The organism is Pseudomonas helleri (assembly GCF_001043025.1).
In the GTDB taxonomy this organism is placed as follows: Bacteria; Pseudomonadota; Gammaproteobacteria; order Pseudomonadales; family Pseudomonadaceae; genus Aquipseudomonas; species Aquipseudomonas helleri.
On record NZ_JYLD01000004.1, the window covers coordinates 288,358 to 346,028 of the forward strand.

Annotated in this window: 49 protein-coding genes (1 of these 49 running past the window's edge); 21 read left to right on the forward strand and 28 right to left on the reverse strand. The window is 58.4% G+C overall.

Annotated features, from left to right (window positions below; translation table 11 throughout):
• Positions 1–421 carry the 5' end (the start) of a 4-hydroxy-tetrahydrodipicolinate synthase gene (gene dapA / locus TU84_RS08955; RefSeq protein ID WP_048368688.1) on the reverse strand. 458 nt of this gene lie to the left of the window's left edge, so only the first 421 of its 879 coding nucleotides appear in the window; its start codon is at positions 419–421; its stop codon lies beyond the left edge, outside the window.
• A 328-nt stretch (positions 422–749) separates the two neighbouring features.
• Here dapA and TU84_RS08960 point away from each other — a divergent pair, with 328 nt between their 5' ends.
• On the forward strand, positions 750–1,310 hold the full coding sequence (locus TU84_RS08960) for a glycine cleavage system transcriptional repressor (protein ID WP_048368689.1): 561 nt from the start codon (positions 750–752) through the stop codon (positions 1,308–1,310).
• A 14-nt stretch (positions 1,311–1,324) separates the two neighbouring features.
• Entirely contained in the window at positions 1,325–1,798 is a 474-nt protein-coding gene (locus tag TU84_RS08965) for a peroxiredoxin (protein ID WP_048368690.1), read from the forward strand.
• 145 nt (positions 1,799–1,943) lie between these two features.
• On the opposite strand, the gene queF is transcribed toward TU84_RS08965, so the two are convergent.
• Both queF and copI read right to left on the reverse strand, forming a co-directional pair.
• Entirely contained in the window at positions 1,944–2,774 is an 831-nt protein-coding gene (gene queF / locus TU84_RS08970; RefSeq protein ID WP_048368691.1) for an NADPH-dependent 7-cyano-7-deazaguanine reductase QueF, read from the reverse strand.
• Positions 2,775–2,843: 69 nt separating this feature from the next.
• Positions 2,844–3,380: a copper-resistant cuproprotein CopI gene (gene copI / locus TU84_RS08975; protein WP_048368692.1), complete on the reverse strand. Its 537-nt coding sequence runs from the start codon at positions 3,378–3,380 to the stop codon at positions 2,844–2,846.
• Between the two features lie 153 nt (positions 3,381–3,533).
• On the opposite strand from copI, the gene TU84_RS08980 reads away from it, so the two are divergent.
• The gene (locus TU84_RS08980; protein WP_048368693.1) at positions 3,534–4,214 is read left to right on the forward strand and encodes a heavy metal response regulator transcription factor; all 681 of its coding nucleotides are present in this window, start codon (positions 3,534–3,536) and stop codon (positions 4,212–4,214) included.
• Positions 4,214–5,569, forward strand: a complete 1,356-nt coding sequence (locus TU84_RS08985; RefSeq protein ID WP_048368694.1) for a heavy metal sensor histidine kinase — start codon at positions 4,214–4,216, stop codon at positions 5,567–5,569. Before TU84_RS08980 ends, TU84_RS08985 begins: the two co-directional genes overlap by 1 nt.
• Positions 5,570–5,644: 75 nt before the next feature.
• On the opposite strand, the gene TU84_RS08990 is transcribed toward TU84_RS08985, so the two are convergent.
• From TU84_RS08990 to TU84_RS09000, 3 genes are all read right to left on the reverse strand, one after another.
• Positions 5,645–6,889, reverse strand: a complete 1,245-nt coding sequence (locus tag TU84_RS08990; protein WP_048368695.1) for a lipoprotein-releasing ABC transporter permease subunit — start codon at positions 6,887–6,889, stop codon at positions 5,645–5,647.
• Between the two features lie 61 nt (positions 6,890–6,950).
• The gene (lolD, locus tag TU84_RS08995) at positions 6,951–7,634 is read right to left on the reverse strand and encodes a lipoprotein-releasing ABC transporter ATP-binding protein LolD (RefSeq protein WP_162207681.1); all 684 of its coding nucleotides are present in this window, start codon (positions 7,632–7,634) and stop codon (positions 6,951–6,953) included.
• Between the two features lie 7 nt (positions 7,635–7,641).
• The gene (locus TU84_RS09000; protein WP_048368697.1) at positions 7,642–8,889 is read right to left on the reverse strand and encodes a lipoprotein-releasing ABC transporter permease subunit; all 1,248 of its coding nucleotides are present in this window, start codon (positions 8,887–8,889) and stop codon (positions 7,642–7,644) included.
• A 94-nt stretch (positions 8,890–8,983) separates the two neighbouring features.
• Between TU84_RS09000 and TU84_RS09005 the strand changes: the two genes are divergently transcribed.
• Both TU84_RS09005 and TU84_RS09010 read left to right on the forward strand, forming a co-directional pair.
• On the forward strand, positions 8,984–9,568 hold the full coding sequence (locus TU84_RS09005) for a PilZ domain-containing protein (RefSeq protein WP_048368698.1): 585 nt from the start codon (positions 8,984–8,986) through the stop codon (positions 9,566–9,568).
• A 52-nt stretch (positions 9,569–9,620) separates the two neighbouring features.
• Positions 9,621–10,343 (forward strand): glycerophosphodiester phosphodiesterase, encoded by a 723-nt coding sequence (locus TU84_RS09010; RefSeq protein WP_048368699.1) that lies wholly within the window; start codon positions 9,621–9,623, stop codon positions 10,341–10,343.
• Between the two features lie 42 nt (positions 10,344–10,385).
• Here TU84_RS09010 and sthA read toward each other — a convergent pair whose 3' ends face one another.
• Positions 10,386–11,780, reverse strand: a complete 1,395-nt coding sequence (gene sthA / locus TU84_RS09015) for a Si-specific NAD(P)(+) transhydrogenase (protein ID WP_048368700.1) — start codon at positions 11,778–11,780, stop codon at positions 10,386–10,388.
• A gap of 523 nt (positions 11,781–12,303) precedes the next feature.
• On the opposite strand from sthA, the gene tcuC reads away from it, so the two are divergent.
• The gene (gene tcuC / locus TU84_RS09020; protein ID WP_048368701.1) at positions 12,304–13,587 is read left to right on the forward strand and encodes an MFS transporter; all 1,284 of its coding nucleotides are present in this window, start codon (positions 12,304–12,306) and stop codon (positions 13,585–13,587) included.
• Positions 13,588–13,738: 151 nt separating this feature from the next.
• On the opposite strand, the gene TU84_RS09025 is transcribed toward tcuC, so the two are convergent.
• Positions 13,739–15,202, reverse strand: coding sequence for a glyceraldehyde-3-phosphate dehydrogenase (locus tag TU84_RS09025; RefSeq protein WP_048368702.1), 1,464 nt, complete (start codon positions 15,200–15,202; stop codon positions 13,739–13,741).
• A 287-nt stretch (positions 15,203–15,489) separates the two neighbouring features.
• On the opposite strand from TU84_RS09025, the gene mfd reads away from it, so the two are divergent.
• Both mfd and TU84_RS09035 read left to right on the forward strand, forming a co-directional pair.
• Positions 15,490–18,939 (forward strand): transcription-repair coupling factor, encoded by a 3,450-nt coding sequence (mfd, locus tag TU84_RS09030; protein WP_048368703.1) that lies wholly within the window; start codon positions 15,490–15,492, stop codon positions 18,937–18,939.
• Between the two features lie 24 nt (positions 18,940–18,963).
• Complete coding sequence (locus TU84_RS09035; RefSeq protein WP_048368704.1) at positions 18,964–21,666, forward strand: DEAD/DEAH box helicase; 2,703 nt, start codon at positions 18,964–18,966, stop codon at positions 21,664–21,666.
• Positions 21,667–21,753: 87 nt separating this feature from the next.
• Here TU84_RS09035 and TU84_RS09040 read toward each other — a convergent pair whose 3' ends face one another.
• From TU84_RS09040 to TU84_RS09055, 4 genes are all read right to left on the reverse strand, one after another.
• Positions 21,754–25,062, reverse strand: a complete 3,309-nt coding sequence (locus tag TU84_RS09040; protein WP_082148649.1) for a DEAD/DEAH box helicase — start codon at positions 25,060–25,062, stop codon at positions 21,754–21,756.
• 23 nt (positions 25,063–25,085) lie between these two features.
• Positions 25,086–25,829, reverse strand: a complete 744-nt coding sequence (locus TU84_RS09045; RefSeq protein WP_048368705.1) for an S-methyl-5'-thioinosine phosphorylase — start codon at positions 25,827–25,829, stop codon at positions 25,086–25,088.
• 25 nt (positions 25,830–25,854) lie between these two features.
• The gene (nagZ, locus tag TU84_RS09050) at positions 25,855–26,865 is read right to left on the reverse strand and encodes a beta-N-acetylhexosaminidase (protein WP_048368706.1); all 1,011 of its coding nucleotides are present in this window, start codon (positions 26,863–26,865) and stop codon (positions 25,855–25,857) included.
• Positions 26,866–27,035: 170 nt separating this feature from the next.
• Complete coding sequence (locus tag TU84_RS09055; protein WP_048368707.1) at positions 27,036–27,743, reverse strand: TetR/AcrR family transcriptional regulator; 708 nt, start codon at positions 27,741–27,743, stop codon at positions 27,036–27,038.
• A gap of 261 nt (positions 27,744–28,004) precedes the next feature.
• Between TU84_RS09055 and lexA the strand changes: the two genes are divergently transcribed.
• A complete protein-coding gene (gene lexA, locus TU84_RS09065) occupies positions 28,005–28,613 on the forward strand; it encodes a transcriptional repressor LexA (RefSeq protein ID WP_048368709.1) in 609 nt (202 codons plus the stop codon).
• A gap of 11 nt (positions 28,614–28,624) precedes the next feature.
• Positions 28,625–29,098, forward strand: a complete 474-nt coding sequence (gene sulA, locus TU84_RS09070; protein WP_048368710.1) for an SOS-induced cell division inhibitor SulA — start codon at positions 28,625–28,627, stop codon at positions 29,096–29,098.
• Between the two features lie 74 nt (positions 29,099–29,172).
• Here the strand turns inward: sulA and TU84_RS09075 are convergent, their stop codons facing one another.
• The 7 genes from TU84_RS09075 to TU84_RS09105 form a co-directional block, all read right to left on the reverse strand.
• Positions 29,173–29,406 (reverse strand): hypothetical protein, encoded by a 234-nt coding sequence (locus TU84_RS09075; RefSeq protein ID WP_019408701.1) that lies wholly within the window; start codon positions 29,404–29,406, stop codon positions 29,173–29,175.
• A 118-nt stretch (positions 29,407–29,524) separates the two neighbouring features.
• Positions 29,525–30,046 (reverse strand): DUF6586 family protein, encoded by a 522-nt coding sequence (locus tag TU84_RS09080; protein ID WP_048368711.1) that lies wholly within the window; start codon positions 30,044–30,046, stop codon positions 29,525–29,527.
• A 288-nt stretch (positions 30,047–30,334) separates the two neighbouring features.
• On the reverse strand, positions 30,335–32,962 hold the full coding sequence (topA, locus tag TU84_RS09085) for a type I DNA topoisomerase (protein WP_048368712.1): 2,628 nt from the start codon (positions 32,960–32,962) through the stop codon (positions 30,335–30,337).
• A gap of 114 nt (positions 32,963–33,076) precedes the next feature.
• Positions 33,077–33,313 carry a DUF1653 domain-containing protein gene (locus TU84_RS09090; protein ID WP_048368808.1) on the reverse strand — a complete coding sequence of 79 codons (237 nt, stop codon included), beginning with the start codon at positions 33,311–33,313 and terminating at the stop codon, positions 33,077–33,079.
• Positions 33,314–33,399: 86 nt separating this feature from the next.
• Positions 33,400–34,575: an acetyl-CoA C-acyltransferase FadA gene (gene fadA, locus TU84_RS09095; RefSeq protein ID WP_048368713.1), complete on the reverse strand. Its 1,176-nt coding sequence runs from the start codon at positions 34,573–34,575 to the stop codon at positions 33,400–33,402.
• Positions 34,576–34,602: 27 nt separating this feature from the next.
• Positions 34,603–36,750: a fatty acid oxidation complex subunit alpha FadB gene (gene fadB, locus TU84_RS09100; RefSeq protein ID WP_048368714.1), complete on the reverse strand. Its 2,148-nt coding sequence runs from the start codon at positions 36,748–36,750 to the stop codon at positions 34,603–34,605.
• A 432-nt stretch (positions 36,751–37,182) separates the two neighbouring features.
• The gene (locus tag TU84_RS09105) at positions 37,183–37,620 is read right to left on the reverse strand and encodes a hypothetical protein (RefSeq protein WP_048368715.1); all 438 of its coding nucleotides are present in this window, start codon (positions 37,618–37,620) and stop codon (positions 37,183–37,185) included.
• Between the two features lie 115 nt (positions 37,621–37,735).
• Between TU84_RS09105 and TU84_RS09110 the strand changes: the two genes are divergently transcribed.
• Positions 37,736–38,176, forward strand: a complete 441-nt coding sequence (locus tag TU84_RS09110) for a universal stress protein (protein WP_048368809.1) — start codon at positions 37,736–37,738, stop codon at positions 38,174–38,176.
• A 74-nt stretch (positions 38,177–38,250) separates the two neighbouring features.
• On the opposite strand, the gene TU84_RS09115 is transcribed toward TU84_RS09110, so the two are convergent.
• A complete protein-coding gene (locus tag TU84_RS09115; protein ID WP_048368810.1) occupies positions 38,251–40,167 on the reverse strand; it encodes an ATP-binding cassette domain-containing protein in 1,917 nt (638 codons plus the stop codon).
• Between the two features lie 215 nt (positions 40,168–40,382).
• Between TU84_RS09115 and TU84_RS09120 the strand changes: the two genes are divergently transcribed.
• On the forward strand, positions 40,383–42,311 hold the full coding sequence (locus tag TU84_RS09120) for a transglycosylase SLT domain-containing protein (protein WP_048368716.1): 1,929 nt from the start codon (positions 40,383–40,385) through the stop codon (positions 42,309–42,311).
• A gap of 81 nt (positions 42,312–42,392) precedes the next feature.
• Here the strand turns inward: TU84_RS09120 and TU84_RS09125 are convergent, their stop codons facing one another.
• The 3 genes from TU84_RS09125 to yegS form a co-directional block, all read right to left on the reverse strand.
• Positions 42,393–43,199, reverse strand: a complete 807-nt coding sequence (locus TU84_RS09125; protein ID WP_048368717.1) for an MOSC domain-containing protein — start codon at positions 43,197–43,199, stop codon at positions 42,393–42,395.
• Positions 43,200–43,276: 77 nt separating this feature from the next.
• Positions 43,277–44,212: a chemotaxis protein CheV gene (locus tag TU84_RS09130; protein ID WP_048368718.1), complete on the reverse strand. Its 936-nt coding sequence runs from the start codon at positions 44,210–44,212 to the stop codon at positions 43,277–43,279.
• 116 nt (positions 44,213–44,328) lie between these two features.
• The gene (gene yegS / locus TU84_RS09135) at positions 44,329–45,222 is read right to left on the reverse strand and encodes a lipid kinase YegS (RefSeq protein ID WP_048368719.1); all 894 of its coding nucleotides are present in this window, start codon (positions 45,220–45,222) and stop codon (positions 44,329–44,331) included.
• Between the two features lie 174 nt (positions 45,223–45,396).
• Between yegS and TU84_RS09140 the strand changes: the two genes are divergently transcribed.
• Positions 45,397–46,827 carry a mannose-1-phosphate guanylyltransferase/mannose-6-phosphate isomerase gene (locus tag TU84_RS09140; RefSeq protein WP_048368720.1) on the forward strand — a complete coding sequence of 477 codons (1,431 nt, stop codon included), beginning with the start codon at positions 45,397–45,399 and terminating at the stop codon, positions 46,825–46,827.
• 761 nt (positions 46,828–47,588) lie between these two features.
• Here TU84_RS09140 and TU84_RS09145 read toward each other — a convergent pair.
• Both TU84_RS09145 and moaB read right to left on the reverse strand, forming a co-directional pair.
• The gene (locus TU84_RS09145; RefSeq protein WP_048368721.1) at positions 47,589–48,815 is read right to left on the reverse strand and encodes a molybdopterin molybdotransferase MoeA; all 1,227 of its coding nucleotides are present in this window, start codon (positions 48,813–48,815) and stop codon (positions 47,589–47,591) included.
• Positions 48,799–49,338, reverse strand: coding sequence for a molybdenum cofactor biosynthesis protein B (moaB, locus tag TU84_RS09150; RefSeq protein ID WP_048368722.1), 540 nt, complete (start codon positions 49,336–49,338; stop codon positions 48,799–48,801). Before moaB ends, TU84_RS09145 begins: the two co-directional genes overlap by 17 nt.
• 77 nt (positions 49,339–49,415) lie before the next feature.
• Here moaB and mobA point away from each other — a divergent pair, with 77 nt between their 5' ends.
• Together mobA and TU84_RS09160 are read left to right on the forward strand one after the other, a co-directional pair.
• On the forward strand, positions 49,416–49,985 hold the full coding sequence (mobA, locus tag TU84_RS09155) for a molybdenum cofactor guanylyltransferase MobA (protein WP_048368723.1): 570 nt from the start codon (positions 49,416–49,418) through the stop codon (positions 49,983–49,985).
• Positions 49,986–50,086: 101 nt separating this feature from the next.
• On the forward strand, positions 50,087–50,308 hold the full coding sequence (locus TU84_RS09160) for a YgdI/YgdR family lipoprotein (RefSeq protein WP_048368724.1): 222 nt from the start codon (positions 50,087–50,089) through the stop codon (positions 50,306–50,308).
• Positions 50,309–50,406: 98 nt separating this feature from the next.
• Here TU84_RS09160 and TU84_RS09165 read toward each other — a convergent pair whose 3' ends face one another.
• The 3 genes from TU84_RS09165 to TU84_RS09175 all read right to left on the reverse strand — a co-directional run bounded on the left by TU84_RS09165 (position 50,407) and on the right by TU84_RS09175 (position 53,069).
• Entirely contained in the window at positions 50,407–51,684 is a 1,278-nt protein-coding gene (locus TU84_RS09165) for an OmpP1/FadL family transporter (protein WP_048368725.1), read from the reverse strand.
• 198 nt (positions 51,685–51,882) lie between these two features.
• Positions 51,883–52,773, reverse strand: a complete 891-nt coding sequence (locus TU84_RS09170) for a pseudouridine synthase (RefSeq protein WP_048368726.1) — start codon at positions 52,771–52,773, stop codon at positions 51,883–51,885.
• Between the two features lie 56 nt (positions 52,774–52,829).
• Positions 52,830–53,069 (reverse strand): glutaredoxin family protein, encoded by a 240-nt coding sequence (locus tag TU84_RS09175; protein WP_048368811.1) that lies wholly within the window; start codon positions 53,067–53,069, stop codon positions 52,830–52,832.
• A gap of 200 nt (positions 53,070–53,269) precedes the next feature.
• On the opposite strand from TU84_RS09175, the gene TU84_RS09180 reads away from it, so the two are divergent.
• From TU84_RS09180 to TU84_RS09200, 5 genes are all read left to right on the forward strand, one after another.
• A complete protein-coding gene (locus TU84_RS09180) occupies positions 53,270–55,006 on the forward strand; it encodes a cation:proton antiporter (RefSeq protein WP_048368727.1) in 1,737 nt (578 codons plus the stop codon).
• A gap of 158 nt (positions 55,007–55,164) precedes the next feature.
• Entirely contained in the window at positions 55,165–55,479 is a 315-nt protein-coding gene (locus tag TU84_RS09185; RefSeq protein WP_048368728.1) for a DUF883 family protein, read from the forward strand.
• A 1-nt stretch (position 55,480) separates the two neighbouring features.
• On the forward strand, positions 55,481–55,858 hold the full coding sequence (locus tag TU84_RS09190; RefSeq protein WP_048368729.1) for a phage holin family protein: 378 nt from the start codon (positions 55,481–55,483) through the stop codon (positions 55,856–55,858).
• Positions 55,855–56,196, forward strand: coding sequence for a hypothetical protein (locus TU84_RS09195; RefSeq protein WP_048368730.1), 342 nt, complete (start codon positions 55,855–55,857; stop codon positions 56,194–56,196). The genes TU84_RS09190 and TU84_RS09195 overlap by 4 nt, the downstream gene beginning before the upstream one ends.
• A gap of 138 nt (positions 56,197–56,334) precedes the next feature.
• Positions 56,335–57,666 (forward strand): deoxyguanosinetriphosphate triphosphohydrolase, encoded by a 1,332-nt coding sequence (locus TU84_RS09200; protein ID WP_048368812.1) that lies wholly within the window; start codon positions 56,335–56,337, stop codon positions 57,664–57,666.
• Positions 57,667–57,671: the final 5 nt, after the last annotated feature.

The window sequence follows — 57,671 nt, forward strand, 5'->3', positions numbered from 1 at the left end:
ACGCCGTACGGCCCGGAACGTTGTAAAGGATCTGCGGGATATCAACCGCTTCGGCGATGGCCTTGAAGTGCTGATACAAGCCTTCTTGGGTCGGCTTGTTGTAATACGGCGTCACCAGCAGGCAAGCATCTGCGCCCGCGGTCTTCGCGTTGGAGGTCAGTTCGATCGCTTCACGTGTCGAGTTGGCGCCTGTGCCGGCAATCACCGGAATACGCCCCGCCACCTGTTTGACGACGTAACGAATCACTTCGATGTGTTCGTTCACATCCAGAGTTGCTGATTCACCTGTGGTGCCAACGGCAACAATGGCGTTGGTGCCCTCTTGCAGGTGAAAGTCCACCAGTTTGCTCAGAGCGTCCCAATCAAGACGTCCTTGTGCATCCATAGGTGTGACCAGTGCCACCATACTGCCCGCAATCATGCAACCGCTCCTGCCGGAAAAAGAGAGCCGTAATGGTACTGGCGCCATGACCCTTGCACAAGCAACAGCGCGCCTCATGAGCATTCCCCTTAGCGTTGCTTTTCGCTACCCTTCATCCTTTGATTGGTACTGATGTGTGCGAACGTCTGTTTTACGGGCCTTTATGTCAGCATTTCACACCCTGCCCCCACGCCACAGAACGCAGTTTGCCGCGTGTGCAAATTGCCTGAAACGGCCTGCTGGCGGGCTTGTGCTGTTTATAAAGGGCCTGATTTTCGACTCGCACGTCATCGACCGTACTGACCGCTCATCGTTTTAGGAAGGCTGCATGTCCACCCCCACAGTCCGCGAACAATTCCTTGTCATCAGTGCACTCGGCGCCAATCCCATGGAGCTGACTAACGTCCTGTGCCGGGCCAGCCATGAAAATCGCTGCGCGGTGGTGACCTCTCGTCTGACTCGCCACGGCGAATGCAGCGCGCTGGTACTGGAAATTTCTGGCAGCTGGGACGCCCTGGCCCGCCTTGAGGCCGGCCTGCCCTCCCTGGCCAAACGCCACGCGTTCAACGTCAATGTTGTGCGCAGCGCGGCACTTGAGACTCGCCCGCAAGCACTGCCGTACGTGGCTTATGTCAGTTCGGCCTACCGCTCGGACATCATCAACGAGCTGTGCCAGTTCTTCATGGACCACAACGTAGAACTCGAAAACCTGACCTGCGACACCTATCAGGCCCCGCAAACCGGCGGCACCATGCTCAACGCCACGTTCACCGTGACCTTGCCGCCCGGTGTGCAAATCAGTTGGCTGCGCGACCAGTTCCTGGATTTCGCCGATGCCCTGAACCTCGACGCGCTGATCGAACCGTGGCGCCCACAGAACCCGATGTAAGGAAGGAACCCCTCATGGCCGTTGCACTTGACCAACCCGTAAGCGACTTCCAGATCCCGGCGACCGGCGAGAAAACCGTTAGCCTGTCGGCTCTCAAAGGCAAACAGGTGGTGATTTACTTCTACCCCAAAGACAGCACGCCGGGCTGCACCACTGAAGGCCAGGGCTTTCGTGACCACTACGCCGAGTTCCAGGCAGCCAATACCGAAGTGTTTGGCGTATCACGGGACAGCCTCAAGTCTCACGAGAACTTCAAGGCCAAGCAGGCGTTTCCGTTTGAATTGCTGAGCGACAAGGACGAAGCCCTGTGCCAGCTGTTTGACGTGATCAAGCTGAAAAAGCTCTACGGCAAGGAATACCTGGGCGTGGACCGCAGCACCTTCCTGATCGACAAGGACGGCGTCCTGCGTCACGAATGGCGCGGCGTTAAGGTGCCAGGGCATGTTGAAGCGGTGCTGGGTCAGGCCAAGCAACTGAACCAGGCCTGACCTGGTCCGCATGACTTGGGATCTACACCCTGTGGGAGCGGGCTTGCTCGCGATGCCGACAACTCGGTCTATCTAATACACCTTGTCGGCCCAATCGCGAGCAAGCCCGCTCCCACATGCTCGCTCCTACACGATCAAATGGTTTTTACTGACGAACCAACCGCAGGTTGTTGAATTCAACCTTTTCGGTACTTCGGTACGGGTTGATGTCCAGCCCGCCACGGCGCACGTAGCGTGCATACACGGTCAGTTTTTCGGGTTTGAGCAAACGCTGCAAATCGAGAAAAATCCGCTCGACACACTGCTCATGGAAGTCTGAGTGCTGGCGAAAGCTCACCAGATACGCCAGCAAACTGGCGTGATCCAGCGCTGCACCACGGTACTCCACCACCACGGTGCCCCAGTCTGGCTGGCTGGTGACCGGGCAGTTGGACTTGAGCAAGTGACTGTACATGCTCTCCTCCACAACCTGCGACGGGTCGCACTTGAGCAACTCAGGACGCGGGTGCGCGTAATCGCTGACCGTAATGTTCAGATCATCAATGCATACACCCGGCAAAACGCCTACGCCATCTGCTTGAACGTCATTCAAGCTGCGCACGCGCACGCGCACAGGCTTACCAGAGGCGGCTGACAAATCCGCCTGCAAGGTGGCTTCCAGGGTTGGCGTGTCAGCAAACACGGTCTGGTTCAGCGAGTTCAGGTACAGCTTGAAGGATTTGGACTCAACGATGTTCGGCGAATCGGCAGCAAAGGCGAATTCGCCAATGGCCACCACGGGCTTGCCCGAGGGCAACAGCCACGACAGTTCGAAGCAGTTCCAGAAGTCCACTCCCACATAAGGCAGCGTGTCGGCGCTCAGCCCAAGCTCCGCCCATTTCGCCGCACGCGGGATCGGGAACAGCAAGGACGGGGTGTAGGTACTGATGTATTCACTGGACTTGCCCAGCGGCGAATGTTCGGCTGCGGGATGCATGACAAAAACCTGGCTAGAAAAACCCGGCAATTCTACAGGCTTTCAGCCCCCGCAGACGATCAGACCGATTTAAGGTGCAACTTTCAGCTGCCCCACCATGCCCGCCTGATAATGCCCGGGCACATTGCAGGCAAATTCCAGGTTGTCGGTGTTGCTAAAGGTCCAGGTCAGTTCGGCCGTTTTACCCGGCTCTACCAGCACGCTGTTAGGGTCATCATGCTTCATGCCCGGCATGTTCATCCCGCCATGCCCCATCGCCGAGTGGTCCATACCTGCGTGATTGATGCCGGTGGGCGTCAACATGCCGCTCTGCTGCATGTCGAGCATCTCTTTTTGATGCGCCGCGTGCATGGCCGCGTGCCCCAGGTTGAATTCGTGCAGCAATTGGCCTTTGTTGACCAGCACAAAACGCACGGTCTCGCCGGCTTTTACATCCAGCGTCTTGGGGTTAAAGGCGATGTCGGTCATGTCGACTTCCACCGTGCGCGTGGCACTGACGGCAGGCGCCGGATGACCAAAGTCAAAGTGCTCACCCGGCGAGGCCATGACCGGCAAGCTCAGCGCCAGCAAACAACCCGCGAGAGACAAACGCTTGTGTACCGTCATACTTACCTCCAGAAACGTGCAGTCAGTCTTTGCACCACCTTAAAGCGGCGCGACTGGCATTCAACTGACCGCAAGATTACAACTTTGTAAGCTTGACCCTACGAACAAATCCGCCCTGTATAAGGCTGAGGTGAATTTTGTGATGAGTTGCCCATGAAACTGCTGATTGTCGAAGATCAGGCCAAAACCGGCCAATACCTGCGCCAAGGCTTGAGCGAGGCAGGCTTTACCACCGAACTGGCCACTGACGGCATCACCGGCCAGCATTTGGCCCTCACGGGCGATTACTCGCTGTTGATTCTCGATGTAATGCTGCCCGGTCGCGACGGCTGGCAGATCTTGCAAGCGGTGCGCAGCGCCGGGCTGGATATTCCCGTGCTGTTCTTGACCGCCCGCGATGCCGTAGAAGACCGCGTGCATGGCCTGGAGCTGGGGGCCGATGATTATCTGGTCAAACCGTTCGCCTTTTCCGAGCTGCTGGCCCGGGTGCGCAGCCTGTTGCGGCGCGGCAGCAGCACCACTCAAGAAACCAGCCTGCAATTGGCCGACTTGCGCCTGGACCTGATCCGCCGCCGCGTCGAGCGCGCCGGTCAGCGCATCGACCTGACCGCCAAAGAGTTTTCATTGTTGGAATTACTGTTGCGCCGCCAGGGCGAAGTGCTGCCCAAATCGTTGATCGCCTCGCAAGTGTGGGACATGAACTTCGACAGCGACACCAACGTGATCGAAGTGGCGATCCGCCGCCTGCGTCTGAAAATCGACGACAACCATGAACACAAACTGATCCATACCGTGCGCGGCATGGGTTACGTACTTGAAGAGCGCGCCCACTGATGCGGCGTCTGTCACTGAGCACTCGCCTGGCCCTGCTGTTTGCCGGCTGCACGGCGGTTGTCTCGTTGTTTGCCGGAGTGCTGTTTGGCCGCGCCAGCGAGATGCACTTCGTCGAGCTTGATCAACAACTGATGGAAAGCCGCCTCGCGGTCTTGCGCAGCACGCTGCATGGCGTGGACTCCCTCGACACGTTCAAGCAACGCTTGCCGGTACTGCTGCAAGACCTCAGCCATCAGCCCGACCTGGCGGTGCGAGTGCGCGGCCCGGACGGGCGCACATGGTTTGACAGCTCGACGCGCTTGCCGCTAGAACTGCCTACACAGCCGTGGCTGGGCAGCCTGCAGATCAATGGCACCGATTACCGGGTCCTCAACCCTCGCACTGACAGCCCTGATGCGCCGCAACTGACGTTATTGCTCGACATCACCCATCACCAGCACTTTCTGCAACGCATGCAGCACTTGATCTGGATGACGGTCGGGCTTTCGGCGCTGGCCACCGCCCTGCTCGGCGCCTGGGCGGCCCGTAGCGGCTTGCGCCCGCTGCGCCGCATGAGCGCGATTGCTGGCAGCGTGTCAGCAGACTCGCTGAATGCACGCCTGCCCCACGCACAGATGCCGCCCGAACTGGCGGAGCTGGCCATCGCCTTCAACGCCATGCTGGAACGGCTGGATGACTCTTTTCAGCGCCTGTCGGCGTTCTCCGCCGACATTGCCCATGAACTGCGCACGCCGCTGTCCAACGTGCTGACGCACACCCAAGTCACCCTGACCCGGCCGCGAGACATTGAAGCTTACAAAGAAGCGCTGCACAGCAACCTTGAAGAGCTGCAATGGATGGCCCAGTTGGTCAACGACATGCTGTACCTGGCCAAAGCCGACCATGGCTTGCTGACCCCGCGCCGCGAGCCCCTGGAGCTGGCCAATGAGGTGGATTCGCTGCTGGAGTTTTATGCGCTGCTGGCCGAAGAGTCACAGATCGAACTGACCCGCGAAGGCTATGCCCAGATCGCCGGAGACCGCAGCATGTTGAGGCGCGCCCTTTCCAACCTGCTGGATAACGCGTTGCGTTACACACCGACTGGTGGGGCGATCAAGGTGGTGATCAGCGAAGCGGCGACTGCTGTGCGCATCAGCCTGTCCAACACCGGCCCCGGAATCAGTGCCGATTTGTTACCGCGCTTGTTTGACCGTTTTTACCGGGCCGACCCGGCGCGCAGCGAAGGCAGTAGCGAACATGCAGGGTTGGGGCTGGCCATCACCCAATCGATCATTCGCGCCCATGGCGGGCAGATCAGGTGTGAATCGCAGGAAGGCTGGACACAGTTTGTGATTGAGTTGCCACGCAACACCTGACCCACCCTGTAGGAGCGAGCTCGTCTCGCGATCTTTTGATCTTTAAAAGATCGCGAGGCAAGCTCGCTCCTACAATCAGGAATACCGCAACGCGTGTGCAGGCTCGATTTTGGCCGCGCGGTAGGCCGGGTACAACGTCGCCAAAAAGCTCAACAAAAACCCCGCGCCGCAGATCAACGCGACGTCGCCACCTTGCAGCTCTGACGGCAGGTTGCTGACGAAGTACACGTCCGAGCTGAAAATATGCTGTCCGGAAATCCGCTCGATCCAGCCCACCAATTCGCTGACGTTCAAGGCAGCAATCACGCCCAGTACACCGCCGATCAAGGTGCCGACGATGCCGATCACGGTACCCTGCACCATGAAAATCGCCATGATCTGACGTGGTGTCGCGCCGATGGTGCGCAAGATCGCGATGTCCGCGCCCTTGTCGTTCACCACCATGATCAAGGTGGCGATGATGTTGAACGCCGCCACGGCGACAATCATCAGCAGCAACAGGCCGATCATGGTTTTTTCCATTTTCATGGCGCTGAACAGGCTGCCCTGGGTATGGGTCCAGTCATCGGCCTTGTAGTCCGCGCCCAGCCCGGCAGCAATTTGCTGCGACACTTTAGGCGCTGCATACAAGTCTTTAACAGCAAGGCGTACGCTCTGCACCTGATTAGGCTGCCAATGCTGGATGGTCGCAGCATCGGCCATGTTGACCAGGCCCATCGAACCATCCAGCTCAGCGCCGACCTTGAAGATGCCGACCACGTTCAGACGCTGCAAGCGTGGAGTAATCCCGCCAGGCGCGGTACTGGCTTCGGGCACGATCAAGGTGATCTTGTCACCCACGCTCAAGCGAAAACGCCGCGCCGTGATATCCCCCAGTACAACACCGAACTCGCCCGGCTTAAGGTCTTCAAGCTTGCCCTGCACGATGTGCTTGGCGACGATGGACACCTGCCCTTCCAATGCCGGATCCACACCGCTGATCTGGATCGGTTGCATCGAGCCTTTGTACGACAACATGCCGTCCATCTCGGTAAACGGCACAGCCGCCGTGACTTCCGGATTTTTCATCGCCGCGTCGGCCACCGGGCGCCAGTCATCAATCGGCTTGACGCCGACGATGGTTGCGTGCGGCACCATGCCGAGGATGCGGTTACTCATTTCGCGCTGAAAACCGTTCATCACCGACAACACCACGATCATCGCCAGCACGCCCAGGGCGAGGCCGATCATCGAGGTCATGGAGATAAACGAAACAAAACGATTGCGGCGCTTGGCGCGGGTATAGCGCGTGCCGATAAAAATCGATAACGGTCTGAACATTCGCGGGCACCGTATAAAAATAAAAGGCCCGACGCCGTGATTCAGCGTCGGGCTTGGCCGATCAAATCGCGGTCAGGCGACCTTCTTGAAGGTGCAACACGCGATCCATCTGCCGGGCCAGGTTCATGTCGTGGGTCACCACCAGGAACGCGGTGCGCATCGAGGTGCTGAGTTCCAGCATCAAATCCTGAATGCCTTGGGCGGTGTGCGAGTCGAGGTTACCGGTGGGCTCGTCGAGCATCACCAGCCCCGGCTTGTTCACCAGTGCACGGGCAATTGCCACACGCTGACGTTCACCACCGGACAGCTCGGCGGGCTTGTGCTCCAGCCGATGGCCCAGGCCAACACGAGTCAGCAACGCTGTGGCACGCTCGCGCGCCTCCGGGATCGGGGTTTTGCCGATCAACAGCGGCATGCACACGTTCTCAAGTGCGGTGAACTCCGGCAGCAAGTGGTGGAACTGGTACACAAAGCCCAGCGAGCGGTTACGCAGCAGGCCACGGGCCTTTTCGCCCAGTGCCGACAACTCTTCGCCCGCCAGCCACACGCTACCGGTGGTCGGGGTATCGAGGCCGCCGAGCAGGTTCAGCAAAGTACTTTTACCCGAGCCCGAAGTACCGACAATCGCCACGCGCTCACCCGGGTGCAGCTCTAACTGCAAGCCCGATAACACCACCACCGACTCCGGGCCTTCCTCGTAGGCCTTGCCCAGGTCGCGGCAACTCAACACTGCTTGATCTTTCATGCCCAACTCACTCATAACGAAGCGCCTGCGCAGGCTGGGTGCGCGCAGCACGCCAGGCCGGGTACAAGGTCGCGAGGAAACTCAGAACCAACGCCGCACCGCACACCATCAACACATCCTGCGCCTGCAATTGCGACGGCAGGTAGTCGATGAAGTACACGTCAGCATTGAGAAACTTGTGGCCGATCAAGCCTTCGAGGGCCGAGATCGCAGCGCTTACATTCAGCGCGGCAAGGATGCCCACCACCGCGCCGATGGCCGTGCCGACCACGCCAATCACCGTGCCCTGCACCATAAAGATGGCCATGATGGTGCCCGGTGTCGCGCCCAAGGTACGCAGAATGGCGATATCGCCTTTCTTGTCATTGACCACCATCACCAGCGTGGAAATGATGTTGAACGCCGCCACGGCCACGATCAGCAACAGCAGCAGGCCGATCATGGCTTTTTCCATGCGGATGGCCTGGTACAGGTTGCCGTGGGTACGGGTCCAGTCACGGGCGTAATAGCTGTCACCCAAATGCTGGGCGATTTCCCATGCGCCGCGCGGGGCCTCGAACAAATCACCGAACTTGAGGCGCAAGCCCTGCACCTGATCAGGCTTCCAGCGCTGCATGCGCGCCAGATCCTGCAAATTGGTCAGGCCGAGATAGCCGTCGATCTCGCCCGCGCCAACATGGAAAATGCCCTGCACGGTGAAGCGCTTCATACGCGGAAACATGCCGGCCGGGGTCACGGACACTTCCGGGGCCACGAATGTCAGCTTGTCGCCCACACCCACGCCCAGCGCCTTGGCGGCCTTGTCACCAATAATGATGCCGAAGCTGCCGGGCGTCAGGGAGTCGAGCTGCCCCTCCTGCATGAAGTGATCGATGATCGAGACCTTGCGCTCCTGCACCGGATCGATGGCATTAAGCAGGACTTTCTGCACATTGCCATCGTGGGTCAGCAACCCCTGCATCTGGGTAAACGGCGCAACCGCCTCCACTTTCGGGTTCTGCTGAACCTTGGCGGCCAGGCTTTGCCAGTCTGTGATCGGTTGATCACCTACAATGGTCGCGTGGGGCACCATGCCCAGCACGCGGGTGCGCATCTCATGATCGAAGCCGTTCATCACCGAGAGCACGACAATCATCACGACCACGCCAAGGGCGAGCCCGATCATTGAAGTCAGGGAAATGAACGACACAAAATGATTGCGACGCTTTGCACGGGTATAACGCGTGCCAATAAATACGAAGAGAGGTCTGAACATGTCGGGGCTTGTTCTGGGGAAAAGAAGGCGTCCTTGTGGCGGGGCCTGATAAGCAGCTTTACACTCTGACCACAGCCGCCATCATGGGTTCGCCATGTCGACATTAGATGAAGCAAATCGCCGCGAATACTACCGTATCGAGGATGTGATCGCACTGGAAATCACCCCACTGTCGGCCGCCGAGGTCGACAGCGGTAAAGTGTTGCAGGATGCATCCCCGCTCTTCAATTTGCTCAGTGAATTGCACCTCAGCGAATTCGAGTCCCAACACCTGTTGCGCCAGATCAGCGAGCGCGACCGCACGCTGTCCAACTACCTTAAAACCCTGAACAAACGCGTCGATCTGCTCAGCCAGATCGTCGCGCAAACCGTGCTGGGTAAAGTCGGCGAACTGCAGCCGGTCATCCTGTCCGAAGGCGGTATCGACTTTCACCACCCGCAGGCGTACCCGGTTGATAGCCATGTATCAGTCAAGCTGGTGCTGATGCCGCAAGCCTTGGGGTTGTTGCTGCGCGCCCGGGTCGTTGAATGCCGGGCCGACGCCGGGCGTTATTGGATTACTACAGAATTTGAAGCTCTGAGCGAAACCCAGCGCCAATTGCTGGCACGCCATATTTTGCAAAAACAGGCTCAGGCACGGCGCCTGGCACGCGACTTAGACGATCCAACGACCGAGTAAGCCTTCAACGGGCTCTCTGTAGACGCAGTGAATGCTGCATAAAGGAGCAATTGTGACCCTGATTTATGGCCATCGCGGCGCCAAAGGCGAAGCACCGGAAAACACCCTTGCCAGCTTTGAGCAATGCCTCAAGCACGGCGTCCGTCGTTGCGAACTGGATTTGCACTTGTCCAAAGATGGCGAGTTGATGGTGATCCACGACCCGACCCTCAAACGCACTACCGACCGACGCGGCAAGGTGATTGAACAGACCGCTGCCGACCTGGTGACCTATGACGCGCGCAAAGGTGGCCCGGGCTGGGTACATCCGTGCCCGATCCCGCGTCTGGAAGAACTGTTTGAAAAGTGCAACTTTGAGCACTGGCAACTGGAAGTCAAAAGCGCCTCGCGCACCCGCGCTGCCACCACCGTGCTGGCGATCCGCGAAATGGCTGAACGCCATGGCCTGATGGACAAAGTCACCGTCACCTCCAGCTCGCGGGAAGTGCTCAAGGCCGCACTGGAACTGACCCCGGACCTGTCACGCGGCCTGGTAGCCGAGTACGCCTGGCTCGACCCGCTGAAGGTCGCCCAGAATTACGGATGCGAGATGCTGGCCTTGAACTGGACACTCTGCACGCCTGAACGTCTGGCCAAGGCTCAGCGCCAGGGTTTGCATGTGTCGGTGTGGACAGTCAACGAGCCTGCGCTGATGCGCAGACTCGCTGATTTCGGCGTCGACAGCCTGATTACAGACTTTCCCGGTTTGGCCACTGCCACCCTTGGGAATGGCTGAAATCGGTCTCCCCGGCCGGCTCAGGCCACCGGCCGGAGCCACTTAAAAAAGCCGGTTGAGGCCATCGTAAGCGGCTACCCGATAGGCTTCGGCCATGGTCGGATAGTTGAACGTGGTGTTCACGAAGTACTTCAGGGTGTTCAGTTCGCCCGGCTGGTTCATGATCGCCTGGCCGATGTGTACGATCTCTGAAGCCTGATAACCGAAGCAGTGAACGCCCAGCACTTCAAGGGTTTCGCGATGGAACAGGATTTTCAGCATGCCCTGAGGCTCGCCGGCAATCTGTGCACGCGCCATGCTCTTGAAGAACGCCTTGCCCACTTCGTACGGTACTTTGGCCTGGGTCAGCTCCTGCTCGTTCTTGCCGATCGAGCTGATCTCCGGAATGGTGTAAATACCGGTCGGTACGTCATTGACGAAGCGCCAGCTGCCATTGTCGACAATGCTGCCGGCGGCTGAGCGGCCCTGGTCGTGAGCCGCACTGGCCAGGCTTGGCCAGCCGATCACATCGCCTGCGGCGTAGATGTTCGGCACGTCGGTGCGGTAGTTTTCGTCCACATGCACCTGGCCACGGCCATTGGCCTTGAGGCCGACGTTTTCCAGGCCCAGTTGATCGGTGTTGCCGGTACGGCCGTTGCACCAGAGCAAGGCGTCTGCCTTGATCTTTTTGCCGGATTTAAGGTGCAGGATCACGCCGTTTTCAACGCCTTCAACACGCTCGTACTCTTCATTGTGGCGAACAGTGACGTTGTTGTTGCTGAAGTGGTAACTCAGCGCCTGGGAAATTTCGGCGTCGAGGAAGCTCAGCAATTGCCCACGGTTGTCGACCAGCTCAACCAATACACCCAAGCCGCTGAAGATCGACGCGTATTCGCAACCGATCACGCCAGCGCCGTAAATGATCAACTTACGCGGGGTGTGGCCCAGGCTGAGGATGGTGTCGCTATCGTAGATACGCGAGTGGGTGAAATCGATATCGGCCGGGCGATAAGGACGCGAGCCGGTAGCGATAATGATTTGCTTGGCAATCAGGGTTTCAACCACGCCGTTGGGGCACACCACCTGAATGGACTGTTCGTCGTTGAAGCTGCCAGTACCGAAGAACAGGTCAACGCGGTTGCGCGCGTAGTAACCGGTGCGCGAAGCCACTTGCTTGGAAATGACTTTTTCAGCGCTTTTAAGCACGTCCGGGAACGAGAACCAACGCGGCTCACCAATGGCCCGGAACATCGGATTGGTGTTGAACTGCATGATCTGGCGAACCGAGTGACGCAAGGCTTTGGACGGGATAGTGCCCAAGTGCGTGCAGTTGCCGCCGACCTGACGCCGGCTGTCGACCATTGCTACCTTGCGCCCTGCTTTAGCGGCGTTCATTGCCGCGCCTTCTCCTGCAGGGCCAGAGCCCAGTACCACTACATCGTAGTTGTAGACAGCCATGCGTACTCCTCAGAACAGGCCGTGGCACCGCTTTGGGCACCTACGGCTAAATCATGTCGCGGCCAGCGCCATGAAGGATCAAAACGTGGGGCACAGTCTATAGAAGCCTGACCGCGGCGAACATTAACCCTTGGTCTTGTCGTAGGCTAATTTTGTCTGCACTACATCACTGTTTGCATTTCACCCTCATGTCAGCCTCGCCAAAAGCAGCCCTCGCTGTAAAACGCGAAAGCTGTGATGCACGTAATGTTGCGTTCATCTTGCGCGCCAAAAATCATCAAAAGACCAAAATCCGCCGGAGCATCTCGCTCACCCTGCCAGGATTAATCAAAAAAAATCGCCAGCCTTTGCGGGCCCCTAGCCCTTGAATCCGACGCGCAACAGCAACAAAAGTTGCCTGGACGGCCTGATACACATATCGTTACAAAACTGTTTTGTACAACGGCGTGCGCCTTGATCTTGCAGTGTGGACAAGCAACAAACATGGATTACGCATAAAACAGATAACAGCGGGTGATTTCTGATGGCCTCCAGTACAGGCAAAGGCAAAGCGATTTTTCGCGTTGTCAGCGGCAACTTTCTCGAAATGTTCGACTTCATGGTCTTTGGCTTTTACGCCACGGCCATTGCCAAAACCTTCTTCCCCAGCGACAGCGCTTTCGCATCCTTAATGCTTGCCCTGGCGACCTTCGGCGCCGGTTTCCTGATGCGTCCATTGGGCGCTATTTTTCTGGGCGCCTACATCGACCGCCACGGCCGTCGTAAAGGTTTGATCATTACTCTGGCCCTGATGGCCATGGGCACCGTACTGATTGCCTGCGTACCGGGTTATGCCACCCTGGGCGTCGCGGCACCGCTGCTGGTGCTGCTTGGCCGTCTGTTGCAAGGTTTCTCGGCGGGCGTGGAGCTGGGCGGCGTATCGGTGTACCTGGCGGAAATCGCCACACCGGGCCGTAAAGGCTTCTTCGTGAGCTGGCAGTCCGCGAGCCAACAGGCTGCGGTGGTTTTCGCAGGCTTGATGGGCGTTGGTTTGAACCACTGGTTGAGTCCGGAAGACATGGGCGACTGGGGCTGGCGGATTCCGTTTTTGATCGGCTGCATGATCGTGCCGGTGATCTTTGTCATCCGTAAGTCCATGGAAGAAACACCGGAGTTCGAAGCCCGCAAACATCGCCCTACCCTGCGCGAAATCATCACCTCCATCGGTCAGAACTTTGGCCTGGTACTGGGCGGTATGGCGCTGGTGGTCATGACCACTGTGTCTTTCTACCTGATCACCGCCTACACCCCTACCTTTGGCAAAACCGAGCTGCACCTGTCGGATCTTGAAGCGTTGCTGGTGACCGTCTGTATTGGCCTGTCGAACTTCATCTGGCTGCCGATCATGGGCGCACTGTCTGACAAAATCGGTCGCCGACCGCTGCTGCTGGGCGCAACCACTCTCGCCATCCTCACCGCCTACCCGGCCTTGTCCTGGCTGGTGGCCAACCCGAGCTTCAGCCACTTGCTGATCGTGGAGTTGTGGTTGTCGTTCCTGTACGGCTCGTACAACGGTGCGATGGTGGTTGCCCTGACCGAAATCATGCCCGCAGAAGTGCGCACCACAGGCTTCTCACTGGCTTACAGCCTGGCAACCGCGACCTTCGGTGGCTTTACCCCGGCCGCGTGCACCTACTTGATCCACGCCCTGGACAACAAGGCAGCGCCCGGCCTGTGGCTCACCGGTGCCGCCGTATTGGGCCTGATTGCCACCGTGGCGCTGTTTCGCGGTAATAAGCATCAGTTGCGCGTAGCGCAAGCGGCTTAAGCGGACCTGCGCCTATCTGTAGGAGCGAGCTTGCCTCGCGATCTTTTGATCGTTTAAAAGATCGCGAGACAAGCTCGCTCCTACAGGTTTTTAAATGCCGCACACAAAAACGCCCCGAACCAGTCGGGGCGTTTTTAGTTGCAACGAGTGCTTAGCGCGGGAACGCTGGCGGGTTAACCCCGGCCATGTCTTCCATCACGCGCACTACCTGGCAGCTGTAACCGAATTCGTTGTCGTACCACACGTACAGCACAACGCGGTTGTCATTGCAGATAGTCGCTTCAGCATCCACCACACCGGCGTGACGCGAACCCACGAAGTCAGTCGATACCACTTCCTGGGAGCTCACGAAGTCGATTTGCTTGTGCAGATCGGAGTGCAGCGCCATGTGACGCAGGTAGTCGTTCATTTCTTCGCGGGTAGCCGACTTCTCAAGGTTCAGGTTGAGAATGGCCATCGACACGTTTGGCGTTGGAACACGGATCGCGTTACCGGTCAGCTTGCCAGCCAGCTCAGGCAATGCCTTGGCAGCAGCTGTCGCAGCACCGGTCTCGGTGATCACCATGTTCAGCGCGGCGCTACGGCCACGGCGATCGCCTTTGTGGAAGTTGTCGATCAGGTTCTGGTCGTTGGTGTACGAGTGAACAGTCTCAACGTGACCGTTGACGATACCGAACTTGTCGTTGACAGCCTTGAGCACCGGCACGATGGCGTTGGTGGTGCAGGATGCCGCCGAAACGATCTTGTCGTCTGCGGTGATTTCGCCGTGGTTGATGCCGTGAACGATGTTCTTCAGCTTGCCTTTACCCGGCGCAGTCAGAACAACGCGATCGATACCCGGGCACTGCAAGTGCTGACCCAGGCCGTCGGCGTCACGCCATACACCGGTGTTGTCCACCAGCAGGGCGTTCTGAATGCCGTACTGGGTGTAGTCCACCTCAGTCGGGTTCTTCGCGTAGATCACCTGGATCAGGTTACCGTTGGCGGTGATGGTGTTGTTTTCTTCATCGACCACGATGGTGCCGTCGAACGGACCATGTACCGAGTCACGACGCAGCAGGCTGGCGCGCTTGACCAGATCATTTTCGGCGCCTTTGCGCACAACGATGGCACGCAGACGCAGGCCGTCGCCGCCACCGGTTTTTTCGATCAGGATACGGGCCAGCAGACGGCCGATACGACCGAAGCCGTACAGCACAACGTCAGTGCCTTTACGTGCAGAAGCGTTTTGCTGACCAACCACATCGGCCAGTTCTTCGCGAACGAACTGCTCGGCAGTACGGCCATTGCCTTCAGCCTTGAACTTGACTGCCAGCTTGCCCAGATCTACCGACGCGGCGCCGAGCTTGAGCTCGCTCATCGCTTTGAGCAGCGGGAAAGTTTCGTGCACGGACAATTCGCTGTCATCGGACTGGCGATGACGGGCAAAGCGGTGCGCTTTGAGAATCGCAATGACTGAACGGTTGATCAGGCTGCGGCCATAGATCGAACTCACCACATTGTTATTGCGGTAAAGCTGACCGATGAGCGGAATCATCGCTTCTGCGAGTGCTTCACGGTCGATCCATTCACCAAGACACTGGTCGGGCTTCTGAGTCACGGGAACCTTCCACATGTAGGGGCTGAAAAAAGGGGCTACATTATGCAGTTGTGTCCATACATGGGCAATGCACGCCTGTCACACACCTCAACTGAAACGTTTAAGCACCAACAAATAAAGGTAAATAATTTTCTAACAATGGGCTTTTTTGCGGCTTCAAGCCGTGCTGCAACGCCCTCTGGCCCAGTGTTTTACGCCTTGAAGCGGTGAATTCAAGACTCCATTAAAGACGGCAACTGACAGCCATCCCCTTGGCCGTTACACTTAGCCTCTTTGCCGCAACGCTTGGAGCTCAACCTTCCGTGCCCGTCCTGCGTCTACCCAAACTCCCTGCTACGGCAGGTAAACAGCACTGGAGCAATCTGCCCGGTGCTGCCCTGAGTCTCGCCATTGCCGAGGCCGCCAGCGCCGCCAAGCGCTTCACCCTGCTCCTGACTGCCGACAGCCAAAGCGCTGAACGCCTTGAGCAGGAATTACGCTTTTTCGCCCCCGAACTGCCGGTGTTGCATTTCCCCGACTGGGAAACCCTGCCCTACGACTTGTTCTCGCCGCATCAGGACATCATTTCCCAGCGCATTGCCAGCCTCTACAGGCTGCCAGAGCTGGACCACGGTGTTTTGGTAGTGCCGATCACTACCGCCCTACATCGTCTGGCGCCAACCAAGTTCTTGCTGGGCAGCAGCCTGGTGCTGGACGTGGGGCAAAAGCTCGATGTCGAGCAAATGCGCACGCGCCTTGAGGCCAGCGGTTATCGCTGCGTTGACACGGTGTATGAGCATGGCGAGTTCGCCGTGCGCGGTGCGTTGATCGACCTGTTCCCGATGGGCAGCAAACTGCCGTACCGGATCGACCTGTTCGACGATGAAATCGAGACCCTGCGCACCTTCGATCCCGAGACCCAGCGTTCCATCGATAAAGTGGAGTCGGTGCGCTTGCTGCCGGCCCGCGAGTTCCCGCTGCAAAAAGACGCCGTGACCCGTTTCAAGGCGCGCTTTCGCGAGCGCTTCGATGTCGACTTCCGTCGCTGCCCGATCTTTCAGGACCTGACCAGCGGGATCACCCCGGCGGGGATCGAGTATTACCTGCCGCTGTTTTTCGACGAAACCTCGACGCTGTTCGACTACCTGCCGGGGGATACGCAAGTGTTCTCGCTGCCAGGTATCGAGCAAGCGGCGGAAAACTTCTGGTCGGATGTACGCAACCGCTACGAAGAACGCCGCATTGATCCATCGCGACCGTTGTTGCCCCCGGCCGAATTGTTCCTGCCAGTTGAAGACTGCTTTGCCCGGCTTAAAAGCTGGCCACGCGTGGTCGCCAGCCAGGACGACATCGACGCAGGCAGCGGTCGCGAACGCTTCCCGGCGCAACCGCTGCCGAACCTGGCCATTGAAGCCAAGGCCAACCAGCCGTTGGCGGCGTTGTCCGGCTTCCTGGAGCAGTTTGATGGCCGCGTGCTGTTCACCGCCGAATCGGCCGGGCGCCGCGAAGTGCTGCTCGAATTGCTCGAACGCCTGAAGCTACGGCCGAAAAACGTCGACAACTGGCCGGACTTTGTCGCCAGCAAGCACCGCCTGGCGATCACCATCGCCCCGCTGGATGAAGGCTTGCTGCTGGATCACCCGGCACTGGCGCTGATCGCCGAAAGCCCGCTGTTCGGGCAACGCGTCATGCAACGTCGACGCCGTGAAAAACGCGCCGACGCCAACAACGACGCAGTGATCAAAAACCTCACCGAACTGCGCGAAGGCGCGCCGGTGGTGCACATTGACCACGGCGTGGGCCGTTATCAGGGGCTGGCGACGCTGGAAGTCGACAATCAGGTGGCAGAGTTCCTCACCCTCGAATACGCCGAGGGCGCCAAGTTGTACGTGCCGGTGGCCAACCTGCACCTGATTGCCCGCTACACCGGCAGCGATGACGAACTGGCGCCGTTGCACCGCCTGGGCTCCGAGACCTGGCAAAAAGCCAAACGCAAAGCCGCCGAACAAGTGCGTGACGTGGCCGCCGAGCTGCTCGACATCTACGCCCGCCGCGCCGCCCGTGAAGGCCATGCGTTTGCCGACCCGAAGGCCGATTACGCCACCTTCAGTGCCGGCTTCCCGTTTGAAGAAACCCCGGACCAGCAAACCACCATCGAAGCCGTGCGCGCCGACATGTTGTCGCCCAAGCCGATGGACCGTCTGGTGTGTGGCGACGTGGGCTTCGGTAAAACCGAAGTGGCCATGCGCGCGGCCTTTATTGCCGTGCACGGCGGCCGTCAGGTGGCGATTCTGGTGCCAACCACCCTGCTCGCCCAACAGCACTACAACAGCTTCCGCGACCGCTTTGCCGACTGGCCGGTGCGCGTTGAAGTGATGAGCCGCTTCAAGTCCGCCAAAGAGATCAACCAGGCCGTGGCCGACCTGGCCGAAGGCAAGATCGACATCGTGATCGGCACGCACAAGCTGCTGCAGGACGACGTCAAAATCAAAAACCTGGGGCTGGTGATCATCGACGAAGAACACCGCTTCGGGGTGCGCCAAAAAGAACAGCTCAAGGCCCTGCGCAGCGAAGTCGACATTCTGACCCTCACTGCAACGCCGATCCCGCGCACGCTGAACATGGCGGTGTCGGGCATGCGCGACCTGTCGATCATTGCCACGCCACCGGCGCGCCGGCTGTCGGTGCGCACCTTCGTCATGGAGCAAAACAACAGCACGGTCAAAGAGGCCCTGCTGCGTGAATTGCTCCGTGGTGGCCAGGTGTACTACCTGCACAACGACGTTAAGAGCATCGAAAAATGTGCCGCCGAACTGGCAGCTCTGGTGCCCGAGGCGCGGATCGGCATCGGCCACGGGCAGATGCGTGAAAGCGAACTCGAACAGGTGATGAGCGACTTCTATCACAAGCGCTTTAACGTGCTGATCGCGTCGACCATCATCGAAACCGGTATCGACGTGCCGAGCGCCAACACCATCATCATCGAGCGTGCAGACAAATTCGGCCTGGCCCAGTTGCACCAATTGCGCGGCCGCGTCGGACGCAGTCACCACCAGGCCTACGCCTACCTGTTGACGCCACCGCGCCAGCAAATCACCGGCGATGCGCAAAAGCGCCTCGAAGCCATCGCCAACACCCAGGACCTGGGCGCCGGTTTTGTGCTGGCCACCAACGACCTGGAAATCCGTGGTGCGGGCGAGTTGCTCGGCGACGGCCAAAGCGGCCAGATCCAGGCGGTCGGTTTTACCCTGTACATGGAAATGCTCGAGCGCGCGGTCAAGTCGATTCGCAAGGGCGAGCAGCCTAACCTTGAGCAGCCGCTGGGCGGCGGGCCTGAAATCAACCTGCGCGTCCCCGCACTGATCCCGGAGTCGTACCTGCCGGATGTGCATGCGCGCCTGATCCTCTACAAGCGAATTGCCTCGGCCACGGACGAAGACGGCCTCAAGGACTTGCAGGTCGAGATGATCGACCGCTTTGGCCTGCTCCCGGAGCCGACGAAGAACCTGGTGCGCATTACCCTGCTCAAATTGCAGGCCGAACAACTGGGCATCAAGAAGATCGACGCCGGGCCACAAGGCGGGCGTGTCGAATTTGCCTCCGACACACCGGTTGATCCGCTGACCTTGATCAAACTGATCCAAAGCCAGCCCAACCGCTATAAATTCGAAGGCGCCACGCTGTTTAAATTTATGGTGCCGATGGAACGCCCGGACGAACGCTTCAATGTCATCGAGGCCCTCTTGGAGCGCCTCACGCCGAAGTCGTCGTAATGGGACCTGCGCAATGAAACGCCCATGCCCCCGAACCTGAACCCGCGACTGACCAAGCCGCTCGCACCGACTTGGGTCAGTCGTTTCAAAGAACAAAGCCTGGAGCGTGGCCGCCGCTACGCCCGGGAAAACCGTGTCAGAATCGCGCAGATTGGCGACAGCCTGATCACGGCCAGTTGCCAGGGTTCCGGGGACAATACCTATCGCCAGACCATACAGTTACGCGAATCCGCCAAAGGCACCCTGCTGCTGGTGAGCGCGAACTGTACGTGCCCTGTACGCACTAACTGCAAGCACACCGCTGCCGTTTTACTGAAGATTGAAGACACCTTGAACTACCCCGCTGCTGCCCAGGACGCCGAGCTTCTGGAAAAACTCCAGGCCGTACTCGACTCGCGCCGCCCCAACAACCTCCCAGAAGTGCTGAGTGAAGACGTGCAGCCCACGCCACGCCTGTGGCTGGCCAGCGCCGAATTCAGCGCCTTCGAACCGCGCAACGGGAAAATGCAGCGCTACACCCAGCACCGCGCCGCGCTGTCATTCAATTACCTGGATCACTACGCAAGCGGGCACAAAGCCGCAGACATCCTGATACGCCAGGAACACCAAACCCTGCGCATCAAACGCCAGCCCGAGGCAGAAAACGCCTTTCGCGAGCAGTTGCGCGAGCTGGGCTTCAAAATCGCTACCCGCCAGAGCAAAGCCCTGCCGGAGAGCGCCGGCGAACTGTTTGAGATGGTCAACGACAGCGCCTGGCTCAACTTCACCCTGAACCAGATGCCCGGCCTGCGCGAGCAAGGCTGGGAGCTACAGATTGACGAAGATTTCGGCTTTGACCTGTCGCCGATCGAAGACTGGTACGCCAACGTCGACGAAGCCCCGGAGCACGACTGGTTCGACCTGGAGCTGGGGATCATCGTCAACGGCCAGCGCCTGAGCTTGCTGCCGATTCTGCTGAACCTGATGCGCTCGCACACCGACATCCTCAGCCCCGAAAAGCTCGCCCGACGTCGCGACGACGAACTGATTCTGGTGAATATCCCGGCCACGCCCAACAGCGGCCACGGCCCACTGCAAGTTGCGCTGCCCTATGGCCGCCTGAAACCGGTGCTGGCGACCCTCGACGAGTTCTATCTGGGTGAGCCGGGCGCCACCGCATTGCGCATCAAAAGTGCTGACGCCCCGCGCCTTAATGCACTGGACGCCATGCCGTTGCGCTGGGAAGGCGGCGAGCACATCCGTGGTTTTGCCCAACGCCTGCGCGACATCAAAGACTTCAGCGTCGACGCCCCCGAAGGACTCAATGCCAACCTGCGCCCCTATCAGCTGGAGGGACTGAGCTGGATGCAGTCACTGCGCCAGCTTGAAGTCGGCGGCATTCTTGCGGACGACATGGGCCTGGGCAAAACCCTGCAAACACTGGCGCATGTTCTTTGCGAGAAAAATGCCGGACGCCTCGACCGCCCGGCCATGGTCGTAATGCCCACCAGTCTGATCCCCAACTGGCTGGATGAAGCTGCGCATTTCACCCCGCAACTCAAAGTGCTGGCACTGGTGGGCGCAACGCGCAAAAAACACTTCGATCACCTGAACGACTACGACCTGATCCTCACCACCTACGCACTGCTGCCCAAAGACAGTGAGCAGTTGGCCAAATTAGCGCTGCACGTATTGATCCTCGATGAAGCGCAGTACATCAAGAATCCCAGTAGCAAGGCGTCACTGGCTGCCTGCGAGCTGGTGGCCCGCCAGCGCCTGTGCCTGAGCGGCACGCCGCTGGAAAACCACCTGGGCGAACTCTGGTCACTGTTTCACTTCCTGCTTCCCGGATGGTTGGGCGACATGAAAACCTTCAACCACAACTACCGGGTGCCGATTGAGCGCCAGGGCAGCGACGAGCGCTTGCAGCACCTGAATGCCCGGATAAAACCGTTTTTGTTGCGTCGAACCAAAGAACAAGTCGCCACCGAGCTGCCGCCGAAAACCGAGATCATCCATTGGGTCGACCTCAACGAGGCCCAGCGCGACGTGTACGAAACCATGCGCCTGGCGATGGATAAAAAGGTCCGCGACGAAATCACCCGCAAAGGCGTAGGCCGCAGCCAGATCATCATCCTTGAAGCGCTGCTCAAACTGCGCCAGGTGTGCTGCGACCTGCGCCTGGTCAGCAACACCCCGCCGAAAAAAGGCAGCACCTCGGGCAAGCTGGACAGCTTGATGACCATGCTTGAAGAACTGTTTGCCGAGGGTCGGCGCATTCTCTTGTTTTCACAGTTCACCTCGATGCTGGAACTGATCGAAGCCGAACTGAAGAAACGCAACATCCGCTACGCCCTGCTCACCGGGCAAACCCGCGACCGACGCGCGCCGGTCAAGGATTTCCAGAGCGGCAAGTTGCAGATCTTCCTGATCAGCCTCAAGGCGGGTGGCGTGGGCTTGAACCTGACTGAAGCCGACACCGTGATCCACTACGACCCGTGGTGGAACCCGGCCGCCGAAAACCAGGCCACCGACCGCGCCTATCGCATTGGCCAGGAAAAACCAGTGTTTGTGTACAAGATGATTGCGCGCGGAACCGTGGAAGAGAAAATCCAGCACCTGCAGCAGGAAAAATCAGATTTGGCGGCAGGCGTACTCGATGGACGCATCGCCGGAGACTGGAAACTGCAAGACGACGACATCGACGCCTTGTTTGCGCCATTGCCGCCTAAAAACGAAAAACGCTAAAACACCTATCTGTAGGAGCGAGCTTGCCTCGCGATCTTTTTTCCCTTTTAAAGATCGCGAGGCAAGCGCCTACATAACCCGCGTACATTACCCCTTCAACGGGGCGAACAACGCGTCAATGTCACTCTGTTCAAGCTTCCAGCCGCTGCTCAAGCTGCCTTCTAAAACACCTGCAGCCAAATGCGCTTTCTTCTGTTGCAACGCCTGGATTTTTTCTTCCACGGTGCCGCGGGCAATCATCTTGTAAACGAATACAGGCTTATCCTGACCAATTCGGTGTGCACGATCAGTGGCCTGGTTTTCAGCCGCCGGATTCCACCATGGATCGTAATGAATCACTGTGTCAGCCGCTGTCAAATTAAGGCCCGTACCTCCAGCTTTCAAGCTGATTAAAAAGAGTGGAACTTTGCCGTCCTGGAAGTTTTTAACCGGCGTGCGCCGATCCTTGGTATCACCGGTCAGCAGCGAATAGGCAACGTTGCGCTGTGCCAGCTCTTGCTCTATCAATGCCAGCATTGAAGTGAATTGTGAGAACAGCAAAATCTTTCGGCCTTCACCCAGCAACTCTTCAATGATCTCCATCAAGCTGCCCAGCTTTCCAGTCAACGTCCGCTTGGTAGTCACGGCTGATGCGCTCTTGACCAAGCGCAAATCGCAGCACACCTGACGCAGTTTGAGCAACGCTTCGAGGATGATGATCTGACTGCCGCCTATCCCGCTGCGCTTGATTTCATCACGCACCTTTTTGTCCATTGCAACGCGAACGGTTTCATAGACATCACGCTGGGTATCGCTCAAGTCAACCCAATGCACGATTTCAGTTTTCGCGGGTAATTCAGCGGCAACCTGCTCTTTGGTTCGGCGTAACAAAAACGGTTTGATACGCGCCGTCAGGCTGTGCATGCGCTCACTGTTGCCATGCTTTTCGATGGGCGTACGGTAATCACGATTGAACGCTTTGTTATCACCCAACCAACCCGGCAACAAAAAGTGAAACAAGGACCACAGCTCACCCAAGTGGTTTTCCAAAGGCGTACCAGACAGACACACACGTTGTTTTGCCTGCAACTGCCGTGCGGCTTGGGCGGCCTTGCTCGTCGGATTTTTAATGTTCTGTGCCTCATCCAGAATCACAACACTCCAGACGAGAGGTTCAAGTGTTTCCAGGTCACGTGGCAATAAGGCGTAGGTGCTCAAGACCAAATCGTAGTTTGCCAACTGATCGAAGTCTTTTTGGCGATTGTTTCCATGCAAGGCCAGCACTTTGAGTTGCGGGGTAAAACGCGCCGCTTCGTCGAGCCAGTTAGGTATCAGACTGGTGGGCATGATCGCCAGAGCAGGCGAGTCAAGCTGACCGTTCTGCTTGAGTTGCAGTAAATGAGTCAGGGCTTGCAATGTCTTGCCCAAGCCCATGTCGTCACCCAGAATGCCTCCTACCTCAAGCTCACGCAGCGCTTGCATCCAGTTGACGCCTTCTAGTTGGTAAGGACGTAGCGTGGCGTTTAATCCCTCTGGCGCAGGCACCGCGACATAGTCTGACTGCTTGAGGCGCTTGGCAAAGTCACGCTGACGCTCGCCCCCTTGCCATACCAGCGGTATATCGTCCAACGCACTGAGGCGTGCGGCATCCAGAGCACTCAGGCGCAATGAATTGCCACGATGCTCGTTTAAATACAACTCGCTGAGGGTTGTCATCAGCGGCTTGATCCGGCCATAGGGCAAGACCACGTTCAAGGCTGGCTTTTGCAGCCCATATTGATAAGTCGAATAATGAAGATTGACCAACATCGGCTCGTCATCCTTGCGCAGAGCCATGGATTGCGGGTCTAACAGTTCAGGGTTGCGTCTCAACACGTTAAGCAAAATCGGTAACAGGCTATAACGTTGGCCATTGACCTCAATGCCCAACTCCAGATCAAACCAGGCATGCTCTGGCCCTTCCTCGATATCGGCGTACCATTGCCCGACTTCGTGGAGTACAAAGTGAAAGCCTTGATTGATTACGATCTGCCAGCCCAAGCCACGCAAGCGCTCCAGATCAGATTGGACAAAATTGATCCAGCCCGCATCACTCACTTGTTCAAATAGCTCACCGGTCACGCCGGGCAATGGGGCACTTTGACCTATCACTCTTTTGAAGCCGACCTTGAGCAGTGCCTGACGAAGCGCTTTTTCAGCCGCTGGCTGGCGCTGGATACGCTGGGTTTCACTGCCCGACAACACACGTATTTCGCTGGACTTTTTATCTGCTACAGAGTGACCCGCGTAGCTGAAACCCAACACGGCACGGTGTTCAAAGGGACGGGGGGCGCGCCACGAGGTCTGCACAACGCTTCCCAAGGTCAAATGCGCTAGGGGAGTAATATCGTCGACAACCCGCTCAGTCAGTGTGACCGGTGCAGCTACCGTATCGACTATGGCACGCATGCGATGACTGAACTCCAGGGCATGCTGCGCCGGAATGTCCGGAGCCACAAGCAAGTGACAAGCCAGTTTGTCGCTCAAGTCATACTGCAGCGGCCCAACGTGCATCCGTTCGACGTCAATGTAGTGCAGCGGTTCAAGCGCCAGAACAACATCCAGCGGCTGGTCAGAGGCAAACCATTGACCGCGGTAATGACCGTTCGCTTGTTCAACCCAATTGAAGATTGCAGGGCGCGGCGGCGAAGCAACCAATGGTTGCTGCGAGTCAACATCGAGAAACAGCCGTGACGTTTCAAGGAGTAACTCAAGCAGTTCACTGCCGATACGCCCTTTGAGCTCTACGCCTGACACATAGCTCGCGTTGCTATGGCTGGCTAAAAACAGACGAATAAACTTAAGGTCCGACTCAAGCACGTAATTGGGCGAATTGTGCACGGTCTCGTGGGTAAACGTGCAGCGCTGCAAATCTCGAAGACTGCCGTCTTGCAGACGTCGGCCCGTGAAGAACTCTACCTGCCAACTCCCCTTTTGGCGGTTTGACACAAGCCGATATAAAAGGCATGTGTCGTTGTCTTTTTTAGCAGGACCCGCGGCACGCTTGCTGTCTGAAAGGGCATCAAGCCAACGTTCCAGGCCAGTGCCCATGTTCTCACCAAGCCTTTGCAGCCGTTCTTGAGACTGTGTGTTGTGCACATAATACAAAACAGCAGCGCAGTGCTTGCAATCAAAGGCGACCGGACAAGTACATGAACAGTTCAGAAACTGTTCACCTGCAAGATCAGACTCGATACCGATCAGTTGTTCGTAGGCATAACCTTCTCCACCCACGCACGTGCCATGTATGCAGACGTCATCACTACTGAGCAACTCGACACGATCTTCTCGAAAGTACTTGCGTCCACGTTCAAGAGCGCCCTTGCTAAAGCCAATAGCCCAGTCGCCACTGTGCAACAGGTTTTCTATAGAGAGCATTCACTGCACTGCCTGATTAACTATCAATGGTGGTCGGTCAACACCCGCGCCAGGGTCGCTTTAACTTTGCCCATGCCGTCGTGCAGCGCCTGCTCGATTTCGGCCATGGTAATCACCGCCGTGGTCTTGCCCGCTGCCGGGTTTACCACCAGCGCCAGACACGCGTAATCCAGGTCCAGCTCACGGGCCAACGCCGCTTCAGGCATGCCGGTCATGCCCACGATGTCGCAGCCATCACGCTCAAGACGGGCGATTTCAGCCACGGTTTCCAGACGCGGGCCTTGGGTTGCGGCATACACACCATGGGTGCTGTACGAACAGCCTTCGGCTGCCAGTGCGCTGATCAGTTTTTCACGCAAGGCTTCGGTGTAGGGAAAGCTGAAGTCGATGTGGGTTACGTGCTCCAGATCACCGGCGAAATAGGTGTGTTCGCGGCCGCTGGTGTAGTCGATCAACTGATGCGGCACGCAGAAATGCCCGGTGCCCATCGCCATGTGAATCCCGCCCACGGCATTCACCGCCAAAATCGCCTCGGCACCCGCCTGCTTCAAGGCCCACAGGTTGGCGCGGTAGTTCACCTGATGCGGCGGCACCCGATGCGGATGGCCATGGCGTGCCAGAAACAGCACTTCACGGCCGCCAAACTCCCCGATCTGGATATCAGCTGAAGTCGGGCCGTAAGGCGTGTCCAACGCCAGCGAACGGCTGATGGTCAAGCCGTCGAGTTGGGTCAGCCCCGTGCCACCAATAATTGCGTAAACCGTCATTGAATCTGCCTCTTGAGCACGTGCATTAATCAATCAATTGAGCATCTTTAAGGGCGCCCGTGGCCACCAACCAGCGCGGGTCCTGACGGTAGTCGGTGCTGGCCCAGGCTTGCGCTCGCATCCGCGCAATACGCGCAGAAGGCGTGACTTTAAGGCGCTGAGCAGCACTGAGGGCCAACTCGGCAGCCGCACGGTCGTTGCACACCAGGCCCATGTCACACCCGGCAGACAAGGCGGCCTCAATGCGGCTCGCCGCATCGCCGACCACATGGGCACCGGCCATCGACAGGTCGTCACTGAAAATCACCCCGTCAAATTGCAGCTCGCCCCGCAAAATGTCCTGCAACCAGCGACGGGAGAACCCGGCAGGCTGGCTGTCGACTTGCGGGTAGATCACGTGCGCAGGCATCACGCCTGCCAAGTGCTTGCTCAGACGGGCAAACGGCACCAGATCATGGCTGCGAATCTGCTCCAGGCTGCGTTCATCAGTCGGGATGGCGACATGAGAATCAGCCTCTGCCCACCCATGCCCCGGAAAATGCTTACCGGTCGCGGCCATGCCCGCCGCGTTCATCCCGCGAATAAAGACGCCTGCCAATTGCGCGGCGCGCTCTGGGTCTCCTTCAAACGAGCGAGTCCCCACCACCGCACTGCGCTGGTAATCGAGGTCCAGTACCGGAGCAAAACTCAGGTCCAGACCGACCGCCAATACTTCGGTGGCCATGATCCAGCCACACTGCTCGGCCAAGTACTCGGCGTTGGGGGTGTCGGCGATTGCGCGCATCGCCGGCAGGCGGACAAAACCTTGGCGCAGACGCTGTACGCGGCCGCCCTCCTGGTCGACGGCCAACAGCAAATCCGGGCGAATGGCGCGAATCGATGCACTCAACTCACGCACCTGGCGCGGGTGCTCAATATTGCGGGCAAAGATGATCAGGCCGCCCACTTCAGGCTGGCGCAGCAATTGCCGGTCTTCAGCCGTCAACCAGGTACCGGCGACGTCCACCATCAAGGAACCTTGCAAGGCAGAACTCATGGGAAATCCTTAAAGAGAGAAAGCGCTTATCAACCGGCTCTTCACGCTAGGCACAGCAAGGCGCGCCGCGTACCAGAGCGGCAGCGGCGAAGAGCGAGACGGGAATAAGTCTGGGTTGGGCATGGCGGCTAGCTTAGCGGAACAAAGCTGCCGCGCCCACCCGCACGCGGTCAAACCTTGGCGGCGACCGGTGGGGTTTTGGTCCGGGGGCGAAGCTGCGCGCTGGCCATGGCGGGGTCGGTTACACCACTGTCGGCACGCATGCCGGCCGCAAGGAAAGGCACCATCAGGCGCATCACCTGCTCGATCGAGGTGTTCACCCCAAAATCGGTTTCGGCGATGGCCCGCAAGGCCTTGATCCCGGACATGCTGAACGCCGCCGCACCGAGCATAAAGTGCACACGCCAGAACAGCTCAATTGGCGGGATCTGCGGGGCGGCTTCGTTAACCAGCAACATATAGCGGCGAAACACCTTGCCGTACATGTCTTCGAGATAACGCCGCAAGTGCCCTTGACTCTGACTGAAGGCCAACCCGAGCAGGCGCATGAATATAGACAGGTCATTACCACTGCGTGGCTGGATTACCAGCGCCTGCTCGACCAGCATCTCCAGCAGTTCTTCAAGGCTGGGGCGCTGCTCAGGCTTGGCCTGACGGCGTTCCAGCTCGCGGTCCAGGTTGGCACAGAACGGCCCCAGAAAACGCGAGAAAACAGCCTGGATCAAGGCCTTTTTGGAACCAAAATGGTAATTGACCGCCGCCAGGTTGACCGAGGCTTTGCTGGTAATCAGCCGCAATGAAGTTTCAGCAAAACCTTTTTCCGCGAACAGCTGCTCAGCAGCATCAAGGATACGTTCAACGGTTTCCGACTGGGCCATGGCTACTCCGCCTGACAAAACATTAAAACATCTGTTTGAAACATACGTTTCGACTTGTAAAAAGTCAAGGCGGCGTGTTCGGTTTGCGACCGGGCGGTCTCGCATTTAACCACAGCCGCCGCCAGCAAGGCTTTGCCTTCTAAAAGGCGAAGCCTGCAAAGCATTGATGACCGTCCAGCGGACGGCAGAAAATGGAGGATTGCCAATAAGTCTTCACTGTATATAATCCCAGTCACTGTATAAAAAGACAGAGCGATCACCATGTTAAAACTGACGCCACGCCAAGCTGAGATCCTGGCCTTCATCAAGCGATGCCTGGATGACAACGGATACCCGCCCACCCGTGCCGAGATCGCACAGGAACTGGGCTTCAAGTCTCCGAACGCCGCTGAAGAACACCTCAAGGCCCTTGCTCGCAAGGGTGCCATCGAAATGACCCCCGGCGCCTCACGCGGCATTCGTATCCCTGGCTTTGAAGCCAAGGCCGACGAATCCACCTTGCCCATCATTGGCCGGGTCGCTGCCGGTGCGCCGATCCTGGCGCAAGAGCACGTCGAAGAGTCCTGCAACATCAACCCGACGTTCTTCCATCCGCGCGCCGACTACCTGCTGCGGGTCCAGGGCATGAGCATGAAGGACGTCGGCATCTTTGATGGCGACCTTCTGGCTGTGCATACCTGCCGCGAAGCCCGCAACGGCCAGATTGTGGTAGCCCGTATCGACGACGAAGTGACCGTCAAGCGCTTCAAGCGCGAAGGTAACAAGGTCTGGCTAATCGCTGAAAACCCGGATTTCCAGCCCATTGAGGTCAATCTCAAAGAGCAGGAACTGGTTATCGAAGGCCTGAGCGTCGGCGTCATACGCCGCTAATAGGAGACGTCATGCAGTTCCCACACACACCGCTGCCAGCACAACTCCCCTTGTTCGAAGTGTTCATGGCACAACCCATGGCCCCTGCGATCAAAGAAGTGCTCGATGCACCCTGGAGCGCCGAACCTGAAGTTTTCAGTGAGTTGTCGCTGCGCGGTGCTGCCGGAAACTGCCTGAACCTGCTGGCGCCCATGCTTCGCGAACTCAGCGAGCAACAAGACGACCGTTGGCTGACCCTGATTGCCCCGCCTGCCAGCCTGACACAAAGCTGGCTGCGCGAGGCCGGGCTGAACCGCGAGCGCATTCTGCTCCTGCAACCCAACGGTAACAAAAGTGCTTTGCAACTGACCTGCGAAGCACTGCGCCTGGGCCGTAGCCACACCGTGGTCAGCTGGATTAACCCGCTGACTGCCAGCGCTCGCCAACAACTGGTCAGCGCAGCACGTACCGGCCACGGGCAAAGCCTTAATATTCGTTTGGGCTAAGCGGTTGTCGCTAACTGCCTCAGTGCTTGTGCGCCCTGCACAAGCCTGCCAGTAATGCCTGCCAGCCTGAACACTTAGTGCAGGATGCGCGGGCCTTCATCTTTTTCAAGCTCGCCTTCGGCCAATCGGCCTGCCATCTGAACACCGACGCTGAGCATGGCTTTGGCCACCTCAACGTGCTGGCCTTGAAGAAAGGCCTTGGCATCTTCAGAAAAGTTAAGCGTCACCAAAGACCCCTCGTCTTCAGCCCGGCGCAACTCGATACGGCCGTCTGGTAATTCGACAATTTCTAGAAAGGACGTTGGCATAAAGGTTTGTTCTCCACGAAAGCGCGGGATTATATCAGTCATCCATTGTAATTTTTCCAGGATATGAGCCTGTTTCATTACCGACTGATGAATGACTGTACAGTTTTATCCGCGACCTTCAACACTCATTTAGTCCGTCACGAAACCTGATGGCCAAACTTTTTAGGTTTTGGCGCCACTCCTCCAGCGTCTCACGGCTTAATTCTTCGGGTGCTTCATCCTCCAGATTTACCGCCTCAATCAGGGGCTGAAAAACGTCTGCCTTAACCTTCTTCGGCGCTTGCAAAGGCTGGTACAACGCTGCGTGAGTGGCAACCAATTGCGCCAGCCAGGTGTGCGGCGCTCTGGCCAGTTCGACCATTTCTGCCAGCTCAGGAATGGCTATGGCGTCCAAAACTTCTTGAGTCAGCAGCAACTCGACCCGCGGAGCATTTGCTTGAGGCAAGCGATAAAAGCCGGCTATTTCATGGCATAAGCCGAGTAAAGCGCCATACAAATGAAAAATGGCCGATTCGCGTTCAGCCTGAACCAGCGCCTGAGCATTCATGGCCCGCCCCTCCCCAGCCTTGTTCATGGCCTCAAGGGCCAAACCGGCGAAATATATTTTCTGATTGGTACGGGTATAGAGTTCGTGAGCCATGTTGAGGCGCTCCACAGCGAATGGGGTAAGGGCTGACAGCAGTCTCAGGTATAGGGGATAAGGGCGCAAGGCCATGATGAGAGGATTTTCACCCTAGGGTCAAAACATCCCTGTAGTCGCTGCCGAGGCACGAAGGCTGCGATGGGTAGCGAAGCTGCCCCACCAAAGATCAAAAGATCGCGAGGCAAGCTCGCTCCTACAGATTGAACTGCCCCACCCAAAATCAAAAAAACCGCGCAAGGCATGCAGCCCTTGCGCGGTTTTTTTTGTGGTGCGGTCAGTTCAGTTTCAAGCGTCTTTATCTTTGCGCTTGTCTTCTATTTTCCAGCTACCACCGTCGTAGAACGCACGCCAGCCAGTCGGCTTGCCGTCCACTTCGGTCTGTACGTATTGCTCTTTGGTCTTGCGGCTGTAACGAATTACGGCCGGGCGACCTTCCGGGTCTTTCTTCGGCGCTTCACACAAGAAGTGATACTTAGGATCAATCTCGTCCTTGTGCGGGATGATTTCAATCACCAACGGTGCGCGGGTCTCACGGTTTTTCGGGAACTGGCTCGCCGCCAGGAACAACCCCGAAGCACCATCACGCAGTATGTAGGTGTCGTCGACCTTCTCGCACTTAAGCTCCGGCATTTTCACCGGATCCATTTTCGGTGGTGCTGCTTCACCGCTTTTCAGCAGCTTGCGAGTGTTCTTGCACTCCGAATTGGTGCAACCAAAGAACTTGCCGAAACGCCCGGTCTTGAGCTGCATCTCACTGCCGCACTTGTCGCACTCCAGGCTCGGCCCTTCGTAGCCCTTGATGCGGTAGTTGCCTTCTTCGATCTCGTAACCCACGCAATCTGGGTTGTTACCACAGATGTGCAGCTTGTGTTTTTCATCCAGCAGGTAAGCATCCATCGCCGTGCTGCAGATTGGGCAGCGGTGTTTGCCCAACAGCACCAGCGACTCGGACTCGCCCTCGTCGTCCGCAGCGATTTCATCGCCCGGCACCAGGTTGACGGTGGCCTTGCAACGCTCTTTAGGCGGCAGGCTGTAACCCGAGCAACCCAGGAACACGCCAGTAGAAGCCGTACGAATTTGCATTGGACGACCGCATTCCTTGCACGGAATATCGGTCATGACCGGTTCGTTGGCACGCATGCCGCCGTCCGGTGCTGCCGCTACTTCAAGCTTTTTCTTGAAGTCGCCGTAGAACTCGTCCAGCACGTTTTTCCAGTCGCGCTCGCCTTGCGCCACGTCATCGAGGTTCTCTTCCATGCCGGCGGTGAAGCCGTAGTCCATGAGGTCAGAGAAGCTCTCAGACAGGCGCTCGGTAACGATGTCGCCCATTTTCTCGGAGTAGAAACGACGGTTGTGCAGCGCCACGTAACCGCGGTCCTGGATGGTTCCGATAATCGCTGCGTAGGTCGACGGACGACCAATACCGCGTTTTTCCATCTCTTTCACCAGGCTCGCTTCCGAATAACGCGCAGGCGGCTTGGTGAAATGCTGGCTCGGGTCCAGCTGGATCAGTTTGAGCACGTCGCCCTGGGCCATGTCCGGCAGTACATCGTCATCGCCAGGCTTGGTGATTTGCGGCATTACGCGGGTGTAACCGTCGAACTTGAGGATACGGCCCTTGGCACGCAGCTCGAAGTCGCCTGCGGCCACGCTGACGGTGGTCGACAGGTATTTGGCCGGCAGCATCTGGCACGCCACGAACTGGCGCCAGATGAGCTCGTAGAGGCGCTCAGCGTCGCGCTCCATGCCCGACAGCTTGCTCGGGTGCATATTCACGTCTGAAGGACGAATCGCTTCGTGAGCCTCTTGTGCGCCTTCCTTGCTGCTGTACACGTTAGGCGTCGGCGGCAGGTACGACTCGCCGAACTCGCTTTCGATGTAAGTGCGCGCCATCGCGACCGCATCGGCCGAGAGGTTGGTGGAGTCGGTACGCATGTACGTGATGTAGCCCGCTTCATACAAGCGCTGAGCCATCATCATGGTTTTCTTCACCCCGAAGCCCAGGCGGTTACTCGCGGCCTGTTGCAGGGTGGAGGTAATAAACGGTGCCGACGGCTTGCTGCTGGTCGGTTTGTCTTCGCGCTTGGCGATGGTGTAGCTGGAAGCCTTGAGCTTCTCCAGCGCGGCCATGGCCTGGGCTTCGTTCAGCGGCTTGAAGGCTTCGCCGTTTTCGCGGGCCACGTCAAAGCGCACTTTCGCACCCTTGGCAGTGCCCAGGTCTGCGTGAACTTCCCAGTATTCTTCGGGGTTGAACGCACGAATCTCGCGCTCACGCTCAACCACCAGCTTGACCGCTACCGACTGCACACGGCCAGCCGACAGGCCACGGGCAATTTTGGCCCACAGCAGTGGCGAGACCATGTAGCCCACCACGCGGTCGAGGAAACGACGCGCCTGCTGTGCATTCACACGGTTGATATCCAGCTCGCCCGGCTTGGAGAAGGCTTCTTGAATCGCCTTCTTGGTGATCTCGTTGAACACCACGCGCTTGTAGCGGCTGTCGTCACCCCCGATGGCTTCGCGCAGGTGCCAGGCAATGGCTTCCCCCTCGCGATCCAAGTCGGTTGCGAGATAGATGGTGTCAGCATCTTTGGCGAGCCGACGCAGCTCTTCGATGACCTTTTCCTTGCCGGGCAGGATCTCGTACTTGGCTTTCCAGCCATGCTCGGGATCGACCCCCATGCGCGAGATCAGCTGCTTTTGAGCTTTCTCTTTAGGCGACAGGGCCGGCGCTTCGCCCGCCGCTGCCTTGCCACGCTTGGCAGCAGGTTCTTTACTGGCGCTAGCCGAACCGCTGGTGGGCAGGTCTCGGATATGGCCGATACTCGACTTCACCACGTACTCGTTGCCCAAGTACTTGTTGATGGTCTTGGCCTTAGCCGGGGATTCCACAATGACCAGCGATTTGCCCATGGATCAGAAAATTCCTGAATTCTAGAAGTGAAAGGCGGTGAGCGCCTGACGCGGCACCGCTATATATAGTGGCTACAAGGTGAGGTCAAGCACAGGGTTCTGCGCGACCAGGCCTCATGGCCGGGAAAAAATGCTCGGCTCAGCCTCAATCAAGGCAAAACGCGGGACTTGCTCACCGTCAACGATGACCGTCTCAAGGAACATGCTCAGCGGGCGAACCCAAAAGCCGAAATCGCCATACAGGGCTTGGTAAAACACCACTTCCTCTTCGGTTTCAGAGTGGCGAGCCACATTGAATACCCGATATTGCGGCCCTTTGTAATGCTGATAGAGCCCAGGTTGTAGCGGCATGTTGCGGCCCCCTGCAAGAAAAAATAAAAAAAAGCCTAAAAACAAAAACCGGGGCACATGGCCCCGGCTTCCATCAACGCAACGCTTTAAACGCGTTCGAAGACAGTGGCAATGCCCTGGCCAAGACCAATGCACATGGTGGACAACCCGAAAGTGCCGCCATTTTGCTTCATCACATTGAGCAAAGTGCCGGAGATGCGAGCACCCGAGCATCCAAATGGATGGCCCAGAGCGATTGCACCGCCGTGCAGGTTAACCTTCTCATTCATCTTGTCGAGCACTTTCAAATCTTTCAGCACTGGCAGGGCCTGTGCAGCGAAAGCTTCGTTAAGCTCAATGAAGTCGATATCGGCCATATTCAAGCCTGCGCGCTTCAATGCTTTTTGTGTTGCCGGTACTGGACCATAGCCCATGATTGCCGGGTCCACACCTGCCAGTGCCATCGAGCGGATCACGGCCAACGGCTCCAGACCCAGATCTTTGGCGCGCTGGGCGGACATGACGATCATGCATGAAGCACCGTCGGTGATCTGCGACGAAGTGCCCGCAGTCACGGTCCCGCCTTTAGGGTTGAAGGCTGGCTTCAAGGCGGCCAGGCTTTCCAGGGTCGTTTCCGGACGGATAGTTTCATCGTAGTCGAAAACTTTCAGGAAGCCGTTTTCGTCATACCCCTGCATCGGGATGATTTCGTCCTTGAACTTGCCTTCAATCGTTGCCTTGTGGGCCAACTGATGCGAACGCACGCCAAAGGCATCCTGTTGCTCACGGGTGATGCCGTGCATCTTGCCGAGCATCTCAGCGGTCAGGCCCATCATGCCCGACGCTTTTGCCGCGTACAGCGACATGTGCGGGTTAGGGTCAACGCCGTGCATCATGCTCACGTGGCCCATGTGCTCGACGCCGCCCACGACAAACACGTCACCGTTGCCGGTCATGATGGCTTGCGCGGCAGTGTGCAGTGCGCTCATGGACGAACCGCACAGACGGCTCACGGTTTGTGCCGCCGACGTGTGCGGGATCTGGGTCATCAGCGACGCCATGCGCGCGATGTTCCAGCCTTGCTCCAGGGTCTGGTTAACACAGCCCCAGATCACGTCTTCGACTTCAGCCGGGTCAACCTTGCTGTTGCGCTCCAGCACTTTGCTGATCAGGTGCGCCGACATGTCTTCGGCGCGGGTGTTGCGGTGCATGCCACCCTTGGAGCGGCCCATCGGGGTGCGACCGAAGTCGACAATCACCACGTCTCTAGGATTCAAGCTCATAATTTCACTCTCACTCTAATGGGGCGCTTAACCGAAGAAGCTCTGACCGTTTTTGGCCATTTCACGCAGCTTCGCAGTCGGGTGGTACAGCGCGCCCAGTTCAGCGTACTGATCAGCCAGGGCTACGAACTCTGCCACACCGATCGAATCGATGTAGCGCAGCGCGCCGCCACGGAACAGCGGGAAGCCAATGCCATAGACCAGGCCCATGTCGGCCTCAGCTGCCGTTTCAACGATGCCGTCTTCCAGGCAACGCACGGTTTCCAGGCACAGCGGGATCATCATCCAGTTGATGATGTCTTCGTCGGTGACGTCGCGCTGCTCGTAGACAATCGGCTTGAGCACTTCAAGCACGCTCGAATCCACGACTTTCTTCTGCTTGCCTTTCTTGTCCGCCTCGTAGGCGTAGAAACCTTTGCCGTTTTTCTGACCCAGGCGGTTGGCTTCGTACAGCGCATCGACTGCCGAGCGACGGTCGTCTTTCATGCGATCCGGGAAGCCTTCAGCCATTACGTCACGGCCGTGGTGACCGGTGTCGATACCGACCACGTCCATCAGGTAGGCAGGACCCATCGGCCAGCCGAATTTTTCCATCACTTTGTCGATACGCACAAAGTCGACACCGGCGCTGACCAGCTTGGCGAAACCGCCGAAGTACGGGAACAGGACGCGGTTGACCAAAAAGCCCGGGCAGTCGTTGACCACGATCGGGTTCTTGCCCATTTTCTTGGCGTAGGCAACCGTGGTGGCAACCGCCAGATCACTGGACTTCTCGCCACGGATCACTTCAACCAGCGGCATCATGTGCACCGGATTGAAGAAGTGCATGCCGACAAAGTTTTCAGGACGCTTGAGCGCCTTGGCCAGCAGGCTGATGGAAATGGTCGAGGTGTTGGACGCCAGAATGGCGTCTTCACGCACGTGGTTTTCCACTTCGGCCAGTACTGCTTGCTTGACCTTCGGGTTTTCAACAACGGCTTCGACCACCAGGTCAACGTTGCCGAAATCGCCGTAAGACAAGGTAGGACGAATACCGTTAAGGATTTCAGCCATTTTCGCCGGGGTCATGCGACCTTTATCAACGCGACCCACCAGCAGCTTGGCGGCTTCTGCCAGACCTTGCTCGATGCCGTGCTCGTTGATGTCCTTCATCAGGATCGGCGTCCCTTTGGAGGCCGACTGATAGGCAATACCGCCACCCATGATGCCGGCACCGAGAACGGCGGCCTGCTTCACGTCTTTGGCGATCTTGTCGTAGATCTTGGCTTTTTTCTTCAGTTCCTGATCGTTCAGGAACAGGCCGATCAAGGCACTCGAAGCCGAGGTCTTGGCCAGTTTGGCAAAGCCTGCCGCTTCAACTTCCAGCGCTTTGTCGCGACCGAAGTTCGCGGCTTTCTGGATGGTCTTGATCGCTTCAACCGGCGCCGGGTAGTTCGGGCCAGCCTGGCCTGCAACGAAACCTTTGGCGGTTTCGAAAGCCATCATTTGTTCAATCGCGTTCAGCTTGAGTTTTTCAAGCTTTGGCTGGCGCTTGGCCTTGTAGTCCAGCTCGCCGCTGATGGCGCGCTTGATCACGTCCAGTGCAGCGTCTGCCAGCTTGGCAACCGGCACCACGACATCAACTGCGCCGACTTTCAGCGCGTCTTCTGCACGGTTTTCTTTGCCCGAGGCGATCCACTCAACCGCGTTATCAACGCCGATCAGACGTGGCAGACGGACGGTGCCGCCGAAGCCCGGGTAGATGCCCAGCTTGACTTCTGGCAGGCCGATTTTGGCGCTGTCGGCCATGACGCGGAAGTCCGCAGCCAGGCACATTTCCAGACCGCCACCCAACGCGATGCCATTGATCACGGCAACAGTCGGGACGTTGAGGTCTTCGAAATCACTGAAGATTTTGTTGGCTTCGAGGTTGCCCGCGATCAGCTCGGCATCCGGCAACTTGAAGTTTTCGACGAATTCGGTGATGTCAGCGCCGACGATGAAGACGTCTTTGCCACTGGAAACGATGACACCCTTGACCGAAGCATCTGCCTTGATCGCATCCACTGCCTGACGCAATTCGTTCAGGGTTAGACGGTTGAACTTGTTGACGGACTCACCCTTGAGATCGAACTTGAGTTCGACGATGCCACTTTCAAGAGCCGTAACCGTGATGGCTTTACCTTCGTAAATCATCAACTGATCTCCACGATATGGAAGCTGAACAGTACACGTCGGACGCTAGCGTCTGGCTGTCATTGACCGTTGTGTCAATGCTGATGCCAATCCGCCAGGCACACCCGCCAACGCGATAGTCGGGATTCTGCGAGCATCGTCTGACAAGACAAACACCCGATTCATACGCCCGTTTGATTTGGGTGTCGACACCTTCACGGAAAAGCCAACGATTGTCAATTGTCCAAAACAAGGATGACAAAACGACTCGCCAGTCAGATTTAAAACCCGCGCAAGAGCAGACAAGGATAGACAGGGATTTACGGCAGGACAGCACACCGTAGTCGCTGACGAGGCACGAGGCTGCGATACGGGCCGCAGGACCGTCGCTGAGGGGGTCGCTTCGCAACCCATCGCAGCCTCGTGCCTCGTCAGCGACTACAAAATAGCGGTTTACGCCAGGGCTTTAAGCACTTGATCAATGGCTTGCAGGACTTGCGGCTCGCCTTTTTCGCCCCAGTACAAGGCAATCATCTGTGGCCCGGCTTCAACTTTGTACACGTTGGCCGGTAATTTGTTGAACTGGGTCAGCAAGCGCTCATCCGTGCAGACTTCACGCCACTGATTGACCCATATTCCCGGCGCTGATTGCCAATAGCACCAGACTTCAGGCTTAGTACCCCGACGCGGACGATGAAACTGCGCACACGAGCCCGGCGGCTCAGGTTCAAGCCAGTGCGGCCATTCCTGGCTCGCCAGTTGCATTGCCAACCCCATGCGCCGGGCTTCCATGCGCAATGCCATGCGACCACTCTGACGCCGCGAAGGTCGCAGCCAGGCCAAAGGGCTCAGAACCAGCACCAGGATTGACACCACGATCCATACCGTCATATTTCTACTCTCATCACTTTATAAACGAGTTGATCCCGATCCATAACACGCCTCAATAAACGGGCCATACTCATCATTAATCGCCCTTACAGGAACGCTTCACATGACCTCGCCGATGCCCTACAAACATATTTTAGTTGCCGTCGACCTGACCGAAGAATGCGACCCCGTAATCTATCGCGCCAGCGCCAGCGCTGAAGCGAACAATGCAAAACTGTCGCTCATCCATATCGTCGAGCCTATGGCGATGGCCTTTGGTGGTGACGTCCCCATGGACCTGTCACAGCTTCAGCAACAGCAGTTCGACCAGGCCAAAGCGCGTCTTGAGCGCCTGATCGACATCTACCCGCAACTGTCCAAAGACAACTGCCACCTCAAATACGGCCAGCCACGCCAGGAAATCCACGGCTTTGCCAAAGAGCACGGCTGCGAACTGATCGTCGTCGGCAGCCATGGCCGCCACGGTCTGGCGCTGTTGCTGGGCTCTACGGCCAACGACGTACTGCACGGCGCACCGTGCGACGTACTGGCCGTGAGCCTGAAAAAACCTGAGTAAGGCTCGCCTTGCGCCCAACAAAAAGCCCGGCCCCTGATTAAAGGGCCGGGCTTTTTGTTTCAACGCACCGTCACTCAGGCATCCAGCTCGGCCCAACGCTCGACCAATTGATCAAGCTCGGCTTGCAGCTTCTCCAGCTTGGCAATCACAGCAGCGGTTTCAGCGGCAGGACGCTGGTAAAAACCGGCTTCGGCCATTTCAGCCTCGACAGCCGCGATGGCCTGTTCTTTGGCATCGATGTCGCCCGGCAACGCTTCCAGCTCGCGCTGAAGCTTGTAGCTGAGCTTCTTTTTCGCCGCAGGTGCAGGCTGTGCAGCGGCCGGAGCCGGTGCTGCGGTGACCACCGCCGAATTCAAGTCAGCCTTGCCCGACTTGCTTTCGGTGACGCCCAGCAGACGCGGCGAACCGCCCTGACGCAGCCAGTCCTGATAACCGCCCACGTATTCACGCACCTTGCCTTCACCTTCGAAGACCAGGGTGCTGGTGACAACGTTGTCGAGGAATGCCCGGTCATGGCTGACCATCAGCACAGTGCCCTGGAAGGTCAACAAGACTTCTTCGAGCAACTCGAGGGTTTCTACGTCCAGGTCGTTGGTCGGTTCGTCGAGTACCAGCAAGTTAGCCGGTTTGCTGAACAACTTGGCCAGCAACAGACGCGCACGCTCACCACCCGACAGCGCCTTGACCGGCGTGCGGGCACGCTGCGGACTGAACAGGAAGTCACCCAGATAGCTGAGGACGTGGCGGCTTTGACCATCGATGTCGATAAAATCGCGGCCTTCAGCCACGTTGTCGATCACGGTCTTTTCCAGGTCCAACTGGTGGCGCAATTGGTCGAAGTACGCCACGTCGATGCGCGTGCCCTCTTCCACTTTGCCGTCGGTGGGTTGCAGGCCGCCCAGCATCAGCTTGAGCAGCGTGGTCTTGCCGGTACCGTTAGCACCCAGCAGACCAATTCGATCGCCGCGCTGCAGGACCATCGAGAAGTCTTTGACCAGGAACGGGCCGCCCGGGTGAGCGAAGCTGACGTTTTCCAGCACCATCACTTGTTTGCCGGACTTTTCAGCAGTATCGAGCTGGATGTTGGCCTTGCCGGTGCGCTCACGACGCTCGCTGCGCTCTACACGCAAGGCTTTCAAGGCACGAACACGGCCTTCGTTACGGGTACGACGGGCCTTGATGCCCTGACGGATCCACACTTCTTCCTGAGCCAGGCGCTTGTCGAACAGCGCGTTGGCGGTTTCCTCTGCGGCCAGGGTGGCTTCTTTGTGCACCAGGAAGCTGGCGTAGTCGCCGTTCCAGTCGATCAGGCCACCACGGTCCAGCTCCAGAATCCGGGTTGCCAGGTTCTGTAAGAAGGAACGGTCGTGGGTGATGAACAGTACAGCGCCCTGGAAGTCCTTCAAGGCCTCTTCCAGCCAGGCAATCGCGCCGATGTCCAAGTGGTTGGTCGGCTCGTCGAGCAGCAGCAAGTCCGGTTCGGAAACCAGTGCTTGCGCCAGCAGGACGCGACGACGCCAGCCACCCGACAACTCGGCGAGGGTTTTGTCAGCCGGCAACTGCAGACGGCTCAGGGTGCTGTCGACCAATTGCTGCAAGCGCCAGCCATCACGGGCTTCAAGGTCTTGCTGGACGTGCATCAGTTTGTCCAGGTCGGCATCGGTGACGATGTTCTGGCTAAGGTGGTGGTACTGGGCCAGCAATTCGCCGACACCGTCCAGACCTTGAGCCACTACGTCGAACACTGTCCGTCCGTCGGCTACCGGCAACTCTTGCGGCAATTCGCCAATCTTGAGCCCGGGTGCGCGCCAGACAGAGCCGTCGTCAGGCTTTTGATCACCTTTAACCAGCTTCATCATGCTGGACTTGCCGGTGCCGTTGCGGCCGATGATGCACACCCGCTCTCCACGGGCGATCTGCCAGGACACCTTGTCCAACAACGGCGTAGAGCCGAAAGCAAGGGACACATCGCTGAATTTGAGCAGGGTCATGAGCTTCTCCAAAAACTGGGCGCGCATTCTACCTGATTTGAGCCCGCAGGCGGCCGGGTATTTCTTGTACGGGCGCGTCTGGCGTTCATTTCTGAACAAGATGCACCGGTTGGCCGCCAAGGCTTTCACGGGTTGCCGGCAAAAGGCTAAGCTACGACACAGTCTGTGCAGCCGAGCGCTGCACGTGTCGTGTTTTCAATCTGTACGGAAGCCTCATGCGCAGTCGTCTTTTCAACTTTTTATCCTGCCTGCTGCTCTCTACCTGCGCCGTGCAATCCACGCTGGCTGCAGACCTGACCCAACAACGGCAACTGTACGATGACGCCAAGCGCGCCCTGGCCAAAGGTGACTCCGGCCCTTATTTTCAAAATGCCGCCGCCCTGCGCACGTACCCGCTGACCCCTTACCTGGCCTACGACGAGCTGACCGCACGCCTCAAATCTGCCAGTAACGCCGAAATCGAACAGTTTTTGGCCGAACATGGCGACCTGCCACAGTCCAACTGGATGAGGTTGCGCTGGTTACGCTGGCTGGCCGAGCGTGGCGACTGGGCAACCTTCGTCAAGTATTACGACCCCAAGCTCAATTTCACCGAGCTGGACTGCCTCAATGGCCAATACCAGATCAGCCACAACCTCAAGGCTGAAGGCTATGCCAACGCCGAAAAACTGTGGCTGGTGGGCAAAGCCCAACCTACCGCCTGCGACGCCCTGTTCGGGCAATGGGCCGCCGAAGGCCAGTTGACCGAGCAAAAGCGCTGGCAGCGGGTCAAACTCGCCGCCGAGGCACGTAACTATGCGCTGGCCACCTCCTTGGCCAGCGGGCTGACCACACTGGGCCCGCAAGCCAAACTGATGATCGCCGTGGCCCAAAAGCCCGACATGCTCAGCCAGCCTTCGGTGTTCCTGCCAGCCAGTGAAGCCATGTCGGATGCAGTCGGTCTGGGCCTGCGTCGCCTCGCCCGCCAGGACCCGGAAAAAGCCGCGTCGCTGCTCGACACTTATGCCAATAACATGCACTTTTCCCGTGACGAAAAAGTGTCAATCGCCCGGGAAATCGGCCTGACGTTCGCCCGTCGTTACGACAGCCGCGGCCTGGCCATCATGACCCAGTACGACCCGGAGCTGCGTGACAACACCGTCACCGAATGGCGTCTGCGCCTGCTGTTGCGCCTGGCGCGCTGGGAAGACGCGTATCAGTTGACCAAAAAACTGCCGCAAGACCTCGCGACCACCAACCGCTGGCGCTACTGGCAAGCCCGCAGCCTGGAGTTGGCCGAGCCGAAAAACCCGCAAGCGTTGGTGCTGCTCAAGAATGTCGCCAAGGAACGTGATTTCTACGGCTTCCTGGCCGCCGATCGGGCGCAAACACCTTACAAGCTCAACAACAAGCCGCTGGTGCTCAGCCCGCAACTGGTCAACAAGGTACGCAACACACCAGGTATTCAGCGCGCCCTGGAGTTCCACGCACGAGGCCAAGTGGTTGATGGTCGGCGTGAGTGGTACTACGTCAGCCGTCACTTCAACCGTGACGAGATGGTCGCCCAGGCCAAACTGGCTTACGACCTGAAGTGGTATTTCCCGGCCATTCGTACCATCAGTCAGGCGCAGTATTGGGACGATCTGGACATTCGCTTCCCGATGGCGCACCGCGACACCCTGGTACGCGAAGCTAAAGTCCGCGGCCTGCATTCAAGCTGGGTATTCGCCATTACCCGTCAGGAAAGCGCCTTTATGGATGACGCCCGCTCCGGCGTGGGCGCCAGCGGCTTGATGCAATTGATGCCCGCCACCGCCAAAGAGACTGCCCGCAAATTCAGCATCCCGCTGGCCTCGCCACAGCAAGTGCTGGACCCGGACAAAAACATCCAGTTGGGCGCCGCCTACTTGAGCCAGGTACACGGCCAGTTCAATGGCAACCGCGTGCTCGCCTCAGCGGCCTACAACGCAGGCCCGGGCCGGGTACGTCAGTGGTTGAAGGGCGCGAACCATCTGGGCTTTGACGTGTGGATCGAAAGCATCCCGTTCGACGAAACCCGCCAATACGTACAGAACGTGTTGTCTTATTCGGTGATCTACGGGCAAAAGCTCAACGTGCCACAGCCGCTGGTGGACTGGCATGAGCGGTATTTTGATGATCAATAACTGACGAAACTCCTGTAGCAGCGAGCTCGTCTCGCGATCTTTTTAAGGTCAAAAGATCGCGAGACGAGCTCGCACCTACAGTTATTCCAGAATGGTGACCGGCATGCCGACTTCCAGCACGCCTTCGCTGTCGTTAACCAGGTTTTGCCCAAACATCGCGCCACCTTCCTGTTTGCGATAGTTGTTCAAGGTCGCGAACGGCTCACGATTGGCGTCCCGCTCGCCGGTCTGCGGGTCGATCGTAGTGAGGATGCAACGCGAGCACGGCTTGACCACTCGAAACTCAACATCGCCAATGCGGATGCGCTTCCAGCCGTCTTCGGCAAACGCTTCGCTGCCTTCAATCACCAGGTTGGGGCGAAAGCGCAGCATCTCCAGCGACCGCCCTACTTTCTGCGAAAGGTCATCCAGCGAGGCCTGACCGATCAACAGCAAGGGGTAGCCATCGGCGAACGCCACTTTGTCATCATCCTGCCCGTAGCCCGACTCAGTCATGCGCGCGCGCTCAAGCGGCACATGCACCAGGCGCACCGGTTTGTCGATAAAGCCGCTTAGCCACTGCGCCGCTTCATCTCCGGCATCCGGCACGCGCAAGGTGTCGCGCCAAATGGTCACACCGCGCAGATTATCGTCCGGGTCAGGCAACGCCACTTCCAGAGGCGCAAAGCCCTGAGCACTCAAGGTCAGGCCGCCCGCGCCACTCCACAGGGCCGACAGCTGGCTCATTTTTGGCTCTGTACGCTGCGTCAGGAATCGCCCGTTCGCTTCGTCCACCAACATCCAGCGTCGATCACCGACCAGTCCCAGCTTGTCCAGTCGGGCATGCGGCAGGCTTTCGCCTTTGCCGGATTTCAGTGGGAAGCGATACAGCGCACTCAGACGAAGCATGGGTCAGATCCCTGCAAGGTAAAAAAGCCACAGTATAGAAGCCTTCGGGCCTGCAAAGATCCCCCAATGGGACAAGATCAGGCAGGCACTTCGTCCAGCATCAGGCGCTGACGGACGACATCCACCAATTTGTCCGGCTGGAATTTGGAGAGAAAGTTGTCACACCCCACCTTCTTCACCATCGACTCGTTGAAGCTGCCGGACAATGACGTGTGAAGTACCACATACAAACTGCGCAGACGAGGATCGTTACGAATTTCAGTGGTTAAACGGTAACCATCCATTTCTGGCATTTCCGCGTCAGTGAACACCATCAGCAGCTTGTCAGTCATGACCTGCCCGGAGTCGGCCCAGGCCTTGAGCATGTTGAAGGCTTTGAGGCCGTCGCTGGCGACATGCATTTTGATCCCTAACTGCGACAACGTTTCACGCAACTGAGCCAAGGCCACGCTGGAATCATCGACCAACAGCACTTCACGGCCCCGCGCCCGCTCCAGCACCGGGTCGGCCAGCTTGTCGGGGGAGACTTTGGCGTTGTACGGCACGATCTCGGCCAAGACCTTTTCCACGTCGATGATTTCCACCAGTTGATCGTCAACCTTGCTGATGGCGGTCAAATAATGGTGACGCCCGGCGCTGGCGGGCGGCGGCAGGATGGCTTCCCAGTTCATGTTGACGATCCGGTCCACACTGCCCACCAGAAAGGCCTGAATCGAGCGGTTGTACTCGGTGACGATAATCGTGCTGGCGGGCCCCGGCACCACCGGGCGCATGCCGATGGCCTGGGAGAGGTCGATGACGGGCAAGGTCTTGCCGCGCAAGTTGATGACCCCGCACACATGCCGGTGGCGATGGGGCATCAGGGTCAACTTGGGCAGTTGCAACACTTCTTGCACCTTGAACACGTTGATTGCGAACAACTGCCGCCCTGCAAGGCGAAACATCAGAAGTTCCAGTCGGTTTTCACCGACCAACTGTGTGCGCTGGTCTACCGTGTCGAGAATGCCGGCCATAGATATTTCCTGGGCGTGTGTGCGAAAGGTCCTAGGCTATCGACACGACACGTCGATTCTTGACCCTCCCCTCCCCTCACACCCTAAAAATAATGGCCAGATGACATCTGGCGCTTTTAAGAACTTAACAGCGGTGAGTTTTGCGGCAAATGCACGCGCAACGCGCCTTTGTGTGCGCTGAAGCGCAAGCTCTCGCCGGTTAGCGGCTCGCCATCGAGGTTAAGCGCCAGCCCTTGCGCGGCCTTGATCTCTACCCATGGCAGGCGCGCCCGGACAAACAGGTTGTCCAGCCCCCAGCCGCCCGCCATGAGGTTTTTCACCGTACCCACCACCTCTTGTGGCGCGGGCAGGATACTCACGTCCAGCAGGCCATCATCGGCCAATGCCTGCGGGCACAACTCGTGCCCACCGCCCGCTTGGCGGCCATTGCCAATGCCCAACGCCAACAATTGGCCTTGCCACTGAAAATCAGGGCCTTGCAGCTCGGCATAGGCCGCCTGCAACTCACTGAAACGTGAGAGCCCGGTAAACAGGTAGGCCGCGCCGCCGATGACTTTTTTCAAGTCTTCTGAGGTATTGGCGGTGACCTGGCTGCCAAAACCGCCCGTGGCCATGTTCAAAAAATACTGCCCGCCGACTTCACCCAAATCGATCTGCCGGGCCGGTACGTCCAGCAGCCCCAAGGCCGGGCCGGGTTCCAGCGGCACCCCCGCCGCACGGGCAAAGTCATTGGCCGTGCCCAACGGCAACAGCACCAAGCTGGCGGTGGTCTGCGCCTGTGCCATCGCTTCGGCCACATCACGCAACGTGCCGTCACCGCCACCTGCAATCAACTGCTCGTAACCAGCCTCAAGCGCTTCGCCCACCAAGCGCTGCGCGTCCCCGGCTTCCCACGTGAGGCGCACCGTCAGCTCGCGCCCGCCTGCACGTTGCTGCTCGACAGCGGCCCGAACGTCTTCGTTCATGGCTTGCTTGCCGTGCAAAATCAAAAATGCCTTTCCTGCACTCATGCCGCATCTCCTGGTCAGTCCGTAGGGTTGGACAACAACCGATCAAGAAAGGCCCAACGCAAGCGGTTTATTTGCAAAAAAACCTTTCAGGGCCGTCAACGGGTCGATCAAACCGCCAGAACCCGTCAGACTTCACCCCCCAACCGCAGCCCATTGCCTCTGGAGGCGTTCTGAATGAGCCCACTCATTCCCTGCATCATCGCCGGCGGCGCGGGCACCCGACTGTGGCCGGTGTCGCGTGAAGCCATGCCCAAGCCCTTTATGCGCCTGCCCGATGGCCAGAGCCTGCTGCAAAAGACCTTCCAACGCGCCATCGGCCTGCCGGGCGTGCACCAGTTGCTGACCGTGACCAACCGCGAGGTGTATTTCCGTACGCTTGATGAGTATCGCCAGCACCCCGCGGACGACGTTGCGCTGGACTTCATCCTTGAGCCCTTCGGCCGCAACACCGCCCCCGCCATCGCCGCTGCAGCGCTGCACGTTGCCCAACGCTACGGCGCAGATGCGCATCTGCTGGTGCTACCGGCCGATCACTTGATCAGCGACATCGCGGCCTTCCAGCAGGCCGTCGACAGTGCCCGGCAGTTGGCCGATCAAGGTTGGCTGGTGACGTTCGGCATTCAGCCGACCAGGGCCGAGACGGGGTTTGGCTACATCGAAAAAGGCGACGGGTGCGCCGTGGCGCGCTTTGTCGAAAAACCGGATGCCGCGACCGCTCAGCAGTACCTGGAGGGCGGCCTGCACCTGTGGAACAGCGGAATGTTCTGCATGCGCGTCGACAGCCTGCTGCAAGAGCTTGCGCAACATGCCCCGCAAATTCTTCAGGCCGTGAGCCTGTGCCTTGAGCACAGCCCGGTATTTGCAGGCCCGCAGCAATGTCAGCGCGAGCTCGACAGCCAGACCTTCGCCCAAGCGGCCGATATTTCCATCGACTACGCGCTGATGGAGCACTCGAAAAAAGTCGCCGTTGTGCCCTGCCAACTCGGCTGGAGTGACATTGGCAGTTGGCAGGCAGTACGTGAATTGAGCCCAGCCGATGCCGATGGCAACCAGTGCACCGGGCAAACCGTGCTGCACGATGTACAAGGTTGTTACATCGACTCGCCTACGCGTTTGGTCGGCGGGGTGGGCCTCAAGGATTTGATCATCATCGACACCGCCGATGCGCTGCTGGTGGCCGATGCGACCCGCAGCCAGGACGTTAAATACATCGCCCAGACGCTCAAGCAACAAGGCCACGATACGTATCGCCTGCACCGCAGCGTGACACGGCCCTGGGGCAGCTACACCGTGCTGGAGGAAGGCCCCGGATTCAAACTCAAACGCATCGTGGTCAAACCGCAAGGCGCCTTGTCATTGCAGATGCACCGCCATCGCAGCGAACACTGGATCGTCGTGAGCGGCACCGCGCAGGTGACCAATGGCGACCAGCAGTTCGTGCTGGGCAGCAATGAATCGACCTATATCAAAGCAGGCCGCGCGCACCGTCTGGTGAATCCAACCGACGTTGAGTTGGTGATGATCGAAGTGCAATGCGGGGACTACGTAGGGGAAGACGACATCGTGCGTTTCAATGACGTGTATGGGCGCACAGAAACGCCGTAAACGCGTAGGAGCTGCCGCCCGATCTTTGACGCCGCGCTGAGGCGCGTAAAACAGGCCACTTCGGGATTCTTGGGTACATATCCATTGCTGCGGCAACGGCCACTTAGGGTTCCGGCCTTACGCCGTGAGCCCGCCGCGATCGGCCATCCCTGGCCGTGTCGCGGCTAACCCGGCGTCCTGCCGGGTTAGCCACTGCGCAACATCTGCGTTCGGCCAGCGTGGTTTAACGGGGGCTTAGATCAAGATCAAAAGCCAGATCAAGATCAACAGATCGCGAGGCAAGCTCGCTCCTACAGAGCCTTTAGGATCAATCAGTTATTTATGTTTGATAAAAGGGGCCGCCCCGTCTTCGACGCCGCGCTGTCGCGCAGTAAACAGGCCACCAAGTATCTTCAGCATCCCCCAATCGGTTCCCTCTCCTTCGGGAGTGGGCTAGGGTGAGGGGCTCTTAGACCAAGATCAAAAGATCGCGAGCAAGCTCGCTCCTACAGAGCCTTTAGAATCAATCACTTATTTTATGTTTGATAAGAGGGGCCACCACGTCTTCGACGCCGCGCTGTCGCGCAGTAAACAGGCCACCAAGTATCTTCAGCATCCCCCAATCGGTTCCCTCTCCTTCGGGAGAGGGCTAGGGTGAGGGGCTCTTAGACCAAGATCAAAAGATCGCGAGCAAGCTCGCTCCTACAGGGCCTTTAGAATCAATCACTTATTTTATTTTTGATAGGAGCTGCCGCAGGCTGCGGCAGCTCCAGGTTTGCGGGTTAGCCCAACACTTCGCTGAGCGGGATAAAGCCGACCCCGTCGCCTTCGGCCAGTGTGCTGCCTTCAAGCACTTCCACCAGCCCATCGGCCCAGGCAGCGCTGCGTAAAACGCCTGAGCTCTGATTTTTGTAAATGATTGCCCGGCCTTGATCCAGCCGGCCACGCAGGTATTCGCGACGATTACCCGGCTTGGCCCAGACAAACCCGGCTGGCACTTGAAACTTCAACGGCGCAACGCCTTGCACGCCTTGACGGCGCAACAGGTAAGGCCGGGCCAGCAATGCAAAGGTCACCAGAGTCGAGGCCGGGTTACCCGGCAAACCAATCACCGGCACGCCGCGAAAATGCCCAAAGGTCAGGGGTTTTCCAGGTTTGATCGCCAGTTTCCACAAGGCCAGTTCGCCCTCTTCACGCAGGGCTATCCCGAGAAAGTCCGCCTCGCCCACCGAGACCCCGCCGGTGGACAAGATCAGGTCAACCGCGCCCAGCTCCGCCAAACGTTGCCGGGTGGCAGGCAGGTCGTCAGGCAAGATCCCGGCGTCGACCACCTCACACCCCATGCGCTTCAACCAACTGCACAGCACCACGCGGTTGCTGTTGTAGATCTGCCCCGGCCCCAACGGCTGGCCGGGCTCGATCAGTTCGTCACCGGTCGACAGCACCGCCACTTTGACCCGGCGGATTACCTTGAGCGTGGCGCAGCCCAGAGACGCCGCCAAGCCCTGTTCGATCGGCCCCAGCCGGGTACCGGCAAGCAGTACGGTTTCGCCCACGGTGGTTTCCTGCCCTTGAGGACGAATGTTCTGCCCCACGGTCAGCGCCTCAGTGAACAACACCCGCTCATCAGCCTGAACCAGAGCGTTTTCCTGCATTTCGACGCAATCGGCGCCCTGTGGAACCGGCGCGCCGGTGAAGATCCGTGCGCAGGTGCCCGGCGTCAACGGCTCAGGCGCTTGCCCGGCAAAAATCCGCTGGCTGACAGGCAGCGGTTCGCCCGACCAGTCAGCCAGGTTGAGTGCGTAACCGTCCATGGCACTGTTGGGCCACGGCGGCAAATCAAGGCTTGCCACCAGGTCATCGGCCAGCACCCGCCCGTCACTGTCGGCCAGCAGCACTGACTCGCTGTCACGAATCGGCGCCGCCTCGGCCAGCGCCAGCAATTGCGCCAGCGCGACTTCAACGGGCATTAACTCGCCCGTGCGCCCCGGCTTACCCACGGGTTTCACAGGCCGGTGCCTGCTTCAAGTGCGCGACAAAGTTGCAAGGCCGGTGACGGGCATCGAGCTGCTCGGCCAATATGCCGTCCCAACCGGTACGCACCGCATTGGTCGAACCCGGCAGGCAGCACACCAGCGTGCCATTGGCCAAACCGGCCAAGGCGCGTGATTGCACGGTCGAAGTACCGATGTCGGCTACGGAAATCTGGCGGAACAATTCGCCAAAACCATCGACCTGCTTGTCCAGCAGGCAGCTCACCGCCTCTGGCGTGCTATCACGCGCAGTAAAGCCGGTGCCGCCGGTGATCAACACCACTTGCACTTCATCATCGGCAATCCAGGTTGCCACCTGGGCGCGAATTTTATACAGGTCGTCCTTGAGCAATACCCGCGCCGCCAAATGGTGCCCGGCCTCGCTCAGACGATCGACAAAGACTTGCCCGGACGTGTCGGTTTCGAGGGTCCGGGTATCGCTGACGGTTAACACCGCAATGTTCAAAGGAACGAAAGGAGCATCAACTTTGGCTTTCATAGACGGGGTCCGGTTGTAGGAAAAACAGGTGGGTGTTATATCACGCCCTTATTCGCCAGACGGAGCGTAGCCCATTCATGCAGCCGTTTCAGAGTTCGATTTTGCTTCTGGCCGGAGGCCGGGGCCAGCGTATGGGGGGCCAGGACAAAGGCCTGGTTTTGTGGCGCGGGCAGCCGCTGATTGCTTATGTGCAGCAAGCGGCGCGCGCGCTGACCGATGACTTGATCATTTCCTGCAATCGCAACCACGACCGCTACGCCGCCTATGCCGACCAGTTGGTGAGCGATGGCAATGATGACTTTGACGGGCCACTGGCGGGCATTCGGGCGGGCCTGGCAGCGGCTCGGTATTCACACCTGCTGGTGCTGCCGTGCGATGTGCCCAAGGTCAATGGCGAGCTGCTCGGCACGCTGCTTGCGGCCGCCGCCCATGCGCCGGACACACCGCACATGGTGCGTCAGGGCGAACACTGGGAGCCGTTGTTTTGTGTGATCCCGACGGCATTGGCACCGGCATTCGAAGCGGCCTGGCACACGGGCGAACGCAGCCCGCGAAAAATCATGCTCCAGCTCAATGCACAGCCCGTACAATGCCCCGAAAATGATTCACGGTTAAGCAACTTCAACACTGCTGACTTACTGATATAAGCTAACGCGCTGTTCTTGTGGCTAACCACGGAACTTGAGAGCGATGTATACGTCTCAAGGACAGTGATTAATAACAGCACCCCTATTTGTTGGAGATAAACATGACTCATCGGACTCTGGCCGCTCTTATGCTCACTGCAGGCCTGGCCGCCCTTGCTGGTTGCTCCTCGCCAAGCGTGATCACACTCAATGATGGCCGTGAAATCCAGACAGTCGACGCCCCTAAGTACGACTCGTCGTCGGGCTTTTACCAGTTCAAACAATTGGACGGTAAAGAAACCCGCATCAACAAAGACCAGGTTCGTACCGTTAAAGAACTGTAAGCCTTCGGGTTTATGCGCTGAAAAACAAAACCCGCCAAGTGCGGGTTTTGTTTTTTGACGCATCTGTAAAAAACCTGGCTGTTGCTGAGACTGCGCGATCAGAAGCGATAGGTCACCGAGCCACCAAAGCCATTGGCGCTGTTTTCATACTTGGCGTCGTAGGTCAGGCCCAGCGCGGGCTGGCTGTCATGAACCTTGATCGGCTGTTCCTTGAGGTAGGAATAGGCAACGTCGAAGGTCAGGTTATCCACGGGTGTCCAACCGGCACCCACGCTGAATACAGTCCGGTCTCCCGTAGGAATCCGTACCGAACGATCGGTGTTGTTGGTGGGGGTTTGGTCCAGCGTTAAACCGGTGCGCAACACCAACTGCTTATTCACCCGGTACGCCGCGCCGATGGCATGCGACCACGTGTCATGCCAGTTCTGCACCTCGGTAATGGAAGCCAGTTCGCTGCTACCGTCGGACACGCCGGAGTTGTTGACGGTGATTTTCTTCAACTGGCTCCAGCGGGTGTAGGTACTGCCCGCATAAAGGGTCCAGTCATCGTTAAGTTGATGAGTGACCGAGAAGTCCACCGACGACGGCGTGGTGATGTTCAGCTTGGCGCCGTAACGCTGCGGCCCGCCGTCCACCAGATCAGAGAGCAGGCCCGAGGCGTTGGTGTGGCCGCTCAGGTGGTAAACCACCTGCGAGTGATAGGTCACACCGAAGCGGGTGCTGTCCAGCGCCTGCACCAACAGCCCGGCGTTAAAACCGATAGCGTTGTCGTCGCCCTTGATCTTGACGGTTTCATTGCCCAGGCCAAACGCCGGCACTTTGGAGTCCAGCTCGCCAGTGAGACGGTTGAACGTCGGCCCGAAACCTACCGAGACTTTGTCGTTAAAGGCATAGCTGACCGTCGGCTGGGTAGTGATGACTTGCACTTTGCTTTTGCTGCCAAAGCCGTTGCCCTGGAAGCTGCTCTCATAGTCAGTCACCAGGCCGAACGGGGCATAAACCCCCAGACCAAAGGCCCAATGCTCGTCAATCGGGGTGACCAGGTAGCCGAACGGCACGCCAATGCCGGGTACCATGTCGCCTTTGTTGGTGCCCGGGTTATCAGCGCCAAACTGCGTAGAGCTGGCGTCCTTGATGGTGGATTTTGCGTCAAGGTAGGTGGCGCCAACGCTGACTTCGTTTTGCTTGAGGCGGGACATCCCGGCGGGGTTGCCATACACGGTGCTGGCATCGTCGGCAGAAGAGGAGCGCCCGGCAAAACCGGTTCCCATCCCGCTGACACTTTGTTCGTTGAGGGCAAAACCACCGGCGAGCAGTTGAGTCGAGGCAACAGCAACAGAGAGCGCCAAAGCGCTTTTGAGCATTTTTTTATTCATTATTAGAACTCGAATGAGTGGGCAGCGCTGAGGAAGCTACCAATCTTCGAGGAGGCAGTTTATGAAGAGTTTTTCATGTTTGTTTTTGTCCGACAATCCGGGCATTTTCAGCGACTTTGGCTAGTTTTTCGGCTCTCATAAAGACCCTTAAGCCCCAATCTGACTGCCCGGTTTTGTCTGGTTTTTCGCGATACTCAATTACCAGTCGAGGCGGATACGGCTCTCGAAAAAACGCTCTTCGCCGGTCAGCGGGTCGGTAAAACGCAAGCCCTGCGCCAGCAGCTTCAGGGGCTTGGCGTAGTCATCCACAGCGTCCTTGATGACCTCGGGATAAAACGGATCGTTGCAGATCCCTGCCCCCAGCGCTGCCATGTGCACGCGCAACTGGTGTTTTTTACCCGTAACCGGGTACAGCGCATAACGCCACAGATCGCCGTTTTTCTCGCACACTTCGACACGGGTTTCGGTATTACTGGCGCCCGGCCCTTCTTGCATGCGGAAGAACGGTTCGCCCTCCACAAGACGGCTTTTGTGCACGCGCGGCAATTCCAGATCTGGCAAGGCCCGGGCAATGGCTTCGTAGCGTTTTTCAATGTTTCGCGTAGGGAATAACGACTGATACGCCGAGCGGCTGGTCGGGTTCGCAGAGAACAGCACCAACCCCGCCGTGTGCCGGTCGATCCGGTGCAGCGGCACCAGATTGGGGTTGTCCAGCGTGCGGATCAAACGGCGTAGCAAGGTTTGCTCGACGTACTCGCCCGCCGGGGTCACGGGCAGAAAGTGCGGTTTGTCTGCCACCACCAAATGCTCATCGGCATACAAAATGGTTTCTTGCACCGGAATCGGCGTTTCGTTAGGTACTTCGCGAAAATAATGAATGCGCAGGCCTTCTTTGTACGCCAACTGCGGGCTGATCGGCACGCCGTAGGCGTCCAGGACCCGGCCACGGGCGATTCGATCCAGCCATTGCTCACGGCTGATGGCCCGAAAGTGCTCGCACAAACAGTCGAGTACCGTCGGCCATTGACCCGGTGGCAAGTACAAGGTGCTGGCTTGATGCTCGGCGGCGTTGAAAAGCTGGGTCGACATAAAAAACTCTGGGCAAGAAAAGCAGCCCGCGATTATCGCGCACAGTGCGCCACAAGCTACAGCAGAAAGTGGGCTACCTGCTCAGTGTCAAACGGCCAGTCCAGCTCAGCGCCGGTGTCGATCCGACGCAACACGGGGATGCGCAAGCCGTAGGCCTCAGCCAATTCTTCACGGTCGGCAATATCAACCAGCTCAACCAGCAAGCCGTCTTCATACACCAACGGCATCAAGACGCCTTCAGCCACTTCGCACAGATGGCAACCCAAGGTGCCGAGCAACTGACATTCGGGAAGCATGATCATTAACCTGTGTAGGGTGGGCATATAGTTTAGGAGCCTTGCCCGGGCACGTCGACCCGCCTGTCGGCAGCGCTTGTGCAGCAACGCTGATCAGAGCAATCGCTTTACACCGCTGCTTACGACTACGCTACGTACTGGCGTGCTCTTGTGGCCCATACAGAGTGCTCAGCTAGAAAAATGAGTGAAGGAAGCGCTTAGTGTTTGCCAATTTGTTAATCATCCTCGCCTCGTCATTGGTGGTCATTGCCCTGTTTCGACGCCTGAAACTGCCGCCGGTGCTGGGTTATTTGTGCGTCGGCCTGTTCATCGGCCCAACGGCGCTGAACTGGGTCAATAACAGCCCGGACCTGCCGGACCTCGCCGAGTTGGGGGTGGTGTTTTTGCTGTTCTCGCTGGGGCTGGAGTTCTCACTGCCCAAAATGCTCAAGCTGCGCCGCGTAGTTTTTGGCCTCGGCAGCCTGCAAGTCATCTGCACCGCCGTGGTCCTGGGCGGCTTGCTGCTTGCCTTTGGCATGTCAGCCAGCAGCGCCTTTTTGCTGGGCGCAGGCCTGGCCCTGTCTTCCACGGCCATCGTCAGCAAAGAGCTGACCAGCCTGGGGGAAATTTTCAGCCCCCACGGCCAGAACGCAATTGGCGTATTGCTGTTCCAGGACGTGGTGGCCGTATTGCTGCTGACGCTGGTACCGGTGTTTGCCGGCAGCAGCGATCAAGCTTGGTATTGGGCGCTGCCGATCACCTTGGGCAAGACCATCATTCTGTTTGTCGGCCTGCTCATCACCAGCCGCTTCGTACTGCCGCGCCTGTTTCACGAGGTGGCGGCCTCACGTTCTGCCGAACTGTTTGTGTTGCTGGCCCTGGTGATCGTGCTGGTCACGGCCTGGTTGACCCACCTGCTGGGGTTGTCCCCGGCGCTCGGCGCGTTCCTGGCGGGCATGTTGCTGGGTGAAAGCCATTACCGGCACCAGATCGAGGCCGACATCCGGCCTTTTCGCGACATTCTGCTGGGGCTGTTTTTCGTCAGCATCGGCATGCTCATCGACCTGCAATTGTTCCTGCACCACGGCTTTTTGATTGTCGGCCTCACCTTGGCGCTGATGCTCATCAAAGGCGCAGTTGTGGCGACGCTGGTCAAGCTGCGCGGCAGCGACGGCGAGACCGCCTGGCGCAGCGGCCTGGCATTGGCCCAAGGCGGTGAGTTCTGCTTCGCGCTGATGGCACAAATGCAGCTCAATGCGCTGATCCCGTCGCAATACGCCCCTTACTTGTTGGCCGCGACGTTCTGCTCCATGTTGCTCACGCCCCTGCTGCTGCGCGCCGCTCCTCGCATCGCCGCCAGCTTGCACCACACCTCGAACGAAGAAGCCGAGCTGGAAAAAATCACCGAGCAAAGTGCCGAGCTGCAGGGGCATGTGGTGATCTGCGGCTTTGGCCGGGTCGGCCAGTCCATCGGGCGCTTCCTGCACCGTGAAAATCAGGACTTTATCGCCCTTGACTACGACCCGGACCAGATCCAGAAGGCCAACAAAACCGAAAGCACTGTGCATTACGGCGACGCCCGCCGTGGCGATTTGTTGCGGGCGGTGGGCCTTGATCGTGCCCGCTTGCTGGTGATTGCCGTGGACAACACCGAAATCGCCATGAGCGTGCTGAAAGAGGCCCGTCTCATCACCATTGCAGTGCCGATTCTGGTCAGAACCCGCGACGACAGCCGGCTTACCGAGCTCAAGGCCGCCGGCGCCACCGAAGTGGTGCCCGAATTGCTCGAGTCCAGCTTGATGCTGGCCTCACACGCCCTGATATTGCTGGGGCTGCCTGAAAGAACCGTACGCCACCGCGTCGATGAAGTGCGGCATAACCGCTATCACTTGCTGGAGGGTTGTTTTGAGAGCAGCGAGCCACTGGACACGCCGGGTTTTCCCCGCGACGACGAATGATTTAAGGTAAGGTTTGCTTCCGCTCGGGGTTAAGCCGTCTAGTCTGAGTGTTCCAGGGCACCAGCAGGTCAGCGCATTGATCTGATGTGAAGAAAAGTAGTGAACCTTCAGCGAATGCCTACACTCGAACCATCAAGAAGCCACACACGGAGTTAATCATGGCCCGCATAACAGCAAAGAATGCTCAAGAAATCCTCAAAGCCGATCTCCAGACGCTGGTCAACGACGCAGAACGCCTGCTGGAACACAGCGCTGCGCTGGCCGGTGACCAGGCCGATGAACTGCGCGACAAGATCAAGCTGAGCCTGGACAAAGCGCGCGCCTCACTGGAGGACACCAAAGAGTCCTTGCACGAGCGCGGTGAAGCCGCTGTGACCGCTGCCGAAGACTATGTACAGAGCAACCCGTGGCAATCGGTCGGCATAGCTGCCGGGGTCGGCTTTTTGATTGGCCTGCTGGCCACCCGGCGCTGATATGACAAACGAAGAATCCGGCTCCCCTCGTTCCTCACCGCGGCGCCTGGGTGCCGCGTTTCTGGGTCTGCTGCACAGCCACGTCGAGTTGCTGGGCATTGAGCTGCAAGAACAGAAGGCACGGACCGTCAGCCTGTTACTGTTCGCCGGGCTGGCACTGGTGTTCGGGTTGTTATTGCTGCTCGGCCTGTCGGCGCTGGTGCTGATCGTGCTTTGGGACAGTTATCGACTGCCCGGCATTATCGGGCTCTGCGTCTTTTACACCCTGGCAGCGGCGTTCTGCGGTTTGCGCCTTAAAGCGGCCGTGTTTGATGAGTCCTCTCCTTTCAACGCCACGCTCGAAGAGTTGGCCAAAGACCGGGAGCGTTTGTTGCCATGAGCCTGCCTGAAATGCCGCCAAACGCTTCGCGCCGTGACATGCGCAAAATGCTGATTCGCCTGCGCATGGAAATGCACCGCCAGGAGATTCGTCATGAGTCGCAACAATTGCTGGAGCCGTTAAACAAAATGCGCGGTGTCACCAGTAACTGGAAAGAACACCTGGGGATCAAGCACGCCCCGCTATGGGGTGTCGCGGTGGTGACTCTGCTGGGCTTTTTGACCGGTAAAGGCACTAAAAGCAAAGGCTCCGGTGGCGTGTCCCGTTTAATCGGGCTGACCACGGGGCTGTTGCCGCTGATCAAACTGGTGATTCAGGGTTCTTCGCGCAAGCCCTGACGCACAGCTCGCGATCTTTTGATTTTCATGATCAAAAGATCGCGGGCATGCTTGCTGCCTAACTTATGCGCCAAGCCTTGCACCAACCGGCCTGAAGCGAGAAGCTGCGTCATCAGTCATTTGATGGAGCGCTGCGCCTTGGATTGGCAAACCCTGCTTAACCGCGAACGTCTCGGAAAACCTCATTACAGCGCCGAAGAGCTCGGGCGCAGTCCCTTTCACAAGGATCACGACCGGATTATTTTTTCCGGCGCCTTTCGCAGGCTTGGGCGCAAAACCCAAGTGCACCCGGTCAGCAGCAACGACCACATTCACACCCGCCTTACCCATTCGCTGGAGGTCAGTTGCGTCGGCCGCTCGCTGGGCATGCGCGTGGGCGAAACCATTCGCAGCGCCCTGCCCGAATGGTGCGACCCCGCCGACCTGGGCATGGTGGTGCAATCGGCCTGCCTGGCTCACGACATCGGCAACCCGCCCTTCGGCCACTCCGGTGAAGATGCCATCCGCCATTGGTTCCAGCAGGCTGCGGCCAAGGGCTGGCTGGACGATATGAGCGAAGCCGAGCGCAATGACTTCTTGAACTTTGAAGGCAACGCCCAAGGGTTCAGGGTGCTGACACAGCTTGAATACCATCAGTTCGACGGTGGCACGCGGTTAACCCATGCCACCCTTGGTACGTTCCTCAAGTACCCGTGGACCGCCCGGCATGCCGACTCTCTGGGGTACAAAAAGCACAAGTTCGGTTGCTACCAAAGCGAGCTGCATTTGCTCGAAGGGATTGCCCACAAGTTGGGCCTGCCGCAAATCGAAGAGCAACGTTGGGCGCGCCATCCGCTGGTGTACCTGATGGAGGCCGCTGACGACATCTGCTACGCCTTGATTGACCTTGAAGACGGCCTGGAGATGGACCTGCTGCACTACGCCGAGGTCGAGTCCCTGTTATTGAATCTGGTGGGCGATGATTTGCCCGAGACCTATCGCCAGCTCGGCCCACAAGACTCTGAACGCCGCAAGCTGGCGATTTTGCGTGGCAAGGCTATTGAGCACCTGACCAATGCCGCCGCCCGCGCCTTTGTCGAACAGCAGGACGCCTTGCTCGCGGGTACGCTGGCCGGCGATCTGGTGGAGCACATGCACGGCACGGCCAAGCGCTGCGTGCTGGACGCCAAGAACATGGCGCGTAAAAAGATCTTCCAGGACAAGCGCAAAACCCTGCATGAAATCGGCGCTTACACCACGCTGGAAATCTTGTTAAATGCTTTTTGTGGGGCGGCACTGGAACAACACGGGCACAAAACCTTATCGTTCAAAAACCGCCGCATCCTCGATTTGCTCGGTCACAACGCCCCGGACCCAAGCTGGTCCTTGCATCGCTCGTTTATGCGCATCATCGACTTTATTGCCGGCATGACTGACAGCTATGCCACCGAAATGGCCAAGGAGATGACCGGTCGTTCCAGCCCTGTCTGAGTGGG

What these genes read in the sequence shown, in the direction of transcription:
- TU84_RS09035 (WP_048368704.1), top strand. Translation starts at nt 18,964, where the DNA reads ATGCCCCCGAACCTGAACCCGCGACTGACCAAGCCGCTCGCACCGACT.
- TU84_RS08990 (WP_048368695.1), bottom strand. Translation starts at nt 6,889, where the DNA reads ATGTTCAGACCGTTATCGATTTTTATCGGCACGCGCTATACCCGCGCC.
- TU84_RS09045 (WP_048368705.1), bottom strand. Translation starts at nt 25,829, where the DNA reads ATGACGGTTTACGCAATTATTGGTGGCACGGGGCTGACCCAACTCGAC.
- TU84_RS09175 (WP_048368811.1), bottom strand. Translation starts at nt 53,069, where the DNA reads ATGCTTCCCGAATGTCAGTTGCTCGGCACCTTGGGTTGCCATCTGTGC.
- moaB (WP_048368722.1), bottom strand. Translation starts at nt 49,338, where the DNA reads ATGAAAGCCAAAGTTGATGCTCCTTTCGTTCCTTTGAACATTGCGGTG.
- TU84_RS09185 (WP_048368728.1), top strand. Translation starts at nt 55,165, where the DNA reads ATGGCCCGCATAACAGCAAAGAATGCTCAAGAAATCCTCAAAGCCGAT.
- copI (WP_048368692.1), bottom strand. Translation starts at nt 3,380, where the DNA reads ATGACGGTACACAAGCGTTTGTCTCTCGCGGGTTGTTTGCTGGCGCTG.
- TU84_RS09115 (WP_048368810.1), bottom strand. Translation starts at nt 40,167, where the DNA reads ATGACCCTGCTCAAATTCAGCGATGTGTCCCTTGCTTTCGGCTCTACG.
- TU84_RS09055 (WP_048368707.1), bottom strand. Translation starts at nt 27,743, where the DNA reads ATGGCCCAGTCGGAAACCGTTGAACGTATCCTTGATGCTGCTGAGCAG.
- queF (WP_048368691.1), bottom strand. Translation starts at nt 2,774, where the DNA reads ATGCATCCCGCAGCCGAACATTCGCCGCTGGGCAAGTCCAGTGAATAC.
- TU84_RS09040 (WP_082148649.1), bottom strand. Translation starts at nt 25,062, where the DNA reads ATGCTCTCTATAGAAAACCTGTTGCACAGTGGCGACTGGGCTATTGGC.
- sthA (WP_048368700.1), bottom strand. Translation starts at nt 11,780, where the DNA reads ATGGCTGTCTACAACTACGATGTAGTGGTACTGGGCTCTGGCCCTGCA.
- tcuC (WP_048368701.1), top strand. Translation starts at nt 12,304, where the DNA reads ATGGCCTCCAGTACAGGCAAAGGCAAAGCGATTTTTCGCGTTGTCAGC.
- TU84_RS09120 (WP_048368716.1), top strand. Translation starts at nt 40,383, where the DNA reads ATGCGCAGTCGTCTTTTCAACTTTTTATCCTGCCTGCTGCTCTCTACC.
- TU84_RS09000 (WP_048368697.1), bottom strand. Translation starts at nt 8,889, where the DNA reads ATGTTCAGACCTCTCTTCGTATTTATTGGCACGCGTTATACCCGTGCA.
- TU84_RS09130 (WP_048368718.1), bottom strand. Translation starts at nt 44,212, where the DNA reads ATGGCCGGCATTCTCGACACGGTAGACCAGCGCACACAGTTGGTCGGT.
- sulA (WP_048368710.1), top strand. Translation starts at nt 28,625, where the DNA reads ATGCAGTTCCCACACACACCGCTGCCAGCACAACTCCCCTTGTTCGAA.
- topA (WP_048368712.1), bottom strand. Translation starts at nt 32,962, where the DNA reads ATGGGCAAATCGCTGGTCATTGTGGAATCCCCGGCTAAGGCCAAGACC.
- TU84_RS09110 (WP_048368809.1), top strand. Translation starts at nt 37,736, where the DNA reads ATGCCCTACAAACATATTTTAGTTGCCGTCGACCTGACCGAAGAATGC.
- fadA (WP_048368713.1), bottom strand. Translation starts at nt 34,575, where the DNA reads ATGAGCTTGAATCCTAGAGACGTGGTGATTGTCGACTTCGGTCGCACC.
- TU84_RS09195 (WP_048368730.1), top strand. Translation starts at nt 55,855, where the DNA reads ATGAGCCTGCCTGAAATGCCGCCAAACGCTTCGCGCCGTGACATGCGC.
- TU84_RS08965 (WP_048368690.1), top strand. Translation starts at nt 1,325, where the DNA reads ATGGCCGTTGCACTTGACCAACCCGTAAGCGACTTCCAGATCCCGGCG.
- TU84_RS09190 (WP_048368729.1), top strand. Translation starts at nt 55,481, where the DNA reads ATGACAAACGAAGAATCCGGCTCCCCTCGTTCCTCACCGCGGCGCCTG.
- nagZ (WP_048368706.1), bottom strand. Translation starts at nt 26,865, where the DNA reads ATGAGTTCTGCCTTGCAAGGTTCCTTGATGGTGGACGTCGCCGGTACC.
- TU84_RS09165 (WP_048368725.1), bottom strand. Translation starts at nt 51,684, where the DNA reads ATGAATAAAAAAATGCTCAAAAGCGCTTTGGCGCTCTCTGTTGCTGTT.
- TU84_RS09105 (WP_048368715.1), bottom strand. Translation starts at nt 37,620, where the DNA reads ATGACGGTATGGATCGTGGTGTCAATCCTGGTGCTGGTTCTGAGCCCT.
- TU84_RS09170 (WP_048368726.1), bottom strand. Translation starts at nt 52,773, where the DNA reads ATGTCGACCCAGCTTTTCAACGCCGCCGAGCATCAAGCCAGCACCTTG.
- yegS (WP_048368719.1), bottom strand. Translation starts at nt 45,222, where the DNA reads ATGAGTGCAGGAAAGGCATTTTTGATTTTGCACGGCAAGCAAGCCATG.
- TU84_RS08980 (WP_048368693.1), top strand. Translation starts at nt 3,534, where the DNA reads ATGAAACTGCTGATTGTCGAAGATCAGGCCAAAACCGGCCAATACCTG.
- TU84_RS09125 (WP_048368717.1), bottom strand. Translation starts at nt 43,199, where the DNA reads ATGCTTCGTCTGAGTGCGCTGTATCGCTTCCCACTGAAATCCGGCAAA.
- TU84_RS09075 (WP_019408701.1), bottom strand. Translation starts at nt 29,406, where the DNA reads ATGCCAACGTCCTTTCTAGAAATTGTCGAATTACCAGACGGCCGTATC.
- fadB (WP_048368714.1), bottom strand. Translation starts at nt 36,750, where the DNA reads ATGATTTACGAAGGTAAAGCCATCACGGTTACGGCTCTTGAAAGTGGC.
- lolD (WP_162207681.1), bottom strand. Translation starts at nt 7,634, where the DNA reads ATGAAAGATCAAGCAGTGTTGAGTTGCCGCGACCTGGGCAAGGCCTAC.
- mobA (WP_048368723.1), top strand. Translation starts at nt 49,416, where the DNA reads ATGCAGCCGTTTCAGAGTTCGATTTTGCTTCTGGCCGGAGGCCGGGGC.
- TU84_RS09025 (WP_048368702.1), bottom strand. Translation starts at nt 15,202, where the DNA reads ATGTGGAAGGTTCCCGTGACTCAGAAGCCCGACCAGTGTCTTGGTGAA.
- TU84_RS09140 (WP_048368720.1), top strand. Translation starts at nt 45,397, where the DNA reads ATGAGCCCACTCATTCCCTGCATCATCGCCGGCGGCGCGGGCACCCGA.
- TU84_RS09090 (WP_048368808.1), bottom strand. Translation starts at nt 33,313, where the DNA reads ATGCCGCTACAACCTGGGCTCTATCAGCATTACAAAGGGCCGCAATAT.
- TU84_RS09080 (WP_048368711.1), bottom strand. Translation starts at nt 30,046, where the DNA reads ATGGCTCACGAACTCTATACCCGTACCAATCAGAAAATATATTTCGCC.
- lexA (WP_048368709.1), top strand. Translation starts at nt 28,005, where the DNA reads ATGTTAAAACTGACGCCACGCCAAGCTGAGATCCTGGCCTTCATCAAG.
- TU84_RS08985 (WP_048368694.1), top strand. Translation starts at nt 4,214, where the DNA reads ATGCGGCGTCTGTCACTGAGCACTCGCCTGGCCCTGCTGTTTGCCGGC.
- TU84_RS09005 (WP_048368698.1), top strand. Translation starts at nt 8,984, where the DNA reads ATGTCGACATTAGATGAAGCAAATCGCCGCGAATACTACCGTATCGAG.
- TU84_RS09160 (WP_048368724.1), top strand. Translation starts at nt 50,087, where the DNA reads ATGACTCATCGGACTCTGGCCGCTCTTATGCTCACTGCAGGCCTGGCC.
- TU84_RS08960 (WP_048368689.1), top strand. Translation starts at nt 750, where the DNA reads ATGTCCACCCCCACAGTCCGCGAACAATTCCTTGTCATCAGTGCACTC.